Origin of the sequence: Haloferula sp. A504, assembly GCF_044385805.1 — a bacterium.
GTDB lineage: Bacteria > Verrucomicrobiota > Verrucomicrobiia > Verrucomicrobiales > Akkermansiaceae > Haloferula.
In genome coordinates, this window is record NZ_JBISBU010000037.1 from 1 (window position 1) to 53,706 (window position 53,706).

The window sequence follows — 53,706 nt, forward strand, 5'->3', positions numbered from 1 at the left end:
GTCGTCGCCAGGTCTTAGCCCGGCATCCTCCGCAACGAGGGTGCCGGGCTCTTTTGTGCCCTCATCACACCCTTTTCGGAAATTCAGGACTGGAACCCTGTGGTGACCGGTCGAAGCTCTTGCCGCAATGCGTCTGCTCGGCTGGTTCCTGCTGCTGATGGCCCTGATCCTCGGGATCTGGATGGTCTGGGGCGGGTCGTATGAAGAGCGCTTCACGCTGGCCGGTGCGGTTGAAGTGCTGGAGGGTTCCGGCGACTTGGCTTGGTTGTTCGGGTGGGGGCTCCTGGTCTCTGATGTCTTGCTGCCGATTCCTGGAACCGTGGTCATGTCGGCGCTCGGGTGGGTGTATGGCATTTTGCTGGGCGGCCTGTTCGCCGCCATTGGATCATTCATCGCGGGGATGACCGCCTATGGTCTGGGGCGCACGCTCGGACACCGGGGCGCGGTGTTTCTGCTGGGTGAGCGGGATTTCGAGCGGGGACGGAAACTTTTCGAGCACGGGGGTGGATGGCTGGTCTGTCTTTCGCGTGCCCTACCGCTTTTGCCGGAGGCCGTTGCCTGCACCGCCGGGCTCGTCCGCATGCCGTTGAAGCGCTTCATGCTGGCTCTTGCCTGCGGCAGCCTGCCGATGGGTTTCGTGTTTGCCTGGATCGGGGCGACCGGGAAGGACGCACCCCTGCTCGCGATCGTGCTCAGCCTTGCTTTGCCGGTGGTCCTGTGGGCGCTTTCGCGATTGCTCAGCCGCCGTTTGGAGATGAGGGTGGAACAGTCTCATGAGTAGGGGCCTCCCAGTCATCAGGCGATGGACGTGCTTCCTGGCATTGTTGGTCGTCGGCGTTGTCACGGCGGAGGAAGAGAAGTCCAAGTGCCGACTTCGCTTCCTTGCGGTTGGCAATGCACCCCCGTTCCGGCAGGAGGTTCGCGACGGGATTCGTTACGAGCTTCCACCACCTCCCGGCAGCATTCCGCCGAGGGTTCTGCTTCTCGAGCGCGGTGCCGGAGACGATGAATTGGAGGAGTTGGGCAAGGTCGGGCTGAAACTCGGCAGGCTTTCGGGGGAGATCGAGTTTCCGGCGGCGGGCGGCAAGCCCGTCCGTCTCCGGGAGGAGGGCGAGATGGAACCATGGATCGAACTTCCGAAGCCCGGCGCCGGAAGTTATCTGGTGGTGATTCGCCGGGATCCGCAAAGCAGGACCTGGGATCGGGTGCAGACGCAGACGGTTGGTGACGACCTGCCGGCCGGCACGCTTCGGTTCATCAACGCGTCGTCGCAGACCCTGGCGCTGGTGTTGGGTGAAAAGAAGGTCGGACTGACCTCCGGAAAGACCTGGACGACGCGTCTGGCTCCCGGGAAGCCGGCCGGGTTCCAGCTGGGGCTTCCTGCCGAGGGCGGGGGGCTGAAGCGGATTCTGAGCCGGAGCCTCGAGCAGGGACCGAACGAGAAGACCGTGGTGGTCCTGAGCGAGGCGGACCGGCCCGATGCCCGGACCCCCCTCAAGGTCACCGTGATCCGTGAGACGGTTCGGAAGCGGTTGCCCCCCGGGCCGCCGGAGGATTAGACTGAGGTCATGAGCGAGCAGCAATCCGTGGTGGTTAAAGTGTTTCTCTACCAGATCACGCCCCAGATCTGGCGCCGTTTTGAGATCCCCTCCGGCTTTACGTTTGAGAAGTTGAGCCAGACGATCCAGATGGCCATGGGCTGGGAGGACAAGCACCCTCACGAGTTCCGGCATGGCAAGGGCAAGCGGCTGGTTGACGTGATCGGCCCGGTGGGTCTCGAGGACCAGACTCCCGGCGAGTTTCAGGACGAAAAGAAGGTTGCCGTGCAGGATTTCATCGGGCGTCGCCGGTTGCCGATCCGTCTGCTTTACCGCTACGACTTCGCCGAGGACTGGATCCACGAGATCGTCTTCGAGAAGAAGGGGGAAGGGGTCGATGAACCCCGGATGCTGGGTGGCGAGAGGGCTTGCCCGCCGGAGGACTTCGGCGGCGCGTTTCAGTACATGCAGGCCTTGAGCGGTGAGATCGCGTGGGATTATCCCGGCTACGATCCGGAAGCCTTTGATGCCGGCAAGGTGAGCCTCAAGCCGAAGCGGAAACGGAAGTCCCGCTGAGGGAGCGGGCGCTGCGCTGGAAACCGAGCCATGCCCAGAAGAGGGCGTTGCCGGCGATGAGGATCACCAGGCCGGCGATCCAGGTGAAGGTCAGGACCCGGCCGGAGTCCGGGAGCTTCGGCAGGATCGAGATGATCGCCGCGACGAGGCCGACACCGAGTCCCCAGATGATGTGGCGCACCGATTCGCGGAGGATCACCGAGCGCAGGATCCCGGGCGGAATGCCGAGCGTGCGGAGTGTGGCGAACTCGTCGCGCCGCTCGGCCAGATTGCGGGCGGTGAGCAGTCCGAGTCCTGCCGCTCCGAGGACCACCCCGAGCCCGCCGAGCACGTGGAAGATGGCGATGTAGGTGTTCTCGACCGAGTGGAAGGCGGCGAGGCGCTCGGAGGTGGTGGTGATGTTCGCGCCGAGGTCGGTGAAGGCCTGCTGGTAGGCGCGACGGTCGATTTCGAGATCCCCCCGCGTCTGGCCGAGAAACAGCCGATAGCCACCCGAGCCGGGGAAGCGTTTGAGGTAGCTCTCCTCGTCGACAATCAGGCTTCCCTGGAACACGGATCCGGCGAGCGTGCCGACGATCTCGACGGGAAACCCGGCACCGGTGTCGTCGGTGTAGATGATCTCGTCGCCGAGTTTCATCTTGAGGACCCACAGCAGCGTCGTTTCGTCGACGAATGCCCGTAGGGTCTCGCCTCCCTTGAGTGCGGTCCATTCGGCCGGCAGGTCGTCGAGGGTGTTCTTGATCGGGAACCGGCCCGTGAGCTTCGAGACATCGGTGGCCAACAGGCGGGGCCGGGCGACGGCATTGAGGTTGAAGCAGGAGGCGTCGTCACCCATGCCGATGCGGAAGGGAAGCAGCCCGGCCGGCGCGTCGGCCTGCAACTCGAGCCCCTCGGTGTCGGAGCCGCGGTGGACGGGTGAGGTGGTTTCGATCCAGAAGGCGAATCCTCCGGCACCGCTGGACTTGTCCTTCCATTCGTCGCCCCCGTGCTTCTGGAATGCCGCCACCGAAACCACGAGGAAAATGCCGGTGGCCAGAGCGGCGGTGACGACCAGGCTGCGGGTGGGTCGGCGGGCGGTGTTGAGGGTGGCGAGGCCGGCCGGATTGACGGCTTCTTCGGGAAGGAGTTGCCGGGAGCGGAGCCTCCACAGGAAGACGGCCAGCCCGGCGATCAGGAAAGCGAAGCCCGCGAGAAAGAAGGCGCCCTGCGGCCCCATGGTTCCGGATGCGGCCAGTGCCCCGCCGCCGACCATTGCCGAAGCCAGGGCGACCCAGGGCGCCTTGGTTTTGTGATTCCGGATGACTTCTTCCGTGCCGGATTCGAGGCGGATGCCGGCCCCGCGACGGGCCTGGCGGCGTGTGACCAGCCAGATCGTCAACATCACGAGCACGACGAATCCGGCGAGGCCCCCGACCACCGAAAGCGGGTCCATGTGGAAGCGGAACAGACTGCCGCCGCCCGTGCTCCAGATGGTCTCCAGAAACAGCAGCAGCCCGCGGGTGTAGGCGATCGCGAGCAGCAGTCCGAGCCCGCTGCCGAGGGCGACCACGAAGAGGCCTTCGGCGAGCCGCCAGCGAAGAATGAGTCTCGCCGGGATACCGAGGGCGGCGAGCAGGCCGGACTCGTGGTTACGCTGCTCGACGTTGAAGCGGAAGAGCATCGCGGTGAGACCGACGGCCGCGATGATCAGGAAGAACGACATGCTCAGGAACAGACCGGCGATGTCGACCGGCGAGTTGGCCGAGGCGGTCGCCTCGGCGCGGACGTCGCGGATGGTGAGTCCGGCGTCGGAGGGGGCGAGGGCGGCGAGCAGCTCATCCTTCCGTTTGCCGGCGGGGGCGTCCGCCGTGCCGATTCTCAATCCGGTCGAGCTGCCCCAGCGGTTCTGCCAGAGGCGGGCCGCGGCCCGATGGGTGATGAATGCCTTCGGCGTGCCCTTGTGGTCGTCCCAGTAGGTTTCGTCCTCCTCGCGGATGCGGGTGAGGTCGAGGGGCATGCCCGGCGTCCAGTCGGCGTTGTCCTCGGCCTCGGCGATGCCGGGGAAGTCGGGCATCCATTTCCGGTCCGCCGCCAGGCCCTCCAGCGGGACGATGGAGCGGACGGTGAAGGTGGCGGATTCCTCGTCGAGCCGGTTGTTGCTACCAAGCACGTAGTAGCTCAGCGTCACCTCATCGCCGGGCCGGGCGGTCAGATCATCGGCGATCCACGAGTTCAGGACGACCTCGTTGTCCTTGAGGTCGGCCGGCAGGACCGGGCTGGTGTCGATGCCGGCGACCATCGAGTAGGGGGTTTCCTTCCCGTTGGCGGCGATGGTGTTCGCCAGGTAGGTGAGGACGGGCCGCGCCTCGGGGAGGAGCTTGCGAGCCTTGTCGTTGATCGCCGGAGGAAGAAAGACCGCTTCACTCCGGAGTTCGACCGCATCGGCCAGTGGGATGGGCTCCCATTTCAAACCGTAGTCGGCGAGCGACATGGATGCCTTGAGCTTCGCCGGATCGAGCGGCACGGGGGAGAGCAGGAGGTTGGCCTTGCCGGGTCGACCGATCGCATCGGCCAGACGACCGATGGGGAGGAAGAGGGTGGGACTGGGTATCTGCGAGGCCTTCATGCTGAAGCGCCCCATTTCATCGTCGCTGACGATGCGTGAGATCGTTCCGCGCAGGCTCACGAGTTCATCGGAGGTCCCCGAGAGGGGGGCGTCGTGGGAAAGCAGGCCGGGCTCGCGGAAGCGGAGCACGAGGGAATCTCCGGCATCGACATTCAACTGCCGGGCAAGGGCGGCATTGATGGCGAAGTCGCGCTCCGCCAGGCGGAGGGGGTCCATTTCGACCGGGGCAAGGGACCAGAAACGGTCATCGACGCCGAGCAGGTCAACCTGACCCGCCGAGGCCTGACCGGCATCGACCTGGGCCTGGAGTTGGAGGACCGGTGCCGCCTCGAGACGGTCCGCCAGTTCCCGGGTGACGAAGCTCTCGCCTCCCACCAGCACCGATCCGACCTTGCCGATCCGCTGGTCGGCGATCACCCGGAGGGTTTTCTTGACCGAGTCGCCCGCGAACAGGGCCCCGAGCAGCACCATGGCTCCCAGTGCGGCGCCGATGAGGACGCCGAGGTAGGATCCGCGGTAGTGGGCGAGACCGCGGCGGATGAAGGCGAGGGCGGTCATGAAGGAGTGCCGGGTGATCCGTGATCGGTGATCAGCGGGTGGAGTCGGCCGGTCTTGAGTTCGAAGGTCTGCTCCATGCGTTTGGCCAGCCCGTGGTTGTGCGTGACAACGAGCAGGGTGACGTTCTGGTCGCGGTTGACCTCGAGCAGAAGGTCGGCGACCTGGTCGGTGGAGGCCGGGTCGAGGGAGCCGGTGGGCTCGTCGGCGAGAATCAACTTGGGCTGGTTGATCAGCGCACGGGCGACCGCGGTGCGGAGTTTTTCCCCGCCGGAGAGCTGCCAGGGGAGATGGTGAAGGCGCTCCTGCAGACCGACCTTGATGAGCAACTCGGTGGCCCGTTCCTGAGTGGTGGCGGCCGTTTCCTCCCAGTCGCCCGACAGGCGGGGGACGAGCACGTTCTCGAGCACGTTGAGCTGGGGCAGCAGGTGGTGCTGCTGGAAGACGAAGCCGAGCCGGTGGTTGCGGAAGGCGGCCGCGTCGGGCTCGGAGAGCCGGGCGATGTCGAGACCATCGATTTCGATCGCACCGGAGGTCGGTTTGTCGAGGGCGCCGAGGAGGTTGAGCAGGGTGGTCTTGCCGCAGCCGGACGGACCGACGATCGAAGCTGTGGATCCGTCGGCAAGGTCAAGTTCCAGGTCCTTGAGGACCTCGACGGTTTCGCCGGGGGTCTCGTAGGACTTTGAGAGGTTTCGAACGGTGATCATGTCAGTCGAGGATTTGCCAACGTCGGGCTTTGACTTCGAAGGTGGGAAGGGTGCCGGGCTCAACGGCCGCCACCGGGATCCTCAGGCCCAGGGTGGTGCGGAGTTCGTGGGCGAGTTGGTCGGCCGTTGCGGCGATGGCCTCGACCTGAAGGCGCAGCTCGGTCATGGCGGCCCGTCGATCGACTTCGACCCGATACTCGCCGATGCCGTCGATCGAACGGACGATGGCATCGATCGCACCCGGATGGATATTGATGCCGCGGATGACGACCATGTCGTCGGCACGCCCGAGGATGCCGCCCTCGAGGGCGAAGTGCTCGCCGTGGGGAACCGGACGGACGAGGTCGCCGGTGCGGTAGCGGAGCAGGGGGGATCCGTGGCGGCCGAGGGTCGTCAGGACGAGTTCGCCGGTGTCGCCGGACCCGGTGGGGCGGGCGGTTTCGGGATCGATGACCTCGCAGAAGTACGCCTCGTGCCGTAAAAGGAGGAGTTCGGGGTCGCGCTTGTCGCTGACCGAGACCGGGCCGATCTCGGTCATGCCATGATGATCGAAGACCCGGGCCTTCCACGCGGACTCGATCCGTTCGCGCACTTCGGGGATGGAGCCACCGGGTTCTCCGCAGACGACGATCGTTTCGATGCCGAGCGACCCGACGGGTAGTCCGGTGCGTTCCCCGACCCCGACGAGGTGCAGGGCGTAGGTGGGGGTGCAGCAGAGAACGCGGCACTCCGACCGTTGCAGGACATGGAGACGGTTTTCGGAGGAGAGTCCGCCCCCCGGCACCGCGCGGATGCCCATGCGGGTGGCCGCCTCGAAGCCCGCCCAGAAGCCGAGAAAGGGACCGAAGGAAAAGGGGAAGAAGGCGACGTGACCCGGTTCCACCCCGGCCCCGCGCCAGACCCACTCCCAGTTGTCGAGCACCCACGACCAGCCGTCGGGATCGTCGAGCCAGATCAGCGGTTTGCCGCGGGTGCCGCTGGTCTGGTGGAAGCGCGGGTAGCTTTCCAGAGGGAAACTGTGGGTGGTGCCGTAGGGCGGGTGGGCTTCGTGGTCGGCGGCAAGCTCGTCCTTGGTGGTGAAGGGGACCGAGGCGGTGAAGTCGTCGAGCGAGTGGAAGGGACCGCGGCGTTCGCCGAGTTTGGCGTCATAGAATCGGTTCGCCGGGAGAATCGCGGCGAGAAGCTCATTGATGGCTGGGAGCTGCGGGGACACCGGGACTATTTCTCGGAGGCGGCCGTCTCGACCGGTTTGGCGGGCGGGGCGCCGGGGATCGGCTTGAACTTGGTGACCATGTAGGTGCCGGTGGCGGCGATGAGGATGCCGGCGACGAACTGCCAGGGGATGGCGGCGAGGCCGCCTTTCGGCGGGTGCATGGCGATGGAAACGATGGCATTCACGATGGGCGCACCAGCGAAGATGATGGACATCACCGACACGGCGATGATCGCGGGCGGCATTCCGATCTTGGCGCCGGATCCCATGGCGAGCAGCACGCCGAAGGCCCCGAAGGCTCCGAGGGTGCCCGCCAGAAGCGACAGCCACATGCCCTTCGCGGGCATGTTCCAGTCCATGTTCTTCGAGAGCAGCAGCACCACCAGCGGGGCGAGGACGGCAACCAGGAAGTAGGCGATGCCGACGAAGAGGAAGGCCTTGTAGCGGCCGAGTTCTTTGTCGGCCATCCCGGCCTGGCCGGCGTGGAGGAAAATGCCGTACAGCCCCCAGCAGGAGACAGAGATGAGTGCGAAGTAGAGCCAGTTCATGTTTTTCATGGAGTGGGAAGTGATCCGTCGTCGCTCTACGAGCTATGACGGACAAGTCATGGATTCGAGTTTGAGCTTGAGAACTTCGGGGAGGGGGACGGCCTTGATCCCGTCGGCGGTGATGGCGACGTGGGCGGCGGCGATGGAGCCTTCGGCGACGAGGGTCTCATCCTTTGCGACCTCGAAGCGGTAGCGGACGGAGCGCTTGCGGACTTCGTCGATGAAGAGCCGGACGTCGAGCAGGTCGCCGAACCGGGCGGGAGCGCGGTAGTCGCAGGTGGCATGGACCCGCGGCCAGCCGGTTTCAAGGCCGTCGAGCATGCCGTGAAGTTCGTGGTCGAGGCTGCGCAGGAAGGCGTGCTCGCAGGCTTCCATGAAGCGGAAGAAATTCGAGAAGTGCACGATGCCCGCCATGTCGGTTTCGTAGAACTCGACGCGGCGCTGGATTTGGAAGACGGGCTTCATGGCTGGATGGATTGAACCGGAAAGACGCGATCGAGGCAAAGGATGGATGAGGCCGGGTCCGCTGGTGAGGTCAGAGGAGTGGCTGGGCGAGTGCCAGAAAGCGATCCCGCATCGCCTCGACACTATAGGTTTCCCGGGCGGCGCGAAGGGCGTTTTCGCGGTAGGTTGAGAGGCGGGGCTCGTCGTTGAGCAGTTCGTGCCAGGCGGTGGCGAGGGCGACTGGATCATTGGGTTCGCAGAGGACCCCGGCCTGGCTGCTCTCGAGGATTTCGGGAAAGGACGAGGCACGCGGTTTCACCAGTGGCAGGCCGGCGGCGAGTGCCTCGATGGCGTAGAGGCCGAAGGCCTCGTGGTAGGTGGCCGGCACGCTGAATAGCGTCAGGCGGGAGAGGAAGTCGGCCTTGCGGTCGTGGTCGAGGTTGGGCGACCAGGTGACCTGTCCGGCAAGGCCGGCCTGTTTGAGGCGCTGCTTGAGTTCTCGGACGAGTGCCTTGTCACCCTCGGTCTCCGAGCCGGCGATGTGGAGGCGGGCGTCGGGGTGGCGGAGTTCGAGGTGGAGATGGATGAAGGCATCGACCAGAAGCTCGACGCCCTTCGAGCGGATTATGCGGGCGAGGTAGCCGATGGTGGGCGGGGAGATGGAAGATGGTGGATGGTGGATGGTGGATGGAAGCTTCACGCCATTGGGCATGACGGTGATGTTGAGATCGGGTGCTTCCAGGCGTTCCCGGATGAAGCCGGCGTAGTATTGGCTGGGGGCAACGAGCAGGTCGGAGTCGGTGAGGCGCACCTTCATTTCCGCCCAGCAATCGGTCCGGTAGGGCTCGGGCAGACCGTCGAGGAAGCTGTCCTCGCCCTGGAAGGTGGTGATGACCTTGCAGCGGAGCCGTTCCTTGAGGGTGCGGGTGAAGCCGACGAGCAGCGCATTGGAAAGAACGACGATGTCGGGCGGGTTGCGCTCGAGCCAATCGAGGAGCTTGGCGGTTTCCTTGGCGAAGGCGCTGTGCTCCAGGTCGAGCATGGCGAGAGTCATTTCTCCATGTTCGCGGGGCGAGGTCATGTGGCTCCGCTTTGCGGCGGCGCGGAGAAGCCCGGTGCCGTTGAGCAGCCGGTCCAGCCACGCGGGCGAGTGGCGGAACCACTTGATCTTCTGCTGGAGGAAGACGTTGATGCCGCCGAAGAAGATCGGGGTCTCAGGCTGGTCGAGACGGCTTTCGTCGAGCTCAAGCGGGAGATACATCGGCAGCAACGAGACCTCGTGCCCGGCGGCGAGCAGCGACTTCGCGAGGGCGTTGTCGCGCATGCAGGCCCCACAGTAGTAGGAGCCGGTGCCGGGAGTGAGGAAGGCGATGTTCATTTTGGAGAGAATGGGACCGCAAAGACGCGAAGACGCCAAGGCTGGGGTGGATCAGGGAGAGGTGAGCTTCTTCCAGATTTCGCCTTCTTCGGCCTTGAAGTTGGGAAAGGGTGCTTGGCCGTTGCGGCAGATCACGAATCCGACAGACGTTAGATAGGCTTCGGCATTGGCTTGCTGACAAGACTCAATGAGTGCCTCGGTCCAAGGGATATCTGTGCGTTTAAGTTGGCGGATCATCGCGAACTCAGGGTGGGGTTGGTCGTTCTCGCGCACCTTGGTCACAATCGAGACTCCCCTGTATTCCGGATCCGTATCCCTATCCAATTCAATCGCCCTTATGCTCAGGTAATCCATCGCTTCCCAGAGCGTTGTGTCTTCGAAATCGATGACGGGAATGATGATGCGGTCGAGCTTGGCAAGGATGGCATCTCCGGGGTTTGCCGGGCCTTCGCTAATTTCGTGTTCCGACTCGGGAACGGGGGTTGGCTTTGTCCTGTCGCAGGAGCAAAGGGACACTGCGGCGAGAATTGAGAGGATGCCGACAGTGTGGGGGATCATGGCTCCTGGAGGAGAGAGTGGGATTCGGCTGTCTGTGGCATGACCGTCCCGGTCATGATAGGAGCGCGAGGCCGACCGGGAGGCGATCTCCCACTTCGATGATGTTGCTATCGAGGCACTTCATGACCGGGACGGTCATGCCACAGGTAGGTGGTTCAGGCTTGTACGGCAACTCGTCCATAGTCCAAGGGCTCGGGGAGGTCGGCGAGTTCGGCGATGGCTTGGGAAAGGTCGGTGTAGTCCTGGCCGTCGACGTTGCCGATGAGCAGGTCGGTGAGCTTCGGGCGGAGGTCCGGATGCTTGCGGATCAGTTTAGCGAAGCTGAACTGCCGGTCGTAGAAGGCATAGACGATCTTGCGCATCGTCTCGATGTGGCCGCAGAGGTTCTCGCCGTAGTCGGCGAAGGCGGTGGCGCGGGTATCGCCGTTTGTCAGGGCCTCGGCGGTGGCGTCGGCAGCCATCTCGGCGGACTTGAGGGCGAGGAAGACGCCGCTGGAGAAGACCGGATCCAGAAAGGCGAAGGCGTCGCCGACCAGCACCAGCCCATCGCTGGCGCAATGCTCTGCGCGGTACGAATACTCGCCGGCGATCCAGTATTCACCAAACTGCTCGCCCTCGGAGAGGTGCTCCTTGATCCACGCGTTGTTCTCGATTTCCCGGGCGTAGATCTCGGCGGGGTCGCGGGTTTCGCCGGGGCGGTAGAGGTAGTCGCGCTCGGCGACGATGCCCGAGCTGACGACCCCGTTGCGCAGCGGGATGTTCCAGAACCATCCGCCTTCGGGAAGGTAGGCGATGGTGGTGGCCCCTTCGTCGAGACCGGGGTCGCGCTTGGCGTCCTTGAACAGGGTCCAGATCGAGATCTTGTTCAGCATGGGGTCGCGCTTGCGCCAGCCGTGCTTGCGCTGGAAGAGCGCGTCGCGGCCCGTGCAGTCGAGGGTGACCTTGGCGGTGACCTCGAAGGCATCCTCGTCGCCGGTGCGGGCCTTTACGCCAAGCACGCGACCGCTGTCGTCCTTGAGGAAATCCAGGGCCGTGGTGTTCTCGCGGACCTCGGCGCCCTTGTCGCGGGCGTTGTCGAGGAGCATGAGGTCGAAATGCTCGCGCTCGACCTGCCAGGTGGTGGCGGCGGGGTGGTCGAAGTGTTGGAAGAAATAAAAGGGTGCCGAGATGCGGCCGTCGGTGGTGGCGAACTGGACCGACTTCTTCTGCTGATAGCCGATTTCATCCATGCGGTCGGCGACGCCGAGGCGGTCGAGCGTGAACCAGCAGAATGGCATGAGCGACTCGCCGACGTGGTAGCGCGGGAACTGGGTTTTCTCGAGAAGCAGCACGCGGTGGCCCTGCTCCGCGAGGAGCGCGGCGCAGGTGCTGCCGGCAGGGCCACCACCGAGGACGAGGGCGTCGTAATTCATGACTCTCGAATTCTGGAATGGGTTGAGGTGAGGGGAGGATTGGTGAGTTCCGTTCGTAGTTCCGCCTTCAGGCGGTTGCGGTGTTTGGACCGCCTGAAGGCGGAACGACGTACATCACTGGCGGGCTTCATGGGTTCGGCAGGATTTCGAGGATACGGGCGAGGACGCGTCCATCGCCCCAGGACAGGGTATTATAGCGCCCGTAGAGATCCGCGCCACCGGAGGATGCCGGAAAAAGCCGGGCCAGCGGCGCGCGGGGCACGGTGTAAAAGCCCTGAGGGGCGCTGAGGTAGGGAATCCCGGACTCGTTGAGGATGGTGCCGAGCGGGGTTTGTTCATCGACCACCCGTTGCCGCTGCTCGGTGGGAAAGGTGTCGAGGTGCATCACGATGAGTCCGTATTCGACCGGCCTGCCGTCGGCGGCGGTGTCGAGGGTGACTTCGCGGCGGTAGAGGTCGCCGTCCAGGGCGGAGCGCAGGACCGTGAGCGCGATCACGTCGCCGTGGAAGTCGCCCAGCGAGGTGGTCATGTCGCGGTCGTGGACGAGCAGGTCGCGCTGGGGTGACGGCACTTCATCGCCACGCACCCAGCCGAGGTCGACTCCATCGAGGAGCGAGCCCTTGAGGAAGGGGGTGAGTTCGGCGGCGAGGGTGGGGTGGGTCATGGTTTGTGGCTGCGGCTGGAAGCCGCAGAAACAGCCTGCGGCTGGAAGCCGCAGCCACCGTCAGACGAGCTTGTCGGTGACGTGCTGCGGCAGGAAGAAGTCGTGGAGCAGGTTGTCGACGCAGAGCAGGCCGTCGCGGTTGAGGATGATCTCGCCGTCCTCGATGGTGAGCCATCCTTCCTGGCGGAGATTGGCGAGCTGCGGGGCGAACTTTTCGAGGATGTCGACGCCGAACTTTTCCTGGAACGGTGCGGCGGCGACGCGGCCGAGCTTCATCTGCAGGATGAACTGCCGGATCAGCATCTCTTCGGGCGTCGTCTGCAGGGCGCGCTGCACCGGCAGGCGACCGGCATCGAGGGCCGCGTCGTAGTCGTCGATCTCGGTGAGGTTCTGGTAGTGGACGCCCTTGGCGTGCGAGATCGAGGCGACCCCGAGGCCGAGCAGGTCGGCTCCGCCCCAGAGCGCGTCGCGGTAGATGAACTTGGTGCGTTCCGGATCGAGCACGGCGGTGTAGCCGGAGCCGATCGTGTAGCCGGCGGACTCGAGTGCGGCGAAGGCATCCTTGACCCAGCGGCGCTTGGTTTCCCAATCGGCGATCGGGGCGATCAGGCTGCCGCTGGCCTTCATGTCCTTGTAGATGCCGGTGTTGTAGGGCACCTCCATCTGATAGATTGTGACCGAGTCGGGGCGCAGCTCGAGGGTCTTCTCGATGTTGCGTTGCCAGTTTTCCTCGGTTTCCTCAACCATGCCGGCGATGAGATCGATGTTGATCTGGTCGAAGTTCTCGGCCTGGGCACGCTCATAGGCGCGCCAGACTTCCTTGGTCCGGTGGGCGCGGCCGTTGATCTCGAGGATGCGGTCGTCGAAGTTCTCGATGCCGAGCGACAGGCGGGTGACCCCGAGGTCCTTGATCGCGCTGAGCTTGCCGGGATTCAGGGTGCCGGGCTCGCATTCGAAGGCGACCTCCTCGGCCTCGTCCCACGGCAGCAGGGCCTTCATCCGGTCGGTGAGTTCCTTGAGCTGTTTCGCGGAGAGGTAGGAGGGAGTGCCCCCGCCGAAGTAAACGAAGTGCGGCTTGCGGCCCTCGATGAGCGGTTTCTTCGCCATCATCTCCAGCTCGCGCACGGTGCAGTCGAGGTAGTGCTTGATGTCGTCCGCGTTCTTGTCGGTGTAGACCCGGAAGTAGCAGAAGTGGCAGCGCTTCCGGCAGAAGGGGATGTGGTGGTAGAGCCCGAGCGGCGGCGGGTCCCCGTCGTGGGGTGCCGAGTACGCTTGCTCCACCAGGGCCTCCTGGTCTTTCTTCCAGAAGGAGAAGGGCGGGTAGTTCGAGATGAAGTAGTTCCCGGCGCGGGTCGCTTTCTTGGTGGCGGTGTCGGGCATGAGCTTGAGGCTACGGGTGATGGGGTGTCTGGCTTTCGCTGAGGCGGACTGGAATGTCCGCCCGCTCAACGAACCACGAAAACGGTGCCCTCGCCACCGGCAATGATGAGGTGTCCGCCCGCGAAGATCGGGGCGGCGGTGAGTTTTTCGCCGAGATCGAGGCGCCAGAGCTCCTTACCGGATGTCGGATCAAGGGCATAGAGGCGCCCGTCGCTGGAGCCGAAGACGACCGCATCGTCGAAGACAATGGGCGAGGACTCGATGCGGCCGCCGGTGGGAAAGGTCCACGCGCCGGTGCCATCGGCGCGCTTGATCGCGTGCAGCGCCTTGTCGCGACAGCCGATGTAGACGTGATCGTCATCCACCGCCGGGGCGGAGAAGAACGGGAAGTCGTCGCTTTGATAGATCCAGGTCGGCTCGGTGGCGTCGGACTCGGCGGCGACGACCTGATTGGCGTAGTTGGCGGCGTAGAGCGTGTTGCCGGCGGTAGCGATGGAGTCGGTGATCTGCGACTCGGTGGGGATGGCATTCAGCTTTTCGCCGGTCCCGGCGTCGAGCACGTGCAGCACCGTGTCACATCCTCCGAAGGCGAGCTTGCCATCGACGAGTGCCGGGGTGCCGTTGATGTAGTCCTGCGTTTCGTAGGTCCAGAGGACAGTGCCGTCGGCGGGATCGAGGCAGCGGGTGGTGCCGTCGTAGCCGTTGACGACGAGCCGCAGCGAGCCGTCGGGGCCCGGGATCAGGTTGGGCGCGGAGGAGAATTTCTCATTGCCGCCGATGCTCCAGATCTTGTCTCCGGTCTTCAAGTCGAGGGCATGGAAGGATCCATCGCCGGAGCCGACGAAGACGCGGTCCTCATGAATGGCCGGAGCCGCTTCGATGGTGTCCTCGGTCTCGAATTTCCAGAGCAGTTCGTGGGTCTCGAAATCGATGGCGTAGAGGAAGCCCATGACGTCGCCGACGACGATGACGTCCGTGGTGGCCGCGGCTTCGGCGGTGCCGGGGGAATCGAGGGTGAAGGTCCAGGCGACTTCGGGCGAGTGCGGGGCGGGACCGGAAACCCTGCCGGAGAGGGACGGGCCACCCCGGGTGATGGGCCAGGGGGTGGAAGACAGGGTGGTTTCGGTGGCAACAGCTTCCTGAGTGGGAAGCTCGTGGTTGGAGTCGCAAGCGAGGAGCAGTAGAAAGAGACCGGAGCAGGATGCTCCGGAGACGGCCTGCGGCAGGATGCCGCAGCGACCTTCGCGACGCTGGCGCTTCATGACACGGGGGCGGTAAGGGCGGACTCGTAGAGGGAGGTGAGGACCTCCGGGGTGAGTGGCCGCGGGTTGAAACGGCCGGTCCATTGCCCGAAGGCATCGGCCACGAGTTGGGGGATCACATCCGGGGGGACTTCCGCGGGGGGGAGATTCGCGAGCGCGAGGACATGGTCGATCCAGTCGGGAAGGGACTGCCCGAGGTGATGGCTGAGGTCCCCGTACTTGGCCGCGGCGTCGCGACAGCCCATGTTGAAGCGGACGACGTGGGGCAGCATCGTCCATACGGCGAGGCCGTGGGGCAGATTGTAGCGGGCGGTGAGCGGGTTGGCGGTGGCGTGGGCCGCGCCCAGCATGCTGTTCTCAATCGCGGATCCGGCCATTGCCGCGCCAAGCAGGAGCTGGGCGCGGTCGCAGTCGGAGGGAGTGCCGGTCAGCAGGCTCTCGATCGAGTCGGACAGCAACTTGAATGCCTGGCGGGAATAGGCGGAGGAAACCGGGTTGTGCTTGGTGCTGACCGCCGACTCGATCGCGTGGGACAGCGCGTCGAGCGCTGCGAGCGTGGCGACGAATTCAGGCTGCGACGCGGTCAGTTCGGGATCGAGCAGGGCGATGCGGGCGAGTGCCTTGGGGTCGCCGCAGGCCATTTTTTCATGGGTCCCGTCGCGGGCGAGGACGGTGTAGGACTGGCATTCGCTGCCGGTTCCGGCGGTGGTCGGCACGGCGATGAAGGGCAGCATCGGCGCGGTGGCGTGACCGTAGCCATGGAAGTCGCTCATCCGCTTGTCCGGATGGCTCAGCAGGAAGTTGCAGCCCTTGGCGGTGTCGAGGCTGCTGCCGCCGCCGAGACCGATGATGAGGTCGGGCCGGACCCTCGCGGCGAAGTCGCGGCATTCGGCGACGTCGCTTTCGGTGGGATTGACCTGGCTTTCCTCGAAGACATCCGGGCGGAGCCCCGCGTTTCCCAGCAGGGTCGCGGCACGCTCGACATGGCCGGCGGCGACGATGCCGGGATCGGTGATGATCAGGGGTTTCGACGCGCCCAGCGCACGCACGCACTCGGGCAGCTCGGCGAGGCGGCCGGGCCCGAAGAGCAGGCGGGGGCAGGGTCGGGTGTCGAAGTTCATGCGAATGGCCGCTGAGCGGCAGTGACGAGTGCCAAGTGAGAAGTGGAAAGTGCCTGGAGTCTAGACGGTGGCCACGTTCCCCTGGATGGCGCGGCGGTGGTAGAGGAACTCGAAGAGGTTGCCTTCGTGGGGTTGCTCCCACTGGACGCGGTTGGTCGGGAAGGGACCGAGGTTGAGGCGCTCGATGTCGGGGCTGAGCAGGAGCTGGTGGATGAAATCCTGGTCCTCGGTGAAGGCGCTGACGACGAGGGTTTGACCGATGTTTCCGAGCATTGCCGCCTGCGGCATCTCGACGATGCTGGCGTAGGGGAACATGAACTCGGTGTTGGCCAGAGGATGGTCGGGGTCGCTGCAGGCGACGAGGGTGGGCTGGAGGTAGACCTGATCGAAGGCCTCGATCTTGCGTGGTCCCTCGCGGTGGCGGGCGGTGAAGTCCTCGGCACCGGGCTCCTTGAGGTGGGCGGTGATGAGGTCGTCGATGCCGTCGGCCAGGGCGGAGTTGGCAAAGCCGCAGAGCAGCGCGCATTCGTGGTCGCGGGGCAGCGGCGTGATCTTCGCCAGCTCGGCGGCGAGGGCGTCGGCGATCGCATCGCGATGGCGCGGCACGAGGATCGCGGAGGTGTTGATGCACGAGCGGCCGCCGTTGGCGGAAATCGACTCGACGAGCACCGGGAGAAATTCCTCCCAGCGATCGATCATGTCCTCGCCGATGAGAATTTTCGAGCGGCCGGTACCGTGGACCGAGACGCTCGGGTAGGCGGCGTATTTCTGCACCGTGGCATCGGAGCCAAAGGAGATCCCGCGGCCGCAGCAGGTGACGATGGTGTCGCCCCCTTCGTGGGTGGTCGGATAGTAGCCGAAGGCCTCCTTCGGGAAGCCGGCGGCGATCATCGCCTGGACGATGCGCAGAGGGGTGAAGGGATCTTCGCGGCCGGGCTTGAGCATCACCGGGATCTTCATCACCGGAGCCGGGATCCAGAGCGAGTTGACCGCCGGGGCGTTGCTCGGCAGCGAGACGCCGAGGGAGTTGGTGGTCGGGTAGTAGTTGACCGAAAGGTCATCGAGCCGCGTCAGGCCGGCGTCGAAGATCTCGAGCGGCATGCCGCGGGTGAGACCACCGATGACGGTGCGCACCTGCGACATGGCGGCGTGAACCTTGGTCATGTTCATCCGCACCAGGCTGTGGGGCAGGCGGGTGAGCGCGGAAAGGGCTTCGACGTAGCCATCGGGCGACTGGGTCGTGTCGCCGCAGGGGAGCTCGGCATGCAGGAACAATTCCGCGGCCTCCTCGCAGAAACCCGCGAGCGTGTCGGCGGGGATGGCGTCGAGGGTGGCCTTGGCTTCACCGATGCGCAGCAGGTCGCGACGGATCAGTCCCGGGTTGGCGGTGTGGGTGACGGCCACTTGCCCGCCGCCGAGGTCGAGGTCGACGCGGTCGCAGGACTCGTAGGTCCGGCCGAGGCGGAGGATGGGAAGGTGCATGGGAATTGATCAGTGAGCGGTGATCAGTGTTAGATTCAATAGACCCCCTCGATGACGGTCTTGGTGCCGGACTGGAAGGGGCGGACGTCGCCGACGCCGTCCCAGGGGAATTCGTCGCAGGGTTGGCGGCGGATGGCTTCGTCGCGTTCGAGGAAGCGGGGCATGAAGAACTCCTTGGTCAGGGTGGTGAGCTCGACGCGGCCGTAATCGCCGTAGTCCATGAGGCGGTCGGTGTTTTCCGGATCGACGATGCGCAGGACGGCTCGCGGCTGCGGGGCGTGATAGGTCAGGCTGTATTCGCCGGGGGCGCGCTTCTTCGAGATGGCCAGGCCCATGAGGGTGTTGCCGTAGGTCGGGGCGAAGTTGATCCTGCCCTCGAGCACCTCCTCCTCGATGAAGCGGACATACTGGGGAGTCATGGTGGTACCGCCGGCGAAGACCCCGCGGATGCCGGCGTCGACCAGCGACATGCGCTCGGCGAGGCTCTCGAGCAGCTTGGGCGTGGTGAAGAGGCAGCCGATGTCGCGGTGGCGAATGATGGTGGCGGCCTGGTCGATGACGTGTTCCTGGTAGGCCTTGGCCATGCGCATCTCGCCCATGCCGATGAGGCGCTTCACCCAGCGCGGGTCGAGATCGATGAAGTAGCAGGCGCCGCCGCGGAGGTTGGCGAGGTGCTCGATGGCGAGGCGCAGGCGCCGCGGTCCGGTCGGGCCGACCATCAGCCAGTTGGCACCCTGCGGGAAGAAGTCGGGCCCGTAGTGCTCGGAGAATTCGGTGTAGTCGGTCTTGTAGTCGTCCCAGCCGATCCGCTGCTTGGGCATGCCGGTGGTGCCGCCGGTTTCGAAGACGTTGTAGGGCCGGCCCTCGAAGGCTTTCGGGATGAAACGGGCCGGATCCTCCTTGCGCAGGATCTCGTCGTCGAAGTGGGGAAACTGGAGGAGCTGGTCGAAGCTCTCGATGGCGAGCGGGTCGAAATCAAGCGTCCGGGCCTGCTCGAGCCAGTACGGGCAGCCGGTGTCGGGCGAGAAATGCCAGCGGACGATTTCCCGGACGTGGGCGTCGAGGGCATCGGCGGCGGCTTCGGGGGTGGCGGGGCGGTCGGGCATGGCAATGGTCGGACAGGTAAGACGGATGGGGTATCCCGCAAGTGGTGTCAGCCGGGAGGGACCGACCTCCTTCAGGGGAAAAATCTCGCGACGCTCTCGGCGGACGGGGGTTTGGTGGCGAGGGAGACGCCGATCATGGCGACGGCCCCCGCCAGCCAGCAGATGGCGACGGGCATGATGCCGCCGAAGACGGTGAACTCGCCGCCAAATCCGGACATGGCGAAGAAGATGAACCAGCTGCCGGCGGTGGCGATGACGCTGGCGTAGGCGCCGGCCTTGGTGGCGCGCCGCCAGTAAAGGGCGGCGAGCACCAGCGGGGTGAGCGCGGCAAAACCGGAGAAACACCAGACCGCGAGGTCGAAGACGTTCTTGTCGAAGAGGAGCAGGGAGAGCAGGTAGGTCAGGGCGACGATGCCGACGATGAAGCCCCGCGCGATGAACATGATCTGCTTGTCGCTGAACTGGCGCTTCGAACCGTGGAGAACGATGTCGTTGGTGAACATCGTGCCGAGACAGAGGAACTGGGAGTCCAGCGAAGACATGATCGCCGCGAGGATGCCGGCGGTGACGAGCCCGACGATGACCGGGTCCTTGACGAGGATGCCGATCATTTTTGCCAGCACCGCGCCGGGGGTGGCGTCGGGCGGAAGGACCCCGGTGGCCCAGATGCCGATGAGCACGCAGGGCACCCAGACGATGGCGATGCAGATCGGGTGGGCGACGACCGTGAGCTTGAAGGACTTCGCGCTGCGCGCGGTCAGCCAGTGCTGGAACAGGTGGGGAAACATCCCGACGCTCAGTGGGATGAACATGTAGGTCAGGAAGGTGACGGGCGAGACGCCGGCGTGGCCGCTTTCCGTGCGGACGAGGTGGCTCGCCTTGGCCTGCTCGATGGCCGGGCCGAGGCCGCCGAGCTTGTTGGAGATCATGGTGAAGGCGAGGATGCCCATCGCCATGAAGACGAGGGTCTGGAAGGTGTTGGCCCATGCCGCCGCACGGGATCCGCCGGCAAAAACGTAGCCGAGGACCACCAGGCAGATCACCGCACCGGTGATCCACGGCGGAATGGCACCGTTGGTCGCTTCGAAGAGTTCGGGAAAGAGACCGGGCTTGGGACCCTTGGGGCCGGTGAGGCCCATCATGGTCTTGCCCGCGCCGATCACCCCGATCAGCAGGTAGGGGATGACCAGCAGGACGAGGATGGGGAAAAGCAGGTAGCCGAAGCCGTTCGACTCGAAGCGCCCGCGGAAGAACTGGATCTGGGTGACGAAGCCGTGGCGCTTGCCGATGGCCCAGAGGCGGATGCCGATGACGAAGAAGCACGCGGCGTGGATGAGGCCGGAAGACGAGGCCATCAGCCCGTAGGTCCCGACGCCGAGCTCGAAGGCCTTGCCGGTGGAGCCGACCAGCGCGAAGGCGGTCATGGTCGTGCCGAAGACCGACATCAGCAGCATGAACGGCCCGATCGAACGGCTGGCCACGAAGTAGTCGGCACTGGTTCCCCGGAAGAATTTCTTCGACCCGAGCGCGAAGATCAGCAGCAGCCCGAGGTAGGCGAGGATGATGTAGATGGGAGTCATGAAGTGCCGAGTGAGCGGTGATCAGTGATCAGTGGACTCATCCGAGCCTTCCGCCCACTTCTCCAGGTTCGAGGGCCAGGCGAAGCGGGTGACCAGCGCCCAGAAAACGGCGGCGGTCAGCGAGTAGCCGGCGTGGTAGGCGAGGCCGACCGGGAGGAAGCCGAAGACAAGATCCGCGTTGTCCCAGTTCCACACGTCCTGATGCAGGATGGCAAGGACGATGAAGACGATCGTGGCGACGAGGACGGCGGGTTTCATGCTTGCGGGATTGATGCGCGATTGATGTGGCCCGGGTTTTGTGGCTCGGGTTCCGCGACCCCCTGAAGGGGGAACTACCAACAATGGTGGCGGGCTTTTGTTGGGAACTTGGACCTTATTCCTTGGAACTTCCGATCGCGAAGAGGTGGGTCATGGTGGCGATGTAGAGAACATCATTGGCGACGACCGGCGAACTGTAGATGGATGCCTCGAAGGAACCGGTGCCGAGCTTCTTCAGTTCCTTGTCGGCGGCGAAGATGTGCAGTTCGCCGTCTTCGGTCGGGAGGTACACCTTGCCGTCGGCAACCAGGGTGGAACCCCAGATGCGGCTCAGGGTTTCATACTTCCAGTGGTGTTCGCCGGTTGCGGCGTCGAGGCAGTGGAGGTCGCCGTCGTATTCCGCCTGGAAGATGAGTCCACCGGCAATGCTCGGGGTGGAAATCGAGCGGCCGACGTCGCCGAAGCGCCAGATCTCGCCATCCTTGGTGATGTCGCCCGACTTGGTCGGGTCGATGCAGGTCAGCATGCCGAGCCCGTCGCCGTGCTCGGGGTCCTGACCGATCACGGCGTAGACCCTTCCGTCGTGGATCACGGTGGTGGCGATCACCTCACTGGGCCCGCGGAAGGTGGCATACTTGATCGGCTCGCCATCCTTCATCCGGTAGTTGGGCGGATTGCAGTCGAAGCGCCAGAGTTCCTTGAGGATGTCGAGATCCTCCTCCTCATCGAAGACCGGCTCGGGGTCGTAGGCGTAGGCCCAGCCGTCTCCACCGCCCCAGACGATGATGTCCTTGTCGCCGGCCTTGCCGTAGGCGGGCGAACTCCAGCTGGCGTGCAGGACGCGCTCGGAAACACCGGAGATCTCCTCGCCGAGGAGCTTGCCGGTGTTCTTGTCGAGGACGCAGAGCGAGGGGGCGAGGGGAGCGGGGATGTTGGTGTGGGACCAGTCGACGCCATTGGACGTCGCCGTGTAGAGCTTGTCGCCGACGATGAGCGGCGAGCAGGAGGAGACGTTGTGCGGGAAAGTGCCGAGTTCCTCGCGCATGTCGTAGATCCAGAGGATGTCGGCGTGCCCCTTGTCGGGATCGACCGGCTTCGCGGGGTCGGCGGTCATGTACTTCACCTCGTCCTTGAACGGGCCGTCGTTGCCGTTGGTCATGCCGTTCAGGTCGAGGCAGACGACCTCGCCGCGGTTGCTGATGACCCACGCGCGGTCGCCTTCGATCACGGGCGAGGAGCAAAGCCCGACGTATTCCCAGTCGCTGACCTTGCCCGCGCCGAGCTTGGGAATGATGAGCTGCCAGAGGAACTCGCCGGTCTTCTCGTCGAAGCACATCAGGACGCCACGGTCGCCGGTCTGGTCGGGATCGCGTGGCGATTCGTTGTTGGTGCCGACGAGGATCTTGCCGCTCCCGACGACCGGATTGCCGTAGGTCTGGGAGCCGAGTTTCGCCGCCCACAGGACGTTCTTGGCCGACGAAAGGTCGACCTTCTCGGTATCGGGATCGATGTTGCCGATCTCAATTTCCGTCGGGAGGTTCTTCGCGTCGCCGACCATGTTGCGGGACGGTTGGCCGCCCCACATCGGCCAGTCCTGGGCGAGCAGCGGGGTGGCGAGGGAGAGGAGAATGAGGGTGGTTTTCATGACTTCCAATTACTTCTTCGTGATCTTGATGTTGTCGATGTAAACGCGCTTCTGGGACTGTGGTGAGAAGGCGAAGACGGCCGGGGCACCGTGCGGGTGGCAGTGCTTGACCGGGACCGAAAGGGTCCAATCGGCCGGTTCGTCCTCGTCGCGGGGCCACGCCTTGGCATGGACCGTGCCGGTGCCGTCGTCGTTGCGCTCGACCCAGCTCTTCAGGCGATACCAGGTGTTGGGCTTGATGCGGAACTTGGTGGAGGCGCGGACACGGTCGTAGTTCGAGGAAACCTCGAGCACCTGCGAGTTGCCGACGAGATTGACGAGGTAGCGCTGATTGACGAAGCCGACCGTCGACATGATGCGGCGGTTGCCGTCGGTCATGACGTCGCCTTCGAGGACGTAGTCGTTCATGTCGACCGCGCCGAAGAAGTTCATCGTCCGCTGGAAGAGGACATTGTCGAGGCGGTTGGCGAGGACCTTGGAGCCGTCGCGTTCGAGCACGTGCCACTTGATGCGGGCCCCGAGCCACGGAAGCGGCGGAAAGTTCACGGCCTCGTCCGGGTCGGTCTCGCTCTTCATCGTCAGCTCGACGTCCTCGAAGTCGGCCTCGTAGCCGTAGCCGGCGACGACGCGTCCGCGGGTGGTGGCGGAGAGATCGCCGACGGTGGCCTTGAAGGCACCGGCGGAGAGTTTGGCGTCTTCGGCCGCTTTGAGGGTCGATCCTTCGAATGTGGCGTCCACCTTGGCCTTCACCATGGCGGTGGGGGGGATGAAGGCTTCCCATGTTTCCGGGGTGACCTCCTTCACGCGGTGCCCGGCGGCATTCAGTCCGAACACGGTGAAGGACTGCGAGTCTCCCGGCTTGAGGGCGAATTCGGCCGGGACGATCTGGAGCTGGGTGATGGTGTCGTCCGGCTTGGACCCGGGCTCCGGATCGCCTGAAGCCGCCGCTACAACGTACGAACCCTCGGCCGGTCCCCAGCAGTGGAGGCGTTCCTTGGTGATCAGGTAAACCTTGCCGGCCCAGATGGCGGGGGCGCCGAGGCAGGCTTCCTCGAACTTGTGCTCGTAGAGGTGCTCGGCCTTGTCGTCGCCCGGCTTGAGGACGTAGAAGGCACCGTCGAACATCGGCACGTAGAGTTTCCCGTCGCCGTAGGTCGGCGAGGCGTGGATCTGGTCGGGCGCGAGCTTCTCAGACCACAGCGTCTTGCCGCTGTCGGCGTCGATGCAGAGCAGCTCGCCGGTCGCGATGGTGGAAAAGACCCTGCCATCGGCGAGGATGGGCGAGGAGGTGAAGGCGACCGGGTCGTTGTTGCGCCAGACCTCCGCTTCGGGGCCGAGGACGAGTTGTTCGTCGGGATACTCGGTCGGGAGCTGGAGGCAGACCATGCGGCCCTTGGTCGAGGCGTCGGTGTTTTCCTTGCCGTGGACGGCGATCAGCTTGTCTTCGCCGTGAAGCAGGACCTGCGCGTTCACGCCGCCCTGCGAGAGCAGGAAGCGCCAGACGGGTTCTCCGGTGTGGGCGTTGACGCAGACGACGTGGCCGCAGCCGGTGCCTGCGTAGAAGACATCGCGCCCGTCGAGTTTTCCGAAGACGGGCATGGAGAAGGCGCTGTCGACCGGGCGCAGGCCGGGACTCGAGTACCAGACGAGTTCGCCGGTCTTCTTGTCGAAGGCGTAGAAGCGGTCCTGGGCCGGACCGTTGGTGCCCCAATTGGCGGTGACGCAGTGGAAGATGACGAGGTGCTGGAAGATCGCGGCGGAACCGGTGCGCCCGTTGGGAAAGGTGAGGCGCCCGAGTTCCTCCATCAGCGAGCGCTCCCACAAGGGCTCGCCATCGCGGGTGAAGGCGACGCAACGACCGTTGGAGAGTTGGAGATAGACGTTGCCGGTCTCGGGATCGACGATCGGCGAGCCGATGCCGTAGCGGCTGTAAACGATGTCGCTGATGTAGTCGGAGAACTGCTTTTCCCATTTCTTCTCGCCGTTGACCGCATCGAGACAGACGAGCTTTTCCCGCACCTCCTCGCCGGTGCCGCCGGTGAAGCCGAAGGCGTAGAGCAGGCCGTCGGCGATGACCGGGGTGCCGGCGCCCTTGAGCTCGTAGGTCCAGAGTTCGCCACCGGGCTCGGTTTTCGCGGGCAGCCCGGATTCGAGTGAAGCCCCGGTCTGGAGCGGGCCGCGCCAGCTGGTCCAGCCGGTGACACCGGCGGCGAGCGGCAGGGCGAGGGTGAGGGAGAGGAGGAGTGGGCGCATGAGGCGGGACTGTAAGGGGTTTGTGGAAGTTTGCAACGGGTGGACTGAGATCGGGATGGCCCGGACTGTGCGGCTCTGGTTGTGGGCTCCGGCAGTGCGGCCCCCTAAAGGGGGAACTACGAGCTGAGGTGGCGGATGCTTTAGAATGTCGTGCGGATCCGGGCACCGAAGAGCTGGGGATCGCCGGGGGCCCCGGCGAAGACCTGCGGGTTGATGAAGGTGTAGTATTCCTCGTCGAGCAGGTTGCGGCCGAAGAGGGCCACCGAAAAGTGCTCGGTTTCGTAGCCGATCTCGGCATCCCACACGATCCACGCGTCTTGCGCAAAGGTGGTGGTATTGGCGGCATCGTAGCGGGTCGGACCGGCGACGCGGGCCGAGGTCTGGGCGTAGAAGCCGCAGTCGAAGCGGTAGCGGATGCCGGCGCTGCCGGTGTATTCCGGGACGAAGGGGACCTTGTTGCCGTTGTTGAGGGTAGCGGTGAAGGGGTCGAAGTAAGAGTCAAACTCCGCATCCGTGTAGCCGAAGCTGGCGCGCACGGTGAGGCGGTCGATGGGTGCCCAGGCGGCATCGAGTTCGATGCCCTTCGAGGTGACCTCGTCGGCATTGAAGACGATGAAGTCGGTCGAAAACGGGCTGATGCCCTGGTTGAACTGGTAGTCGTCGATCTGGTCCCAGAAGGCGCGGAGGCCGACCCGCAGCTTTTGTTCCGGGTTGTCGTACTGCAGTCCGATCTCGTTCGACCAGTTGGTCTCGCGCTTGAACTCCGCATTGGCGGGGGCGTCGGCGTAGGCCGACCAGCCGCCCGGCTTGTTGCCGATGCTGGTGCGGACGAAGGCGTCGAGGGTGGGATGCACTTCGTAGGTGAGGCCGAGGACCGGCGAGACGAACCACTCGTCGCGGTCGCCGCGGACGATGTCGTCGCCCGGGATGGGATCGCGCTGCAGGCGGTCGATTTCCGAGCTGTGGTAGTCGAGCCGCAGGCCGGCATCGAGGGTGAAGCGTTCGGCGAAGTCCCAGCTCAGGTTGCCGAAGGTGGCGAGGTTGAGCTGCTCGATGTCGAACCAGGTTGTTTCGACAAAGCCGGGGAAAAGCTGTCGGGCGGCGGTGCCGGAGTTGTCGGTCCACATCTGGAAAAGCCCGACGCGCCAGCGGAAGGCCTCCTCCTCCGGGGAGGAAAACCGGACTTCATTCGAAAACAGGTCCTGGGTCTGGACGATGTTCGAGCGGAGGTCGGCGAAGCCGTTGCCGGGGTTTGGGAAGCTCAGGTCGAGGTCGACGGTCGAGGGGTCGAGGTCCCAGGTCTGGAAGCTGTGGATGGTTTCGAGAGTGCCGGCATCGAAGTCCTTCCGCGAGTGCAGCGAGAGCTGGTAACGGTCGAGCCGGGTGATCCCGGGGTTGTCCGAGGTCACGGTGAAGGGATCCGGGCTGAAGAGGGACGAAAGCCGCTGGGTGCCGTCGTCGACCTGCTCGGCGAAGAACCGCAGCCTCAGCTCGAAGTCGTCGGACGGATTCCAGAACAGGTTGATCAGCCCGCCGGTGGATTCGCGGTCGTCGAACTCACCTCCCAGCAGGGCGTTGCGGATGAAGCCGTCGCGCTGGCTGTGGAAAAGCTGGGCCGAGTACGAGAGGTCGCCACCGAGCGGGCCGGACGAGCTGAGGCCGAGGCCGATGTGGTCGTAGGAGCCATACTCGGCGGTGAAGGAGGTGCGGTGGATGTCGCCTGGGCGCGGGGTGAACATCTCGACCATGCCGGCGGCACCATTGCGGCCGAAGTAAGGCCCCTGGGGGCCGCGATGGACCCGCACTTCGGCGAGTTCCAGAAGTTCGGACGGATAGGTGTAGGCGTCGCCGAGCGGCAGATCATCAATCGTCAGGCCGAGGGCCGGCGGACCGAAGAAAAGCGTATTCGTCGAGCCCCGCATGGCGACGACGGAGCCGTAGCCGCGGGAGTCGGGCGAGACGACGTGGAAGCCGGGAACCAGCCCTGACAGATCCGAGAAGCTCTGGGACTGGAAAAGGTCGAGCGAATCGCGGGACAGCACGCTGACGGCGGCGATTTCGTCCTCGATGCGCTCGGCATCGACGATGGTGGGATCGAGGGTTTCCACCGCTTGGGCGGGCAGGATGGCGGACAGGGCGAGGAGTGTGATGCCTTTCATGTTCGGAAGCCGGGAGTCTGAACAGGGATGGGGGCGGGTCAATCGCGAGTCTACCGAAGCCGAACCGCCCATCGTTCATCCAACTCGTCTTGCGCCGGGCGCGGATGCGGCTAGTCTTGCGGGTCATGAATTTCCCGCTGCTGCCGCTATCGATTGCCTCTCTGTTTCTCCTGCCCGCCGGGGCGACCGACTGGCCGCGCTATCTCGGACCCGACGGGGAAGCGAAGGTGCCGGGCAGTCTGGCTGCCTCCTTGACGCCGAAAGTCGCGTGGAAAGCCGATGTCGGAAAGGGTTGTGGCGGATTTGCCATCGCCGGAGACCGCGCCGTCGTCGCCGGCAACCGGAACGACACCGACATCATCTGGTGCTTCGACAAAACCAGCGGCAAGGTGCTCTGGCAGTACGAGTATCCGGAGGACTTGAACCCGAAGCTCTACGCCGGGGGGCCGAACGTGACCCCGACCGTGGATGGGGACCGGGTCTACACCCTGAGCCGGACCGGCAACCTGTTCTGCCTGTCCCTCGCGGATGGGTCGGTGAAATGGCACCAGCACTACCAGACCGACTTCGGCGGCAAGGCGCCTTCATGGGGTTACTCGGCCGCTCCGGTGGTCCGGGGTGGCATGCTCTATTGCCTGCCTTGCGGGAAGGACGCCGCCGTCTATGTCCTCGACAAGATCACCGGCGAGGTGAAGAGCAAGTTCGGGGGAAGGACCAAGCCCGGCTACGCGGCTCCGATTTTCTTCGAATACCGGGGCAAGAGTGCCATGGGTGCCTTTCACGGGCGTGAGTTCGTCGCCTACGACTTGAGCAACGGCAAGGAGCTGTTCGACTTCCTGTGGCGCACCTCCTACGATGTGAATGCCAGCAATCCGCAGTTCCATGACAACAAGTTGTTCCTCGCCTCGGGCTACGGCATGGGCTACGTGGTGCTGGACCTTTCCACGGGTCAGCCGCAGGTGATGCACAAGGAGGAGGACACGCGGATGATCTTCCAGAACAGCATCCTGGCGGACGGCGACATCATCGGCGTCTTCGGCGACAAGAACATCGATGCCGAGCTGATCCGCATGGACATGGCGAGCGGGAAGATCCGCTGGCGCGCCCGGATGCCGGGCACCCGCGGCAGCTCGCTGATGGTCGGGGACTCGGTGGTCGTGTTGGCCGAAACCGGTGACCTGATCGTCGGACGTGCCGCCAAGGACGGCTGGAAGGAAAGCGGCCGGGCGAAGATCCTGAGTGGCAAGTGCTGGGCACCGGTGGCCTATGCCGACGGGCTGGTCTTCGCCAAGAGCAACGATGGCCAGGCCGCCGTGGTGGAGGTGAAGTAGGTCAGGATCAGACCATGCCGAGCATGCCCATCACGACCCAAACGGCGCAGGCAAAAGCGAAGATCAGCGCAAGGATGAAGAGCTTGATGCTCAGTTCGATCTGCGGTCGCGTCATGTCGGGAAGGTGGTATGCCTGGAGCCGGGAGGAGATCAATATCCAATATCCAACAAGGAATGGCCAATTTCCAAGGGCCTCGTGGTCGGTGCGGTTGGCGGACTCATCCACTGAACATTGGGCGTTCCTTGTTCGATATTGGTCACTGCTCAGGATTCTCCCGAACCGAAAAGCTCTCTCGGATCCAACGAGGCCTTTTCGACCTGCCACTGTCGGTCGACGTTGAGCCGCAGGCTGGCGAGGTGCTTCATCGGCCACTCGTCGGGGGCGATCATCGACAGCATCCGGCGGCCGCGCGACTCGTAGAGGTGGTAGGTTTCGCCCACGACCGGCTCGAAGGAGATCTCCGACTCATAGACGAGTTTGTTCCAGTTGAAGTGGTCGATGGCCTCGAGGTAGGTCTCGCGGAGTTGGACGAGCTTCTGCTGCAGGTCGCGCTCCACCTCGGAAATCCCGCGGGATTTGAAGGACGAGAGATCCGTCGGCACGATCCGGGGACTCAGGGTGGAGACCGGATAGGGCAGGTAGGCACTGGAAGGCTTTTCGTCCGTCATGATCACCTCCCTGACTCGTCCGGCAGCGCCGGAGGGGCAAACAAAAAAACCGGAAGGCCCTTGCCGAGCCTTCCGGTTGGATTGATGGGAGCGGGGCGATCAGGCGCCGCCAGCCTTCTGGGGAGCGACCAGCGTCGGGTTGGTGCTGGTGCCCCAGACGGTGTCGTCACCGGTCTGTTCCAGGGTCCGGCCACCACCGACGGTCACCTTGTTGTCCGTGCCGCGAATGGTCGGAGCCTCGGCGCTGTTGTCGAGGTTCAGGATCACGGCCTTGGCACCGTAGGGGTCGGGGTCGAATTCCCAAGTGGTTTGCGCATCCAGCAGCGGGGTCGCAAGCACCGGGCGGCCGGGGTTGCCGGAGGTGTTCTGTCCCACACCCTGGTCGAGCATGATGTAGCCGAAGCCGACTTCACCCGCTTCGAGGGCATCGTCGTTGTTGACGACGTTGTCCGGCTTCCGGGTGTAGGCGGTCCTCGTGTAGAAGATGTCCTCCGACTGGATGCCGTAAGCGATGAGCTGACGGAAGTAGTCATTGGACGTCGAGCCGGTCAGGGTGCCCTGATAGCCGGTGGCGTCGGACACAAGCTCTGCCGTGGCGTCGTCCGGGAACGAGCCGAACTCCTGGTCAAACTCAAGCAGGGCGAGGCCCATTTGCTTGGCGTTGTTGATCGCTTCCGTGCGAGCCGCCGCCTTTTGCTGGCGGAGGATCATGGGAGCCGAAAGGCCCGCGAGGGCCGCGATGATGACGATGACCACGAGAAGCTCCACCAAGGTGAAGCCGCGCAGTCGCGTTTTGTTGGTTTTCATGTGTTTTGTCTATGTTGCGCAGCCCCGGGATGCCGGCGCTGCTGTTTTTATGGATCCAGCGACAAAAGGCCGATGGATTCCACTAACGGTAGCCCGACTGTCGGGCCGCTCAAGAAGAAAGGTGTTCAGCCTCAGGGAAATAGGCTGTCGGGTAGCATCCGGAATTTCACTTCACTGAAACAAACTTCCGCTCAGGCCCGGAACCACTTCCAGATCGAGAGAACGATGATGGAGCCGACGGTGGCCGAGCCGATCGAGCGCAAGCCGGGGATCCAATTGCCGGGATCGGCGGGGGGCAGGTAACCGAACTTCCGGGCGATCCAGCCCCCGACAAGGGCACCGACGATCCCAAGCACGAGGGCCGAGACCCATCCTCCCTTTTCCTGACCCGGCAGGATCCAGCGGGCGAGTGCCCCTGCCACCAGTCCCAGCACGATCCATCCGGCGAAGTGTTCCATTCCTAGTACAATCGGCGAGTCCGGGCCGGGTTTCAGCTCTTTTCCTTCGGGCGAGCGATGATTTCGACTGGGAGATCGGTCGAGGGACGGCAAACTGCCGCCCATGCGCTGGGAGGATCTGCCCTGGATCGCCACCGCCTCGCGCCGGCGTCGCTGCTTGATCGGCGTCTCGGGCGGGGCGGATTCGGTGGCGCTCCTGCATGGGCTGGCGCGGAGGGGTTTCGGGAATTTGGTGGTGTGCCACTTGAATCATGGCCTGCGCGGTCGGTCGGCGGCGGCCGATGCCCGGTTTGTCGGGAACTTGGCGGCGCAGCTGGGTTTGGAATTCGAGCAGTCGCGGGTGGACGTGGCGGCGATGGCGGCCCGCGAGGGAATTTCGCCGGAAACGGCCGGGCGCCGGGCGAGGCATGCGTTTTTCGCCGACTGCGCCCGCCGCTGGCGCTGCCGGATCCTGCTGCTGGCCCACCATGCCGACGATCAGGCCGAGACGGTGCTGTGGAACCTCCTGCGTGGCAGCCGGGGGGCGAGTGGCATGAGGCTTGAGCAGAAGCTGGCCATGGGGGGGCTGGAGATGACCGTGTTTCGGCCCTTGCTGGGTGTCCGGCGGGAGGCGCTCCGGGACTGGCTGCGGTCCGAGAAACTGCGCTGGCGGGAGGACGCGACCAATGCGGAGAGCCACGTCGCCCGCAACCGCCTGCGCCACGAGGCCCTGCCGTTGCTTTCTGAAATTGCCCGCCGCGACGTCGTCGGGCCCCTGGTCAAGGCGGCGGATGCGGATGCGGAACTGCGGGCGGTGCAGGCGTGGGCGGTCGTGCAGGCGGGCGTGACGGATCCCCAGGGTCGCCTGCATGTGCCGAAGTTGCGGGAACTGCCGGAGGCGCTGCGCCGGGCCTGCGTGTTCGACCACCTGAAGCAGGCCGGGGTGGCGGACCTCGACCGTGCGGCGGTCGAACGGGTGCTCGGGATGCTGGCCGACGGAGGTCCGGCGAAAGTCATGCTGTCAGGCGGGAGGCTTGTGCGGCGGCGGCAGGGCAGGGTCTTTATTGAATCATGAGCATGAAAATCGATTGGATGGTGGCACTGGTGATGGGATTGACGCTCCCGGTGGCGGTGGCGGAATGGAAGCCGCTGTGGGAGGGTGATGCCCCCGGCGCGCCGCGGCCGCCGGCCGGGAGTGAGACCGAGGGCAAGGGCGGGCGCCTGAGCCACATCGAGCAGCCGCAGTATTTCCTCTATCCGGCACCGGCAAGTGGGCGGACGGGGCAGGGAGTGGTGATCCTGCCCGGCGGGGGCTACACGATCCTGGCGATGAACCACGAGGGCCACGACTACGCGAAGTGGCTCAACGAGCGTGGCATCAGCGCGATGGTGGTGAAGTACCGGGTCAGCGGCAACGACGGCTTCGGGTATGGCTATCCGGTTCCGTATCTCGATGCCCGGCGGGCGATCCGGACGATGCGCTCGATGGCCGGTGAGCTCGGTTTGGAAAAGGTCGGCGTGATGGGTTCGTCGGCGGGCGGTCATCTGGCGAGCGTGTGCGTCACGCGCTTCGCGGATACCTTCGAGGAGGAGGGCAAGGACGCCATCGACAAGCTCGCCTGCCGGCCGGACTTCGGAATTCTCGTGTATCCGGTGATCTCCATGGGGGACGTGGCGCATGGCGGATCGCGCCGCCGGCTGCTCGGGCCGGAGCCGTCGGCGGAGATGTTGGACAAGCTCTCGACCGAGAAGCAGGTCACCGGGAAGACCCCGCCGTGTTTCCTGGTGACCACCTCCGACGACGGGGTCGACTGCCGCAACAGCCTGCGCTTTGCCGAGGCCTGCAAGACGGCGGGCGTTCCGGTCGCCCTGCACGTATTCGAGACGGGCGGCCACGGCTACGGCCTCAAGGGCAAGGGGCCGGTATCGGCCTGGCCGTCGCTGCTCGAGGCGTGGCTGGAGCGCCGCAGGTAGGAGGAGCGCCGGTGATGAAACCGGCACGGCCTGCCCGTCAGGTTCCGCCCCGTCCCGACTGCTGCGGGTCACCCAGCGGCATCTCATGTGCCATGCCGATCGTATAATCGGCGCTCCTACCTTGCCAGTGCCGCGAGCACGGCCTTCTGGGCGTGGAGACGGTTCTCGGCCTGCTGGAAGATGCTCCCGGCGTGGGCCTCGAGGACCTCTTCGGTGATCTCCTTGCCGCGATAGGCCGGCAGGCAGTGAAGTACGATGTGACCCGTAGCCGCGGCCTTGAGCAGTTCACCGTTCACCTGGTAGGGTCCGAACGCCGCTTCCTTCTCGGCCTGGCCTTCCTGGCCCATGGAGAGCCAGACGTCGGTGTTGATCACGTGCGCGCCCTCGACCGCCTCGGCGGGATCCGGCGTGATCGTGATGTTCGGCGCGTTGAGCCTGGCGATGAACTGCGCGTCGGGCGAGTAGTCACCGGGGCAGGCGACGGCGAGGTCGAAGCCGAGGTGCTTGGCCGCCCACATCCACGAGATGGTCATGTTGGAGAAGCCGTCGCCGACGAAGGCGATGCGCTTGCCTTCCCAGCCGCCGAGCTTTTCACGAACGGTGAGCAGGTCGGCCAGGATCTGGCACGGATGCTCGTCGTCGGTGAGCGCATTGATCGTCGGGATGCCCGACATCTTGGCAAAGTCTTCCACGTCCTGCTGGGCGAAGGTCCGGATGATCGCGCCGTGGACCATTCGGCCGAGCACGCGGGCGGTGTCGATGATCGGTTCGCCGCGGCCGAGCTGGATGTCGTTGCCGGAGAGGAACATCGGCGAGCCGCCGAGTTCGCGGATGCCGACTTCGAAGGAGACGCGGGTCCGGGTCGATGACTTGGTGAAGATCATCGCCCAGGTCTGGCCGGCAAGCGGCTGCGTGGCGTGGGCGCCCCGCTCGGCCTTGAGCGCCGCGGCGGAGTCGATCAGACCGCCGATTTCTGCAGCGGTGAGGTGTTCGATGGTGAGAAGGTGTTTCATCTGCGGGGTTGGTGAGTGGTTTTGGCTCTTGGGGACGAGGGGGATGAGGGGCCGGGGGCCAAGCGATGTGGGGTCACGAGTTGGCTTGGCGACGTTCGAGGGCTTCGACCAGGCCATTGAGGAGACGGCCGACGGATGCGGTTTGCCCCAGGAGATGGTCATGGACGGCTTCCGGGATGTAGTCGTGACGGAATGCGAGCGTGATCTGCGTTTCGAGTTCGTTCAGAGAACCGCGGGCGATTCCGAGAAAGTGGAGATACTCGCCCGTGGTTCTCCGGCCATTGCCTTCGGCGATGTTGGAAGGGATGGATGTGGCGGAACGATTGATCTGAGAAGTGAGCACGAACATTTCGACCTTCGGAAACGAAAGAGCGACCGGATGGACTTCGACGGCCAAGTCCATTGCCTTCTGCCAGACAATGAGTTCGCGGTAGTGTTTGATCTTCATGGTTCAGTTCGATGGTGCGGTTCCAAGGGGCCGCATCTCGCTTGGCCCCCGACCCCTCAGTCCCCCGTCCCAGTGCTGGAATCGCCCAAGCGGTCCAGGACCGTGCGGAGGATCTCGAGCGCTTCGGAGACTTCGGCTTCGGACACGTTGAGGGGCGGGAGCAACCGCAGGGTTTCGGGGCCGGCGGGAGGGGCGAGGAGGCCGGCCTTGAGAAGCTCCGCCGAGAGATGGATGGCGGGGAGCTTGCCTTCGGGCGTGTCCATCTTCGCGACATCGAGACCGATGCCGACGAGCAGGCCGAGGCCGCGCGTTTCCGTGACTGCGGGGTGATTCCACGACGCGACGGTGTCGTGGATCTGGGCGGCCCGGGCGCGGACGTTGTCGATGAGGCCGGGGACTTCCCGCAGCACCGCCAGCGAGGCGGCACAGGCGAGCGGGCTGCCGCCGTAGGTGGTGCCGTGGCTGCCGGGACCCATGAGCGAAGAGAGGGAAGTCGAGGTCTCTTCCGAAGATGCCGGCTGAAGCCGGCGCTCCAAGGGTCGATCGCTGAGCCAGAAGGCACCGATGGGGAAGCCGCCGCCCATGCCCTTGGCCCAGCTGATGCCGTCGGGCTCGATCTCGGGCGCGATTTCCCGCCACGCCATCGGATCGCCGCAGCGGCCGAAGCCGACCTGCACCTCGTCGAGAAAGAGCAGGAGGTCGTGCTTGTCGCAGAGCGCCTTGGCACCCCGCAGGAATTCGGCCGTCGCCACGTGCACGCCACCCTCGCCCTGCACGGGCTCGAGCAGGATGGCGGCGGTCTCGGGCCGGATGGCGGCCGCGAGCGCGTCGAGATCGTTGAAGGGGAGGTGCCGGAATCCGGGCAGCATGGGGTCGAAGCCCTCCTTCACCTTGTCCTGGCCCGTGGCGTTGATGCCGCCGAGGGTCCGGCCGTGGAAGGAGCGGTTGAAGGTGAGCAGCTCGTAGCGCGGGGAGCCGTCGGGCTGCGGCCGGGCATGGCCGAACTTCCGCGCGGCCTTGATCAGGCCGTCGTTGGACTCGGCACCGGAGTTTGAAAAGAACACCTTTCCCGGAATCCGGACCAGGTCCTCGACGATCATCCGGGCGAGTTCCTCCTGCTGCGGGATGTGGTAGAGGTTGCAGCAGTGGATGAGGGTCGCGGCCTGTTCCTGGATGGCATCGACCAGCGGCTTCGGCGAATGTCCGAGCGCACACACGGCGATGCCCGAGCAGAAGTCGAGGTAGGCCTTGCCCCCGTCGTCCCACACGCGGGTGCCCTCACCACGGACAAGGGTCAGCGGGAAGCGGCCATAGGTTGGAAGAACGTAGGACATTTCAGATTTCAGATTTCAGATTGGAACTTGGAACTTGGAACTTCGGCACGCGGGGAAGGGCGGGGTTTAGGCTGATTTCTCGGGGATTTCAAGTCGTGGCCGTTTTTTCGAAGGGCATGCGGGAGGGTGCTGAAAGGACCTGCATGGTGGCGAAAAGCGTGAGCGCCGCCCCGCCGAGTTCGACCGCGCTGAAGCGTTCCCCGAAGAGCGCCCATCCGCCGATGGCGGTCACCAGCGGCAGCAGCATCTGGATGGAGGAACCCCGGGCGACCGAAAGGCTGCGGTAGGCGTGCGTCATGGCAAGTTGGGCGAGGGCGACCAGCACCGCCGCGAGCGTCATCAGCACCAGGGCCGGGGTCGGCAGCTGGAGCGTCGCTCCGGTGGCGGGGCCGACGGCGATCAACGCGCTGGCGAGGCACTGGGCCGAGTAGATGGTGGCGGTACTTTCGCTGTGGCGGAGCTGACGGATCATCACGACGACCGCCCCGGCGGCCACCGCGCCGACCAGTGCGAGCAGGTCGTAGGGGCCGATGGCGAAATCGACGCCACCCCCGAGAAAGACCAGCAGCCCGCCGAAGCCGGCGACCATCCACGCCCAGGCCCGGGCGGGCAGCGACTCGCCGAGAAACAGCGTCGCGAAGAGCGAGCCGAAGATCGGGTAGCTGAGGTTGATGATGACCGCCCGACCGGCGCCCAGTTCCACGACGGTGATGTAGAGGGCGAGGATGCCGAAGCCGCCGAGCAGCCCGCGCAGCATCAGCAGCCGGTGCTTGAACAGGTGGGACGGCCGGAAGCCTTTGCGGAAGAACAGGGCGACAACCGCCAGGCCGATCACGCCCCGGAACAGCGAAGCCACCCAGCCGTCGGCCGCGGGCACCGCGAGGCTCAGTCCGCGCACCAGCAGGGCGTTGACGGAAAAGAGCACGACGGAGCCGAGCATCAGGCCGATGCCGCTGCGTTCGGATGGGTGGAAGGTCATCGTTCGGGACGGGCTGCCTCGGGATGCCGGGAAAAGAAAAACCCGGCGGACCAGAGGCGCGCCGGGTGTGTCGGAATGAAGGTCAAATCACGTCACGCGGCGGCGGTCCCAAGCCAAATGGCGAGGGCGCGGAGCAGGCGACGCTTGCGGAACATGCGGGGGTAGGTAGCGGCCATGCGCCGGGATTGCAAGCTCTGGGGAGTGGCGCTTTGCAAGCGCCATGGCGGGGTGTGGCGATCTTCAGATCGCTGGGTGGGCGCCGATTGCTCTGGATAGGTTGTCCGAAACCTCGGCAGCGAGTCTCGTTCCGTACCCTTCGGAGGAGCCGCCCCCGTCCTTGCGGCTGGAAAGCCGCCCGGCCCCGGTATGGCGCTTCCCCCTTCGCCAAGGCTTCGGAGGACAGGTGCATAGCGCCACTCCCTAATCCACCGGCACCGCCCTCGGTGGGCGGGGTGGTGGCTCCTCGACCGGCACGGCGCGGGGCGGGTCGGGATTGACCGGGACGGCTTTCGGCGGCGGTGGCTCGACCTCCGGTGCCTCGGGGATGGGAACCGCCCTCGGAGGCGCGGGTTCCGGCTTCGGCGCAGGTTCCGGCTTCGGCTCGGGAGCGGGCGGCTGGGGAACGGGCTGCGGTGGATTGACCAGCACCGGCTCATCCTTCGGCGGCAGCGTCCGGCGCATCTTGATCTCGACCCGGCGGTTCGGCGATTGGACGTCGACGTCGCCACTGCTGACGATCGGCTTGGTCTTGCCGTAGCCGCGGGTGATGATCTTGTCGGCGGGGAGGGCGAGCGAGGCGGTCAGGTAGTCCTTCACCGATTTCGCCCGGCGTTTTGAAAGGTCGAGGTTGAAGGCATCGCCGCCGAAGAGGTCGGTGTGGCCCTCGATCCAGCAGTAGAGGCCCGGGTTGCGCTCGATCAGCAGCGCCAGCTTCATCAGGCCGACCCGGGCGCTCTCCCGCAGCTCGGCGCTGTTGTATTCGAAGAGCAGGTCGCTCGGCAGCATGGTCTTCTTGCCGACGAGCACGTTCTCGGGCAGGCCGACGAGGTCATCGAGGGTCACGACACCGTCGAGCGTTCCCTTGGGCGCGCCGTCCTCGACACCCTTGCGGAGAATTTCCTCGGTGAAGGCATCGAGCGCCGGGTCGTCGGCCGAGACGTCGCCGGGATCGACGATCACCTGTCCCTCGGCGGCGAGTGGCAGCGGGTCCTCGGTGCGGCCGAGTTCGGGCAGTTCGGTATCGAGATTGAAGTCCGCGGCGATGTCCGTGTCGAGGGCCTCGGGTCGGCCGTCGGCGACCGGCTGCTGCGGTTGGATCGCAAACTCCGGATCGATCACCTCCGGCGAGATGTCGAGTTCGTGGTCTTCCGGGAGGGAGGCCAGGACGTCGATTTCCTCGAGCAGGCTGGCGGTATTTTCGACCTCGACCGGTTGCGGTTCCGGGGCCAGTTCGTCCATCTGGGGCGGCAGGACCTCGACCTGGTCGAGCTGGATGGGCTGGGTGCGCAGGATTTCCGCCTCCTGGAAGCCGAGCGCGACCTTGATGTGGCCGAGGGCGAAAAAAGCGAGGACGTGGAGGACGATGGCCGCCAGCAGCGAGACCACGATCCACCAGCCCAGTCGGTCCGGACCCGGAAGGTGGGTCGGGCCCTCGTCGCGCATGTCGCTCCATGTATAGCCGTTGGCCACGGCACTATTATGGCGCAGGGACCGAACTGTGACAATCCATGGGTTTTTCCGTTGGCTCGGGCTTGATATTGGCATTCGCGCTGCTAATCCGCGCTCCGCAACCGAAACACACTCATGCCCGCCAAGAAGAAGAGCACGAAGAAAGCCGCGAAGACTGCGAAAAAGGCCACGAAAAAGGTGGCCCGCAAGGCGGCGAAGAAAGTGACGAAAAAGACCGCCCGCAAGGTGGCGAAGAAAACGACGGCCAAGGCCGCGCGCCCGGCCCCCAGCATCGAGGAGCTCGAGGTGGCCGCCTTCTACATCTACCTGCGCCGCTGCGAGCAGGGAATCCCCGGCACGTCCGAGGACGACTGGGCGGCGGCGGTGGCCCAGTTTGCGGCCTGAGCGGATTTGCCCTTTCGCGCGGGCGGCGGTCTGGTCACAGTCGCCCGCGTGAGTGCAACCACCCTCGGCCTCGGCCTTGCCGGACTCGGAACCGTCGGTTCCGGGGTCGTTCTGACGCTGCAGCGCAACGCCCAGTTGATCACCGACCGGACCTCCGGGCTTGTCCGCTTCGAGGTCGCCCGCGTGCTGGTGCGTGACGCCGCGAAACAACGGGCGGTGGCGGTGGATGAGGGCAAGCTGACGACCGATTGGCGCGAACTGGTCGACGACCCCGCGGTGCACATCGTCGTCGAGCTGATCGGTGGCACGGACTCGGCCTTCGACATCGTCGCGGCGGCATTGAAGGCCGGGAAGCCGGTCGTCACCGGCAACAAGGCGCTGCTGGCCGAGCGTGGCACCGAGTTGTTCGCGCTGTCCCGCGAGCACCGGACTCCCATCCATTTCGAAGCCGCGGTCGCCGGGGGAATTCCGATCATCAAGACCGTCCAGGAGTCCTTCGTCGGCAACCGCATCCACTCGATGAGCGGGATCATCAACGGCACGTCGAACTACATCCTCGAGCGGATGACGACCGGCGGGCTGGATTTCACCACCGCCCTGGCCGAGGCCCAGCAACTGGGCTATGCCGAGGCCGATCCGGCGCTGGATGTGAACGGCTGGGATGCCGCGCACAAGGCGATCCTGCTGGCCACGCTGGCCTACGGATTCGCCATCGACCCGGCGAAGGTCCATGTCGCCGGCATCGAGCAGGTGCGCCCGATCGACATCGAGTTCGCGACGCGGCTCGGCTACGTGGTCAAGCTGCTGGCGGTGGTGCGCGAGCATCCGGACGGAGCGGTCGAGTGCCGGGTGCAGCCTTCCTTCATCGCCAAGACCCACATCCTCGCGAGCGTGAACGGGGTCTTCAACGCCGTGGCGGTGCACGGGGATTCGGCGGGCGAGTCGCTCTTCTACGGGCGCGGTGCCGGCCAGGACCCGACCGCGTCGTCGGTGGTCGCCGATTTGGTGGAGGCCGCGCGCTCGCTGCAGGGCCAGGCCGGGCATCGAGGGTTCCTGCCGTATCGCGAGGAGGGCCGCCTGCTTCCGGTGGAGGAAACCCGCACGGCCTACTACGTGCGCTTCGACGTGACCGACCGGCCGGGGGTCATCGCCGAGATTGCCACGGTCCTGGCCGACGCCGGGATCGGGATTTCCGGCACCCATTCGCCGGTGAATCCCGAGAGTCCCGACGAGGATTTCGTCGACATGGTCTTCCAGCTTCACAGCTGCTCCTTCGGGCTGCTGCAGGAAACCCTTGCGGCGATCGAAAGGCTCGACTGTGTCAACAGCTCGCCGGTCGTGTTCCGGATCGAGCAACTGTGACGTGACGGTCGGCTTGCTGCGGCACCTTGCCTGGTGTGGAATGGAAGCGTGGCTTCCACCATTCGTTTTGGAGCGATCCTTCTCGGGGTCTTCCTGGTTGTGTTCATTGCTCTCGGAATCGACCCGCTGAGGCGGGACGACTGGCTCTTGGAGAACGTGCTCGTCTTCATCGCGGTTCCGGTGCTGGTGTTCACGGCCCGCCGCTTTCCGTTTTCGAGGATCTCTTATGCGGGCTTCTTCGTGTTCCTCTGCATTCACGAGATCGGGGCCCACTACTCGTATTCCAACGTGCCCTATGGCGAGTGGCTGGGCATCGAGATCGGCGACCGCAACCACTACGACCGCCTGGTGCATTTCCTCTACGGCTTGCTGATTGCCTATCCGATGCGCGAGGTTTTCCTGCGCATTGCCGACGCCAGGGGGTTCTGGGGTTATTTCCTGCCGCTGGATCTGGTGCTTTCGACCTCGATGATCTACGAGTTGATCGAATGGGCGGCGGCCAGCGTGTTCGGGGGCGATCTGGGTCAGGCCTATCTCGGATCCCAGGGCGATGTCTGGGACGCCCACAAGGACATGGCGCTGGCGGGAGTGGGGGCCGTGATCGCGATGAGCCTGGCGGCCTTGGTCAACATGTGCTGCCAACGCGATTTCGCCCGGGAGTTCCGCGACAGCCTGAGGGTCAAGCATCCGGAGCCTGTCGAGTAGGGCTGCAACTCCGTGCAATTTCTTCGCTTCGCTTTCACGCGTACGTAGTCCCCCCTTCAAGGGTGCGGAGCCTCGGTTGTGCGTTGGACCCCCGGAGGAACTGCGTACCACACGGGCGGCCGCTTCCTCGTTGGAAGCGGGGGTTCACGGAATGAGGTTGCGCCGGATCATTTCCGGAGTTCGTTCGATGCGTGAAACGACTTCTGATTCCCTTCGCCGGCCTGCTGGCTTCTTGCAGCCTGCCAGCCGACGAGGCACCTGCGGATACTCCGAGCTACGTCGACGAGGCACCGCTGCCCGAAGGGTGGCCGCAGCCGGGTCCCTACAACGAGGTGGCGGAGAAGCATTACCCTGCCTACCGCGCCGCCTTCACCGGGGGGAAGGGCGAGCGTGGTTCGTTCTGGACGCTGTTCCGCCACATCAAGAAGAACGACATCCCGATGACCGCTCCCGTCGAGATGCCGATGGCCGACCGCGACGGCCAGCTCGACGAGGTCGGGATGGGCTTTCTCTACCAGAACACGTCGGTCGATCCGAAGGAAGTCGATGCCGGCAAGGTCGAGATCCGCGACGTGGCCGCGGCCAGGGTCCTCAGCTACGCGTGGCAGGGAAGCGACTCGAAGAAGAATGTCGCCGCTGCCCGCAGCGCGCTTGAAGCGGAGTTGGAGAAGCGGGGTGTCGAGGGTGCGGAATTCCGAATCCTCGGCTACAACGGACCGGGAACGCCCCGGGCGAAGCAGACCTGGGAACTCCAGGCCCTTCTCGACTGATCCACCCTACTGCCGCTGCATGCCGGGCGGCAGCCAGTCCTTTTCCATCGGCTGGATCGCTGGGCCGTCATTGGCGGCGGGCGACCCGGCGGGGCCGGCTTCGACTTGTCCCGACACCGAGGTGGTGTGGGGCACGATCTTGGCCCGGACATGAGCTTCCGGCATGTCGCCGGTGAAGCGGTCGACCTGGGTGCCGTTGACGAAGATCCGAACATCCGGGATCCCCGAAACCCCGAAGCGGGCGGCGGCGGCGTTGGCCTGATCGACATCGACCTTGCCCAGCGCCACCTTGTCGCCGAATTCGGCGGCGATCTTCTCGAGCTTCGGGGCGAGTGTCTTGCACGGGCCGCACCAGGTGGCGTGGAAGTCGAGGACGACCACCTGGTTGCGGCGGTTGACGAAGGCATCGATCTCGCCTTCGGCGAGGTCCGTGGCGTGGAGGGACAGGGTTTCGATGGATTCCGAGCCGCTGCCGGAGCCGGAAAGCTTGTCTTTCAATGGGTCGCAGCCCGCGAAGGCCAGCGGCAGGAGGATCAGGAGGCTTCGTTTCATGGCTGCTCGGGTGGGTTTGCCGGCGGCTTGGCCCCGGGAGCGCGCTGGAGCCCGGGAACGATTTCACCGCCACCCGCCGGCTGCACGCCTGGCACCGGGTCCGCGGGTTGGACGTTGAGAATCCGGTCGCCCGCCCCCGCACGCTTCAGGCCGTCGACATCGGGCAGCCAACCGGGCCCGAAGCGCTTCACGAGCCCGGCCAGGTAGCGCTCGATGGTCGCCTCGACCTTGGGACGGTCGGCCGGCCCCTTGAGGGTGCCGAGCTTGTAGCCGGCGGCGTAGAAATCCATCTGGCCGGTGAATTCCTCGAAATCGACCCCTTGGGCGGCGGCCATGTCCTCGTGTTTCTCCACGTCGAGTTCCGCGTACGCGACCTTTTTGCCGTAAGTCTGCTCTTCCTGAAGCTGTTCGAGGATCTCCTGCAGCTTTTCGGAGTCCGGATTGCCGTCCATCATCATGTGGATGACGGTCAACCGGTGTTCCGCGGAGATGGCTTCGCGGAAGCTGTCGGGGTCGACTTGTTCGAGCTGGGATTCTTCCTTCTTGTCGCCAAAGCCGAAGGCTTGGATCGCCGGAATGTCCACGAAGATGCCGGCAAGCACCCCGAGGGTGATCATCCCCAGCAGAACCAGCCGCCGGATCCAGTTGGCTCGAGCCTGATCATCCACAGCGGCCAGACCATACCAATCCGGACGGGAACGAAAAGATTTGTTTCGGCTATCCGAAACAACTGTGCGAGCTGCCGTGGAGCGGCCCTATTCGCCGTCGGCGGTCGCCTTGATGTCGCTCAGGGCCGCGATGAAGTCGCCAAGGATTTCCGCCGGAACCATGATGGTGTCCCGGTTGCCGCTGACGTCTTCGGTAATCTTGACCACCTTGCCACGGGCGTTTTCCTTCAGATCGAGGAAGAACGTCTTGCGATCCGCGAGGATCTTCTCGGTGTGAAGCAAATCGTTGTTATCCACCTTCTCTCCTTTCCATTGAAACCGATTTGAGAATCCCCGGCATCTCCTGAAAGTCAAGCAAGCTCTGGTGCCGCTTCTTGCCTCACGCCTCTGGCGGTCCCACGCTCCGGGCATGGAACTCGATCTCCTTGGCCATCACGCCGACCGTGCCTACCCGATTCTTTCGAGCCTGATCACGCCTCGCCCGATTGCCTGGGTGAGCACGCTGAATGACGATGGATCGGTGAATCTCGCCCCCTTTTCCTACTTCAATGTCTTCGGCTCCCGGCCTCCCTTGGTGATTTTCGCGCCGGGAAACCGACCCGACGGCTCGCCGAAGGACTCGGCCCGGAATGCCGAGCAGACCGGTGAGTTCACCGTCAATCTGGTCGCCCCCGACCAAACGGAGACCATGGTCGCCACGGCGGAAAGCCTGCCGCCGGGCGAGAGCGAGGTCGAAAAGCTGGGCCTCTCGACGGTGCCCTCCTCGGTGGTCGCGCCACCGCGCCTGGCGGACGCACCCGCCGCGCTGGAGTGCCGAGTCCACTCGGTCCAGCGGATCGGCCAGAACCGCATCGTGCTGGGAATCGTCCATCGGGTGCACGTGGATGACGGGATCATCGACCCGGAGAGCCTGCGGATCCGGCAGGACCGCCACACGCCGCCCGGCCGGATGGGCTCGCCCGACTGGTACTGCCGCACCGACGGACTCTTCGAGCTGCCGCGACCCGAGTGACGGAGATTTTTCCAGCCAACCGACCGGTGCTCTACCTGGCACCGATGCAGGACGTCACCGACCTCACCTTCATGCGGGTGCTGGCCGGTTACGGGGGGGCGGATGTGTACGTGACCGAGTATTTCCGGGTCCATGTGGCGTCGCGGCCCGACCCCTGGATTCTCCGGTCGATCGACGAGAACCCGACGGGGCGCCCGGTGTTCGCCCAGATGATCGGTCAGGATCTCGACGCGCTCGTGCGGACGGCACGTGAGCTGGAACGGCACCCGGTGGCCGGCATCGACCTGAACCTCGGCTGCCCGGCGCCGGTGGTCTGCAGAAAGGAGGCCGGCGGGGGCTTGCTGCGGAATCTGCCCAAGGTCGATCGCATCCTCGGCACGCTGCGCGAGGCGATCGCGGGGCGCTTCACGGTGAAGACCCGGGTCGGTTACCACTCGCCCGATGAATTTCCGGCGCTGCTCGAGATCTTCCGCAAGCATTCGATCGACATGCTGGCCATCCACGGGCGGACGGTGGTCGAGCGCTACCAGACGCCGGTCCATCCCGAGCGCATCCGTGAGGCGGTCGCGGCGATGCCTTGCCCGGTGGTCGCGAATGGAAACGTCGTCGACGTCCCGACCGGTCTCGCCCTGCACGAGCAGACCGGGGCGGCGGGGCTGATGATCGGGCGGGGAGCGATCCGCAATCCGTGGCTTTTCGATCAGCTGCGGGCTGCCTTTGCCGGAAGGGACGGCCTGGTCCCGAGCTGCCGCGACTTGCTCGGCTACGTCCGGCGCCTCTACGAGGAGATCGCGCGCGACACCGGAAACTTCGACCCGCTGGGTCACGTCCAGCGGATGAAGAAGACCATGGTCTTCGTCACCCAGGGGCACGATCCTGACTTCGAGCACCGGCTCCGCCGGGCGAAGAAGCCGGAGGAATTCGATGCCATCTGCGCGGCCTTTCTCGATCGCGACGATTCCATGCCGCTCCGCCCGAACGAAAACTCGCGACTGTTCTGCGGATTTTCGGAGTTGGCATGAGTCCGAAGCGGGATCAATCGCCGAGGAACAGACATTCCCGCTCTCTGCGTTTCATCCTGCGAATCCATCGTGAACATGCGCGCCTCACACGCCAGTGGCCCAGGGTGCCCTTGATCGCACACCAGCGATGAACACGTCGCCGGATCTTGCTTGCAGATCGGATCTCCACCTCTGCCAACCACAGGCGCTGCCCGTCGGCATGGAAGCCGGCCCCGACCCACTCTTGGCCCTTGGAACTTCTCACTTGGCACTTACGGCCTTGTGGCTGCCGTCGCACAGCGGCGGGTTCTTGGTGTGCTTGCACTGGCACCACCAGACCATGGTCTTTTCCTTCACCTCGAAGCGGACCGGCTGCAGGCCGGTGCCCTTGTGGCTGCCATCGCAGTAGGGTTGGCTCGACGAGCGCCCGCAGGAGCACCAGAAATGAACGCCCGGCTCGACTTCGAGCCCCAGGGGTTTGGTATCGCAGACAATCGGATCTTCGGCCATGTCCGGCAGACTATCGTGTCCCGGCGCGGAGGCCAGCCTGCAATTGGGCGAAGATCAATCCGCGAGGGCGATCTCGGTCGGCATCTCTCCGTCGGTCCCGAGCAGGGCGGGGGTCTCCGGAGCTTCCGGCTCGGCCTCGGCGGAGAGCGGCATCGAACCCTTGCCAAGGCGCGGATACCCTTCGTGAGGCACTTCGCGGACGTAGGTCACGGCCAACCAGGCCGCAAAAAATGCGGCCGAACCCGTTACAAAAAGGCGAATCTTCATCTCATCTGGCGGAGGCCCGTTGGGGTTTCCGTTAGGTTGGGACGCGCGGACCATCGCCCGACTTCATCGAAAAATGCAAGAAATTTACCGCTTTTCCGGCGCAGCCCGGATCAGTCCCTCCCCGCTCTATCAGCGTCCCAGCACCACGGGACCGCTTAGATTTCCGAAGCGATCCGCGGCACTGGCCGAAATGGCGTCGGGCAGGCCCCGCGCCGGATTCAGCGAGACGTCGCGGTGTCCCTTCGGAAGCACCGCCAGCATGTGCCATTTGTCGCCGTAGCGGCCCATCACCGCAAGCTTGTGGGTGCCGGAGTCGCCCGGGCGCCAGCCGATCCGCAGACTACGGCCCTCGCCGCGGGCCTCGATGGACGGCCGGGCGACCTCGCGTTTCCCCATCCACGGCATCGGCGGCACCAGCGCCGGGGTCGAGTAGGCGCCGCGCGAAAGTGCCGTCGAGATGCCGTCGCGGTTCTCCATCAGCGACTTCACGCTCCAGTGGATGTGGCCGACGTAGTTGCGGTCGATCGAGCGGCTCAGGCCGACCTGTTTGAGAATCTCGGAGGCCGGGCGTCCGGGGTCGTCGGAGCTCTTGATCCTCGAAGTTGCAATCCCCGGCCAGACCGGGCGACGTCCCTGCTGCCGCCACCATTCCAGCAGTGCGGAAAAGCTCTGCTTGCGTGGCTGGTCGCGCCAGTAGAGCTGAGGCGCGAGGTAGTCGACCCAGCCATTGGCCAGCCACTTGCGGGCGTCGCAGCCGAGATCCTCGTAGGCATCAAGCCCGGCCTCGATGCCGCTCGGCACGCCCGGGCGCCAGATGCCGAAGGGCGAGATCCCGACCCGCACCCACGGTTTGGTCGCCTTCACTTGGTCGTAGAGGCTTTTCACGAAGCGATCGACGATGGCGCGCCGCTGCGCCGGCGAGCGGCCGTCGGGGAAGGTCTTCCCATCCTTCGGGTAGGGGTAGAAATAGTCGTCGAGATGCACGCCATCGACGTCGTAGCGTCGGACCACATCGAGGATCGCCGCCAGAGCCCGGCTCGAAGTCTCGGGATGGCCGGGGTCGCACCACACCCCACCGCCATAGCGCTTGGTGATGTGCGGAGCCGAGCGGGTCACGTGGTCGCGCGAGGCCGGGTGGGCGGCGTTGGAAAGCGCGCGGTAGGGGTTGAACCAGGCGTGGACCTCGATGCCGCGCTTGTGGGCCTCGTCGATGCAGAACTGCAGCGGGTCGTAGCCGGGAGAGTTGCCCATCGTGCCGCTCAGCCAGTGGCTCCACGGTTCGCGGCTGGAGCGATAGACCGCATCGGCATGCGGCCGGACCTGCAGCAGGATCGCGTTCATGTTGAGCGACGCCATCCGGTCGAGGATCCGGGTGAGTTCCGCCTGCTGCGCCGAGGCGCTCAGCCCCTTGCGGCTGGGCCAGTCGATGTTGTGCACCACCGCCACCCACGCCCCGCGGAACTCCTTGGCGGGGATCGGCGGCTTTTCCCGGACCGGCCGGTAGGTCTGGGCGAGAAGGGGAGCCGTGAGGAGCAGCAGGCACAGCAGGAGTCTCATGGCATTCCCATGCCCTCGGAATCGACGGACGGCAAGCATGGAGCGCCGATCTCCGAATCGGCATTGTGACGGTCCGGATCAGGGAGGAACCGCCAAGACGCCAAGACGCCAAGAACGCCAAGGCCCGGGCTCCGCAGGAAACGAGAGGACCGCGCGACGCTGTCGCGCATCGTAGAGCTTGTTAGCCCGCCAAACCGTCATCGGGACGCATCAGCATCCAGGACCTCTGCTGTCAGCGATATCTCGTTCTCGGCGTCTCCACCGACCGGGATCTTGACCTTGTCGAGAGCGGTGATCGCCGACGAGATTTCGACACCACGGTCGGGTGAGGTGATCACAAAGTTCACGTCGACGAGCCAACCTCCTGCGCCCACATTGGGGGCGACTTCGACTCGCGGCAGGTTGGAGCCCTCGGCTCCAAACCTGATGTCGGACTTCTCGCCGGAACGGCCAACAATGGTGGCGAGCCATTTCCTGCTTTCAAAGCTTAGTTCGACGAGTCTCGGGGGTTCGCAACCACCACTGCAGATCACTTCGACGAGGTCATGGTTGATGGGTGTATTGATATGCAACAGCCGACCACCATGGGGGTCCAACCCCGCAATTGCGAGCGGGTCGTCGAATTTCACCCCGTTCATTTCCAAAGCCGGACCCGCATCGAGATACCCGGGTCGGACAAGATTATTCAACTCATCCGGGATGACCAAGGGGCGGTGGTCAATGGTGGGGCTTCCGATTCGCCTCAGGAGGTCTTTGGGTACATCCCAGACTCTCGCGGAAAGGTGGTCATCGATCTTCTTCCCATCGAGGTGCCGGTCATCGATTCGTGGTCGTGGTTCGACCTTGTTCTTGATCTCCTGTGTTTGAACTCCGTCGACCGGCAAGCCCCACGCCATCATCACGTCGGTGGTTGCCCGGAGCGTGAAGTCGACGCCTTCGGAAGTCCAACTCGCGACTCTGACGGGTGCTCCCCGCTTGAGCGTGAGGGCGGTATTGATCGTGCAACGATTTTGTGGTGTGTCGAACGCCACCAACAGGTTGAGGTCGATCCATTCCATGCAGGAGGACAGGTTTGGTGCCACATGGGCGGTGGCACCTCGAATCGAAGCACTCGCCTTTTCTCCGGAGCGGCAGGGGATGTCGAGCCTCTGCCATGCCTCGCCTTGGATGATCTCGAAGGTGGTGACTACCTGCTTCGGGAGCCCGGCAAGGTCGACGGCCTGCTCGACGTAGGCCAATTGCATTGGGTTTCCCCGCGCGACGATCATCTGCGATCGGGCGTTCCAGACCACAAAGCCGTCTTCAAATAGGATTTTCTCGATCTTCTTCGTCGTCGTTTGGACAGGCGCGAAGGGATCGAAGTCCGCGTCAGTCGCATCCGGCGGGACCTCGACTTCGACCTGGATCGCATTCGAGAGATCCCAGATAGCGTCGCCCTTCTCAAAGTAGGATGATTCGTCCGGCACTCCCTCCATGCGGGTCACCTCAAAATTCCGCAGACCACCATCGATCACCAGGTCGACGGGAACCCTCCAGCCGACGGTCTCGGTGCCCCAAGCAAAGGCGGAGAGAAGCAGTCCCAGCCAGATGTGAACTGTGCGCTTCATTGCGGATTAGCGTGTGACGGCCTTGATGGTGCCGGTAAGTTGGATTGGTAGCGATTCTCCAGCCTGGGCTTGGGATGCGATTTCGTGTGTCTGGCCGCTTGAGATTGTGATGGCTGAGTCCAACTGCAGACCGTTCTCCAAATTGAGCATGTAGCTCACATCCATGATCCGATCACTGGATCCGATGCTGGGGCTGACCCGAAGTAGCTCCCGAGACTTCCCATTTCGTGATCGGAATATGCTTACCTGTCGTCCGCTAGGGCATTGAAGTTTGGAGTTCCACGAAGAGCTTTGGAAAGAAAGCTCGGCGACCGTGCTTGGGGTCCTATCCGTCTTCAAGATTTCCTCAATGAAATCGAGCGATTGCTCGGAATCAACGATTCTGAGTATGTATTGATCGGGTTGGAAACCAGCGACCTCGACCGAAGGTAGCCCCAGCAGCGCTAGCGACTCCCTCACGTCGAGCCAGCGGCTTCCGGGAAAGACGGTCGCATCCTTTTCGTAATCCAGATCTGGGAGATCGGTTTCGTCCCAGTCCATTCTGTCGATGAGGATTCCGGGCAGAGGGAAAGTCTGCGCGAAGAGGTCGCCGACGAGTGGCATCCGTGGCGGGCGTTCGGTGGAGTCATCATCGATCCACCTCAAGCCGGCTGGTGTTTCAAGTTGTCGGAGACGTGTCACGGGTGTGCCGTCGAGCGCGATGACATTGGCTCCGGCACGGACTTCCCAACGCCCCTCTTTGTCTTCCCAAATTGCCAGCGAACGAGGGCTTCCGCATGGCAAGCTTGTGCAGGCCAATACCACAGACTCGGTCCACGCTTCTCCTCGCGTCCAGGCCGCCGTCATTTCGAGATAGGCCGGACGATTTCCGCTCAATCCGTCTGGTTTCGGGAAGTGGGCAGTCCCTTGAATATCGATGCTGTGGTCTCGGAGCGACCATGACACCCCACTGCGAGTCAAGATGGACACCTTGCGAGGCTCATCGGATCCGTCGTGAATCTCGACACCAACTTTGACGAGCTTGGGGAGAGACTCGAGGTCGATGAGTCGGGTGATTCTCTCGAGTTGGCTCCAAGAGCCCCGCCCGACCAGCTTTCTGGAACGAGCGTTCCACACCAGCCAGTCAGCATCGACAACTTGCTCTTTTCTGGGTGCTGGGGGAGCAAACGGATCGAAGTGACCGTTGGTGTCGTCTTCGATTTCGATCGCCCCCGCGATGTTCCAGATCTCATCACCGGCAGCGAAGAAGTCCGACTTCGCAGGTGCTCCTTCGAGGCGTTGGCATGCCGGGTTCGCGGTGCCATTCGTGACCACATGGTCCAGCGGAACCTTCCACGCCATGGTGTGGGAGCCGAAGGCGGAAACCGCCAGCAGAAGCCAGAGGATGAAGGCCTTTCTCACTCCGGCATGTTGCACCTCCGTGGACGGACCTGCAAGGATGGGAGGCGGGGCGCCCTCGCCCCGCAGCGCGAGGAGCTGAACCGATGGATCGGATGATGCCCGGGGGACGGGCCTAAAGGATTGTGGGCCGGGGGCGGCCCACCTCCGATGCGCGACAGCGTCGCGCGGGCCCGGGAAGATGCCGATTCGGAGATCGGCGGTCCTTCCCTTACGGATTCAGCTTGGCCAGCGACTTGGCGAGGAACTTGCCGTCCTTGCGGACGAGCTTGCCGTCGAAGTACATCTCGCCGCCGCCGTAGTCCTTGCGCTGGATGTTCACCAGGTCCCAGTGGACCTGCGAGCGGTTGCCGTTGTCGGCATCCTCGTAGGCCTGGCCGGGGGTGAAGTGGAAGGAGCCGCCGATCTTCTCGTCGAAGAGGATGTCGCGCATCGGGTGCCTGATCTCCTTGTTGTAGCCGATCGCGAACTCGCCGATGTAGCGCGCGCCCTTGTCGGCATCGAGGATCCTGTTGAGTTCGCGGGTCTTGCCGGGGGACTCCGCCTTGACGATTTTTCCCTTCTCGAAGGTGAGCTTCACCGAGTCGAAGGGGATGCCCTGATAGATGCTCGGGGCGTTGTAGGTGATCACGCCCTCGACGCTGTCGATCACCGGCGAGGTGAAGACCTCGCCGTCGGGGATGTTGTAGTTGCCGGCGGAAACCAGGGTCGGGATGTCCTTGATCGAAAAACGCAGGTCGGTGCCGGGCCCCTTGATCTCGACCAGGTCGGTCTTGTCCATCATCCGCTTCAGCGCATTGGCGGCCGGGACCAGGCTCTTGTAGTCGACGAGGCAGACCTTGAAGTAGAAATCCTCGAAGGCCTCGGTGCTCATGCCGGCCTGCTGGGCCATCGACGGCGTGGGCCAGCGCAGCACGCACCACTTGGTCTTCTTCACCCGCCAGTCGAGCACGGGGCGCAGGTGCTTCATCGCCAGGCTCATGTCCTTCGCCGGGACGTCGCTGTTCTCGGCGATGTTGTCGCTGCCGCGGATCGCGATGTAGGCGTCCATACCCTTCATTTCGGATAGGAGGTTCTTGGCAATCAGCTTGTACTGCTCGTCGCTGGCACCCTTGAACATCTCGCGGGTCAGGCGGGAGTGGTTCACCCGCAGCACCGGGATGGCACCTTTCTTCCGGGTGGCCCGGATGAGCGCGAGCCCGATCGAGTCGGGCACGTCCTGGAGGTCGATGAGGATCTTCTCGCCCTTCTTCAGGGCAACCGAGTAGCCGATGAGCGATTTCGCCAATTCGTCGATGCGCGGGTCGTGCATGGCCGAGGCGTAGCCTCGGAAGTTCCAAGGTCCAAGTGCCAAGTTCCAAAGTGGGCGGGTGAGCTTTCTAGAATGGGGTTGCAGGATGGATGGGATGGGACGGATGGAGGATATGGATTCCCCGGGCGAGTCTGCATCAGGTCTTGGAACTTGGAACTTCTCACTTGGAACTTCGCAGCCGTAGGCTGCGGCCATGCGGCTCGGGATTCTTGGATCGGGATCGGGATCGAACATGCAGGCGATCCTGGATGCGATCGATGCCGGTACTCTCGATGCCGAGATCGTGCTGGTGCTTTCCGACCGTCCCGACGCCTACATCCTTGAAAGGGCCCGGGAGCGGGGAATCGCAACGGGTTTGATCGATTGCCGCGGCTTCCGGACCAAGTTTCCCGATGAGGCGCAGGCGGAGACGGCGAAGGCGCTGCAGCAGGCGGGGGTCGACCTGATCTGCCTGGCGGGGTTCCTGCGGCTGGTGAAGCAACCGCTGCTCGAGGCCTTTCCCAACCGCATTCTCAACATCCACCCCGCGCTGCTTCCGGCATTTCCGGGCCTCGACGCGTGGGTCCAGGCGCTCGAGGCCGGCGTTTCGGAAACCGGGTGCACGGTGCACTACGTCGATGCCGGGATGGACACCGGGCCGGCGATCCTGCAGGCGAAGGTGCCGGTCCTGCCGGACGACACGCCGGAGTCCCTCCACGCCCGCATCCAGGAGCAGGAGCACCGGATCTATCCGGAGGCGATCCGTCTGGTCCAAGAATCCCTTTCCACTGCGAGTTAGATCCCCTGATGAAATCCCTTGATCCGCTTCGTTCGCGCCTCACCGCCACCGTGCTCGGCGCCGAGGGGGCGGCGGACCTGTTGATGATCGCCCTGCTGGCCCGCGGCCACGTGCTCATCGAGGGGCCGCCCGGCATCGGCAAGACCTCGCTGGCGCACACGCTCGCGAGTTCGATCGGCGGCAGCTTCAAGCGGGTCCAGTTCACGCCCGACCTGCTGCCCGCGGATCTGCTCGGCTACTCGCTCTACCGGATGGACCGTGGCGATTTCGAATTCGTCCCGGGTCCGGTCTTCGCCCACTGCCTGCTGGCCGATGAGATCAACCGCACCTCGCCGCGGGTCCAGAGTGCGCTGCTCGAGTGCATGAACGAGCACCAGGTTTCGCTCGAGGGGGTGACGCGTCCGCTGCCCGAGCCCTTCCTGGTGATCGCGACGCAGAACGACGGCGACCCTCACGGCACCTTCCCGCTGCCGGAGCCGCAGCTCGACCGCTTCCTGCTCTCGATCCGGATGGAGCTGCCCGATCCCGGAATCCAGCGCCGGATTCTCCTCGGACACGCCTCGGGCGAGATCGACGGCAATGGCTCGCACGATGCGCTGGTCCATCCCGAGGATGTGCTCGCCCTGCAGCAACAGGCCCGGACGACGCCTCTGGGCGAGCCTCTGGCCGGTTACATCACGGATCTTTGCGAAAGCCTCCGAAGGCGGGCCGGGGCGGATCATGCCGTGTCGGTGCGGGCGTCGCTGGCGGTCATGCAGGCGGCCCGCGCGGCGGCCTTCATCGAGGAGGCGGGGGCGGTGCATCCGGACCACGTGCAGCAGGTCTTCCCCTCGGTCATGCGTCACCGGCTGGTGCCCGCGGATGCCTCCGATCCGGCACCGATGATCGCCGACGCGCTGGAGAACACGCCGGTGCCATAATCCTCGCGCGCCGTTTCATCCGTGCTAAGCCTCCGGTGTGAGAGCGCTCGACCTTCCGGAAACGCCGCGACTGGTGCTGTCCTTCGACTTTGATGGGACGCTGCACGATCCCGCCCAGTCGCCGCCGGTGGCCGATGCCTTCTTCGAGAAGATCGCCGCCCTGCGGGCCGGCGAGTCGGCGGTGTGGGGGATCAATACCGGCCGCTCGATGGAGCACGTGGTCGAGGGGCTCATCGAGAGCCGCTTTCCCTTCGCGCCCGACTGGGTGGTCGCCCGCGAGCGCGAGCTGTGGTTCCCGAATGCCGTCGGGCGCTGGGTCGGCGACGAGGAGTGGAACAAGCGCTGCGAGAAGGACCACAAGAAGTTCTTCCGCAAGGTCCGCCGCCTGATGAAGGCGATCCGCTCGGAGATCGAGGAACACACCGGTGCGCAGTGGGTCGAGCAGGCGGGTGACCCCGCCGGGTTGATCGCGCGCACCGAGGAGGAGATGGAGTGGATTGTCGGCAAGGTCCGGGAACTGGCGGCGGACGAGCCCCTGCTCAACTGGCAGCGCAACACGATCTACCTGCGCTTCGGGCACCGGAACTACCAGAAGGGCAGTAGCCTGGTGCGGGTGGCCGAGGGCTACGGCCTGGGGCCGGCCGACTGCTTCGCCATCGGCGACAGCCACAACGACTTCGAGATGCTCTCTCCCGGGGCGGCGGCTCGCATCGCCTGCCCGGCCAATGCCGTCCCCGAGATCCGCGCCCACGTCGAGGCGGTGGAGGGCTACGTCTGCCTCCAGAGCCACAGCCAGGCCTGCGTGGAGGCTCTGGAGCGGTTCTTCGGGAGTGGCGCTTTGCAAGCGCCATGACGGGGCGTGGCGGTCTCCCGACCGCGGGGGAAGATCTGTCTTGTCTGGATAGTGTTTATTTGCACACTAAAGGGATGTCTCCCAAATTCAACAACCCCCACGCTCCCAACTTCACGACCCACAACCGCCTGCCCCATTGGTGGCAGCAAGGTGCCACTTATTTCGTGACTTTCCGGCTCGCCGACTCGGTTCCACGGGACACGCTGCGGAGCCACGTCGCAGCGCGCCGCGCATTTGAAGCCAATCAGGGGCCACGCCCGTGGGCGTCGCCGGTCGAGCGCGACTATTACCGGCGGTTCTTCGGGAAGGTGGAGCATTGGCTCGATCAAGGAAGCGGGGAGTGTCTGTTGGGAGAGCCGGGGAATGCGGCCATCCTCCATGAGGCGCTGCATTTCCATGACGAGCAGCGCTACCGCCTCCATGCATGGGTGGTGATGCCCAACCATGTGCATGTGCTTTTCGAGACGCTCGGAGAGTGGACCCTGGCTCAGATCCTGAAGTCTTGGAAAGGTTTCACCGCCCGGCAGATCAATGAGCGCCTGGGTCGCACGGGGCCGCTGTGGCAACGGAGTTATTTCGACCGCATGATCCGCGACTGGCCTCACTTCGGGCGCTGTGTCCGTTACATTTTGCGCAACCCGGAGAAGGCCGGACTGGGCAAGGCCGGTTGTCCGTTGGGGACGAGCCGAGTGGCGGATCGGTTCCGGGAGAGTGGCAAGATCGCGAAGGGTCGATGATGCCGGATCGAATTTTCTGAGCGGCCGAAAAGGGAGGCATGCCTGATCGCGCGGCCTGGAGGCCGCCACGCCCCGGCATGGCTCCTGCAAGGAGCCACTCGTGCGCGTGCACATACATGAAACCAACCAGTGAGAGTCTGAGTCCTCCCGAGACGAGCAACGGGAGAGCAGCCGAAGGCAACTGCGTC

52 protein-coding genes are annotated in these 53,706 nt (G+C 64.8%); 16 read left to right on the forward strand and 36 right to left on the reverse strand.

What is annotated here, in order from left to right; translation table 11 throughout:
• Positions 1–127: 127 nt before the first annotated feature.
• Genes ACG2LG_RS15770 through ACG2LG_RS15780 form a run of 3 tightly spaced genes read left to right on the forward strand, consistent with a single transcriptional unit; the run spans position 128 to position 2,114 of the window.
• Complete coding sequence (locus ACG2LG_RS15770; RefSeq protein ID WP_396260558.1) at positions 128–781, forward strand: TVP38/TMEM64 family protein; 654 nt, start codon at positions 128–130, stop codon at positions 779–781.
• Positions 774–1,559, forward strand: a complete 786-nt coding sequence (locus ACG2LG_RS15775) for a hypothetical protein (protein ID WP_396260560.1) — start codon at positions 774–776, stop codon at positions 1,557–1,559. The genes ACG2LG_RS15770 and ACG2LG_RS15775 overlap by 8 nt, the downstream gene beginning before the upstream one ends.
• A 9-nt stretch (positions 1,560–1,568) precedes the next feature.
• Positions 1,569–2,114, forward strand: a complete 546-nt coding sequence (locus ACG2LG_RS15780) for a plasmid pRiA4b ORF-3 family protein (RefSeq protein WP_396260562.1) — start codon at positions 1,569–1,571, stop codon at positions 2,112–2,114.
• Here ACG2LG_RS15780 and ACG2LG_RS15785 read toward each other — a convergent pair.
• From ACG2LG_RS15785 to ACG2LG_RS15875, 19 genes are all read right to left on the reverse strand, one after another.
• On the reverse strand, positions 2,083–5,277 hold the full coding sequence (locus tag ACG2LG_RS15785) for an FtsX-like permease family protein (protein WP_396260564.1): 3,195 nt from the start codon (positions 5,275–5,277) through the stop codon (positions 2,083–2,085). The two genes, ACG2LG_RS15780 and ACG2LG_RS15785, sit on opposite strands and share 32 nt — an antisense overlap.
• Positions 5,274–5,981 carry an ABC transporter ATP-binding protein gene (locus ACG2LG_RS15790; RefSeq protein WP_396260566.1) on the reverse strand — a complete coding sequence of 236 codons (708 nt, stop codon included), beginning with the start codon at positions 5,979–5,981 and terminating at the stop codon, positions 5,274–5,276. The genes ACG2LG_RS15785 and ACG2LG_RS15790 overlap by 4 nt, the downstream gene beginning before the upstream one ends.
• Before the next feature lies 1 nt (position 5,982).
• Complete coding sequence (locus tag ACG2LG_RS15795) at positions 5,983–7,194, reverse strand: phenylacetate--CoA ligase family protein (protein ID WP_396260568.1); 1,212 nt, start codon at positions 7,192–7,194, stop codon at positions 5,983–5,985.
• A gap of 5 nt (positions 7,195–7,199) precedes the next feature.
• Positions 7,200–7,751: a hypothetical protein gene (locus tag ACG2LG_RS15800; RefSeq protein WP_396260570.1), complete on the reverse strand. Its 552-nt coding sequence runs from the start codon at positions 7,749–7,751 to the stop codon at positions 7,200–7,202.
• A 33-nt stretch (positions 7,752–7,784) separates the two neighbouring features.
• Positions 7,785–8,207, reverse strand: coding sequence for an acyl-CoA thioesterase (locus tag ACG2LG_RS15805; protein ID WP_396260572.1), 423 nt, complete (start codon positions 8,205–8,207; stop codon positions 7,785–7,787).
• 70 nt (positions 8,208–8,277) lie between these two features.
• A complete protein-coding gene (locus ACG2LG_RS15810) occupies positions 8,278–9,564 on the reverse strand; it encodes a glycosyltransferase family 4 protein (protein WP_396260574.1) in 1,287 nt (428 codons plus the stop codon).
• A gap of 51 nt (positions 9,565–9,615) precedes the next feature.
• Complete coding sequence (locus tag ACG2LG_RS15815; RefSeq protein WP_396260576.1) at positions 9,616–10,122, reverse strand: hypothetical protein; 507 nt, start codon at positions 10,120–10,122, stop codon at positions 9,616–9,618.
• Positions 10,123–10,277: 155 nt separating this feature from the next.
• Positions 10,278–11,534: an NAD(P)/FAD-dependent oxidoreductase gene (locus tag ACG2LG_RS15820; protein ID WP_396260578.1), complete on the reverse strand. Its 1,257-nt coding sequence runs from the start codon at positions 11,532–11,534 to the stop codon at positions 10,278–10,280.
• 127 nt (positions 11,535–11,661) lie between these two features.
• Positions 11,662–12,198 (reverse strand): hypothetical protein, encoded by a 537-nt coding sequence (locus ACG2LG_RS15825; RefSeq protein ID WP_396260579.1) that lies wholly within the window; start codon positions 12,196–12,198, stop codon positions 11,662–11,664.
• Between the two features lie 60 nt (positions 12,199–12,258).
• Positions 12,259–13,578 carry a coproporphyrinogen-III oxidase family protein gene (locus ACG2LG_RS15830; protein WP_396260581.1) on the reverse strand — a complete coding sequence of 440 codons (1,320 nt, stop codon included), beginning with the start codon at positions 13,576–13,578 and terminating at the stop codon, positions 12,259–12,261.
• 65 nt (positions 13,579–13,643) lie between these two features.
• Positions 13,644–14,840 (reverse strand): PQQ-binding-like beta-propeller repeat protein, encoded by a 1,197-nt coding sequence (locus tag ACG2LG_RS15835; protein ID WP_396260583.1) that lies wholly within the window; start codon positions 14,838–14,840, stop codon positions 13,644–13,646.
• Positions 14,837–15,961 (reverse strand): iron-containing alcohol dehydrogenase, encoded by a 1,125-nt coding sequence (locus tag ACG2LG_RS15840; RefSeq protein WP_396260584.1) that lies wholly within the window; start codon positions 15,959–15,961, stop codon positions 14,837–14,839. The genes ACG2LG_RS15835 and ACG2LG_RS15840 overlap by 4 nt, the downstream gene beginning before the upstream one ends.
• A 60-nt stretch (positions 15,962–16,021) precedes the next feature.
• Entirely contained in the window at positions 16,022–17,443 is a 1,422-nt protein-coding gene (locus ACG2LG_RS15845) for an aldehyde dehydrogenase family protein (protein ID WP_396260585.1), read from the reverse strand.
• A gap of 35 nt (positions 17,444–17,478) precedes the next feature.
• Complete coding sequence (locus ACG2LG_RS15850) at positions 17,479–18,549, reverse strand: hypothetical protein (protein ID WP_396260587.1); 1,071 nt, start codon at positions 18,547–18,549, stop codon at positions 17,479–17,481.
• A gap of 71 nt (positions 18,550–18,620) precedes the next feature.
• Complete coding sequence (locus ACG2LG_RS15855) at positions 18,621–20,129, reverse strand: sodium:solute symporter (RefSeq protein WP_396260589.1); 1,509 nt, start codon at positions 20,127–20,129, stop codon at positions 18,621–18,623.
• A gap of 21 nt (positions 20,130–20,150) precedes the next feature.
• Entirely contained in the window at positions 20,151–20,387 is a 237-nt protein-coding gene (locus ACG2LG_RS15860) for a DUF3311 domain-containing protein (RefSeq protein ID WP_396260590.1), read from the reverse strand.
• Between the two features lie 115 nt (positions 20,388–20,502).
• Positions 20,503–22,032, reverse strand: coding sequence for a PQQ-binding-like beta-propeller repeat protein (locus ACG2LG_RS15865; RefSeq protein WP_396260591.1), 1,530 nt, complete (start codon positions 22,030–22,032; stop codon positions 20,503–20,505).
• Positions 22,033–22,041: 9 nt separating this feature from the next.
• On the reverse strand, positions 22,042–24,285 hold the full coding sequence (locus tag ACG2LG_RS15870) for a PQQ-binding-like beta-propeller repeat protein (protein ID WP_396260593.1): 2,244 nt from the start codon (positions 24,283–24,285) through the stop codon (positions 22,042–22,044).
• A 140-nt stretch (positions 24,286–24,425) separates the two neighbouring features.
• A complete protein-coding gene (locus tag ACG2LG_RS15875; RefSeq protein WP_396260595.1) occupies positions 24,426–26,444 on the reverse strand; it encodes a TonB-dependent receptor in 2,019 nt (672 codons plus the stop codon).
• 125 nt (positions 26,445–26,569) lie between these two features.
• Here ACG2LG_RS15875 and ACG2LG_RS15880 point away from each other — a divergent pair, with 125 nt between their 5' ends.
• Complete coding sequence (locus ACG2LG_RS15880) at positions 26,570–27,775, forward strand: PQQ-binding-like beta-propeller repeat protein (RefSeq protein ID WP_396260596.1); 1,206 nt, start codon at positions 26,570–26,572, stop codon at positions 27,773–27,775.
• A 264-nt stretch (positions 27,776–28,039) separates the two neighbouring features.
• Here the strand turns inward: ACG2LG_RS15880 and ACG2LG_RS15885 are convergent, their stop codons facing one another.
• The 3 genes from ACG2LG_RS15885 to ACG2LG_RS15895 all read right to left on the reverse strand — a co-directional run bounded on the left by ACG2LG_RS15885 (position 28,040) and on the right by ACG2LG_RS15895 (position 29,709).
• A complete protein-coding gene (locus ACG2LG_RS15885; RefSeq protein ID WP_396260598.1) occupies positions 28,040–28,444 on the reverse strand; it encodes a DUF2452 domain-containing protein in 405 nt (134 codons plus the stop codon).
• A gap of 99 nt (positions 28,445–28,543) precedes the next feature.
• Positions 28,544–29,251, reverse strand: a complete 708-nt coding sequence (locus ACG2LG_RS15890) for a type II secretion system protein (protein WP_396260600.1) — start codon at positions 29,249–29,251, stop codon at positions 28,544–28,546.
• A 191-nt stretch (positions 29,252–29,442) separates the two neighbouring features.
• Entirely contained in the window at positions 29,443–29,709 is a 267-nt protein-coding gene (locus tag ACG2LG_RS15895) for a GlsB/YeaQ/YmgE family stress response membrane protein (RefSeq protein WP_396260601.1), read from the reverse strand.
• Between the two features lie 103 nt (positions 29,710–29,812).
• Between ACG2LG_RS15895 and tilS the strand changes: the two genes are divergently transcribed.
• On the forward strand, positions 29,813–30,763 hold the full coding sequence (gene tilS / locus ACG2LG_RS15900; protein ID WP_396260603.1) for a tRNA lysidine(34) synthetase TilS: 951 nt from the start codon (positions 29,813–29,815) through the stop codon (positions 30,761–30,763).
• A 2-nt stretch (positions 30,764–30,765) separates the two neighbouring features.
• On the forward strand, positions 30,766–31,662 hold the full coding sequence (locus ACG2LG_RS15905; RefSeq protein WP_396260605.1) for an alpha/beta hydrolase: 897 nt from the start codon (positions 30,766–30,768) through the stop codon (positions 31,660–31,662).
• Positions 31,663–31,778: 116 nt separating this feature from the next.
• Here the strand turns inward: ACG2LG_RS15905 and argF are convergent, their stop codons facing one another.
• From argF to ACG2LG_RS15930, 5 genes are all read right to left on the reverse strand, one after another.
• Entirely contained in the window at positions 31,779–32,675 is an 897-nt protein-coding gene (gene argF / locus ACG2LG_RS15910) for an ornithine carbamoyltransferase (protein ID WP_396260607.1), read from the reverse strand.
• Between the two features lie 73 nt (positions 32,676–32,748).
• A complete protein-coding gene (locus ACG2LG_RS15915) occupies positions 32,749–33,123 on the reverse strand; it encodes a four helix bundle protein (protein WP_396260609.1) in 375 nt (124 codons plus the stop codon).
• Between the two features lie 56 nt (positions 33,124–33,179).
• Complete coding sequence (locus tag ACG2LG_RS15920) at positions 33,180–34,457, reverse strand: aspartate aminotransferase family protein (RefSeq protein ID WP_396260611.1); 1,278 nt, start codon at positions 34,455–34,457, stop codon at positions 33,180–33,182.
• Between the two features lie 88 nt (positions 34,458–34,545).
• Positions 34,546–35,436 (reverse strand): DMT family transporter, encoded by an 891-nt coding sequence (locus tag ACG2LG_RS15925; protein WP_396260613.1) that lies wholly within the window; start codon positions 35,434–35,436, stop codon positions 34,546–34,548.
• 420 nt (positions 35,437–35,856) lie between these two features.
• On the reverse strand, positions 35,857–37,125 hold the full coding sequence (locus ACG2LG_RS15930) for an OmpA family protein (RefSeq protein WP_396260615.1): 1,269 nt from the start codon (positions 37,123–37,125) through the stop codon (positions 35,857–35,859).
• A gap of 114 nt (positions 37,126–37,239) precedes the next feature.
• On the opposite strand from ACG2LG_RS15930, the gene ACG2LG_RS15935 reads away from it, so the two are divergent.
• The 4 genes from ACG2LG_RS15935 to ACG2LG_RS15950 all read left to right on the forward strand — a co-directional run bounded on the left by ACG2LG_RS15935 (position 37,240) and on the right by ACG2LG_RS15950 (position 40,346).
• Complete coding sequence (locus tag ACG2LG_RS15935) at positions 37,240–37,509, forward strand: hypothetical protein (RefSeq protein WP_396260617.1); 270 nt, start codon at positions 37,240–37,242, stop codon at positions 37,507–37,509.
• A 48-nt stretch (positions 37,510–37,557) separates the two neighbouring features.
• Positions 37,558–38,871 carry a homoserine dehydrogenase gene (locus ACG2LG_RS15940; RefSeq protein ID WP_396260619.1) on the forward strand — a complete coding sequence of 438 codons (1,314 nt, stop codon included), beginning with the start codon at positions 37,558–37,560 and terminating at the stop codon, positions 38,869–38,871.
• Between the two features lie 48 nt (positions 38,872–38,919).
• The gene (locus ACG2LG_RS15945) at positions 38,920–39,576 is read left to right on the forward strand and encodes a DUF2238 domain-containing protein (protein WP_396260621.1); all 657 of its coding nucleotides are present in this window, start codon (positions 38,920–38,922) and stop codon (positions 39,574–39,576) included.
• 191 nt (positions 39,577–39,767) lie between these two features.
• A complete protein-coding gene (locus ACG2LG_RS15950) occupies positions 39,768–40,346 on the forward strand; it encodes a heme-binding protein (RefSeq protein WP_396260623.1) in 579 nt (192 codons plus the stop codon).
• Between the two features lie 6 nt (positions 40,347–40,352).
• Here the strand turns inward: ACG2LG_RS15950 and ACG2LG_RS15955 are convergent, their stop codons facing one another.
• The 3 genes from ACG2LG_RS15955 to ACG2LG_RS15965 all read right to left on the reverse strand — a co-directional run bounded on the left by ACG2LG_RS15955 (position 40,353) and on the right by ACG2LG_RS15965 (position 41,863).
• Complete coding sequence (locus ACG2LG_RS15955) at positions 40,353–40,898, reverse strand: thioredoxin family protein (protein WP_396260625.1); 546 nt, start codon at positions 40,896–40,898, stop codon at positions 40,353–40,355.
• Positions 40,895–41,515 (reverse strand): hypothetical protein, encoded by a 621-nt coding sequence (locus ACG2LG_RS15960; protein WP_396260627.1) that lies wholly within the window; start codon positions 41,513–41,515, stop codon positions 40,895–40,897. Before ACG2LG_RS15960 ends, ACG2LG_RS15955 begins: the two co-directional genes overlap by 4 nt.
• Positions 41,516–41,653: 138 nt before the next feature.
• Positions 41,654–41,863, reverse strand: coding sequence for an RNA-binding protein (locus ACG2LG_RS15965; RefSeq protein WP_396260628.1), 210 nt, complete (start codon positions 41,861–41,863; stop codon positions 41,654–41,656).
• Positions 41,864–41,975: 112 nt separating this feature from the next.
• Between ACG2LG_RS15965 and ACG2LG_RS15970 the strand changes: the two genes are divergently transcribed.
• Positions 41,976–42,578, forward strand: coding sequence for a flavin reductase family protein (locus ACG2LG_RS15970; RefSeq protein WP_396260630.1), 603 nt, complete (start codon positions 41,976–41,978; stop codon positions 42,576–42,578).
• Complete coding sequence (locus tag ACG2LG_RS15975; RefSeq protein ID WP_396260632.1) at positions 42,575–43,600, forward strand: tRNA dihydrouridine synthase; 1,026 nt, start codon at positions 42,575–42,577, stop codon at positions 43,598–43,600. The genes ACG2LG_RS15970 and ACG2LG_RS15975 overlap by 4 nt, the downstream gene beginning before the upstream one ends.
• Positions 43,601–43,840: 240 nt before the next feature.
• Here the strand turns inward: ACG2LG_RS15975 and ACG2LG_RS15980 are convergent, their stop codons facing one another.
• From ACG2LG_RS15980 to ACG2LG_RS16005, 6 genes are all read right to left on the reverse strand, one after another.
• Complete coding sequence (locus tag ACG2LG_RS15980; protein WP_396260633.1) at positions 43,841–44,089, reverse strand: CDGSH iron-sulfur domain-containing protein; 249 nt, start codon at positions 44,087–44,089, stop codon at positions 43,841–43,843.
• Positions 44,090–44,143: 54 nt separating this feature from the next.
• Positions 44,144–44,356, reverse strand: a complete 213-nt coding sequence (locus ACG2LG_RS15985; protein ID WP_396260635.1) for a hypothetical protein — start codon at positions 44,354–44,356, stop codon at positions 44,144–44,146.
• Positions 44,357–44,485: 129 nt separating this feature from the next.
• Positions 44,486–45,913 carry a glycoside hydrolase family 10 protein gene (locus ACG2LG_RS15990; protein ID WP_396260637.1) on the reverse strand — a complete coding sequence of 476 codons (1,428 nt, stop codon included), beginning with the start codon at positions 45,911–45,913 and terminating at the stop codon, positions 44,486–44,488.
• Between the two features lie 197 nt (positions 45,914–46,110).
• Positions 46,111–47,397 carry a hypothetical protein gene (locus ACG2LG_RS15995; protein ID WP_396260638.1) on the reverse strand — a complete coding sequence of 429 codons (1,287 nt, stop codon included), beginning with the start codon at positions 47,395–47,397 and terminating at the stop codon, positions 46,111–46,113.
• A gap of 129 nt (positions 47,398–47,526) precedes the next feature.
• Positions 47,527–48,921, reverse strand: a complete 1,395-nt coding sequence (locus ACG2LG_RS16000; protein ID WP_396260640.1) for a hypothetical protein — start codon at positions 48,919–48,921, stop codon at positions 47,527–47,529.
• 208 nt (positions 48,922–49,129) lie between these two features.
• Positions 49,130–50,230 (reverse strand): aminopeptidase, encoded by a 1,101-nt coding sequence (locus ACG2LG_RS16005; RefSeq protein WP_396260642.1) that lies wholly within the window; start codon positions 50,228–50,230, stop codon positions 49,130–49,132.
• A 193-nt stretch (positions 50,231–50,423) separates the two neighbouring features.
• On the opposite strand from ACG2LG_RS16005, the gene purN reads away from it, so the two are divergent.
• The 4 genes from purN (at position 50,424) to ACG2LG_RS16025 (ending at position 53,518) form a co-directional block, all read left to right on the forward strand.
• On the forward strand, positions 50,424–51,008 hold the full coding sequence (purN, locus tag ACG2LG_RS16010; RefSeq protein WP_396260644.1) for a phosphoribosylglycinamide formyltransferase: 585 nt from the start codon (positions 50,424–50,426) through the stop codon (positions 51,006–51,008).
• A gap of 8 nt (positions 51,009–51,016) precedes the next feature.
• Positions 51,017–51,928, forward strand: a complete 912-nt coding sequence (locus ACG2LG_RS16015) for an AAA family ATPase (RefSeq protein WP_396260646.1) — start codon at positions 51,017–51,019, stop codon at positions 51,926–51,928.
• A 37-nt stretch (positions 51,929–51,965) separates the two neighbouring features.
• On the forward strand, positions 51,966–52,781 hold the full coding sequence (locus tag ACG2LG_RS16020) for an HAD hydrolase family protein (protein ID WP_396260647.1): 816 nt from the start codon (positions 51,966–51,968) through the stop codon (positions 52,779–52,781).
• A gap of 74 nt (positions 52,782–52,855) precedes the next feature.
• Positions 52,856–53,518, forward strand: coding sequence for a transposase (locus ACG2LG_RS16025; RefSeq protein ID WP_396260649.1), 663 nt, complete (start codon positions 52,856–52,858; stop codon positions 53,516–53,518).
• Positions 53,519–53,706: the final 188 nt, after the last annotated feature.

Coding starts and splice junctions, on each gene's coding strand:
- ACG2LG_RS15870 (WP_396260593.1), bottom strand. CDS start 24,285: ATGCGCCCACTCCTCCTCTCCCTCACCCTCGCCCTGCCGCTCGCCGCC.
- ACG2LG_RS15885 (WP_396260598.1), bottom strand. CDS start 28,444: ATGACGGACGAAAAGCCTTCCAGTGCCTACCTGCCCTATCCGGTCTCC.
- ACG2LG_RS16015 (WP_396260646.1), top strand. CDS start 51,017: ATGAAATCCCTTGATCCGCTTCGTTCGCGCCTCACCGCCACCGTGCTC.
- ACG2LG_RS15905 (WP_396260605.1), top strand. CDS start 30,766: ATGAAAATCGATTGGATGGTGGCACTGGTGATGGGATTGACGCTCCCG.
- purN (WP_396260644.1), top strand. CDS start 50,424: ATGCGGCTCGGGATTCTTGGATCGGGATCGGGATCGAACATGCAGGCG.
- ACG2LG_RS15845 (WP_396260585.1), bottom strand. CDS start 17,443: ATGCACCTTCCCATCCTCCGCCTCGGCCGGACCTACGAGTCCTGCGAC.
- ACG2LG_RS15820 (WP_396260578.1), bottom strand. CDS start 11,534: ATGAATTACGACGCCCTCGTCCTCGGTGGTGGCCCTGCCGGCAGCACC.
- ACG2LG_RS15775 (WP_396260560.1), top strand. CDS start 774: ATGAGTAGGGGCCTCCCAGTCATCAGGCGATGGACGTGCTTCCTGGCA.
- ACG2LG_RS15955 (WP_396260625.1), bottom strand. CDS start 40,898: ATGAAACGAAGCCTCCTGATCCTCCTGCCGCTGGCCTTCGCGGGCTGC.
- ACG2LG_RS15960 (WP_396260627.1), bottom strand. CDS start 41,515: ATGATCACCCTCGGGGTGCTTGCCGGCATCTTCGTGGACATTCCGGCG.
- ACG2LG_RS15850 (WP_396260587.1), bottom strand. CDS start 18,549: ATGCCCGACCGCCCCGCCACCCCCGAAGCCGCCGCCGATGCCCTCGAC.
- tilS (WP_396260603.1), top strand. CDS start 29,813: ATGCGCTGGGAGGATCTGCCCTGGATCGCCACCGCCTCGCGCCGGCGT.
- ACG2LG_RS15920 (WP_396260611.1), bottom strand. CDS start 34,457: ATGTCCTACGTTCTTCCAACCTATGGCCGCTTCCCGCTGACCCTTGTC.
- ACG2LG_RS15805 (WP_396260572.1), bottom strand. CDS start 8,207: ATGAAGCCCGTCTTCCAAATCCAGCGCCGCGTCGAGTTCTACGAAACC.
- ACG2LG_RS15770 (WP_396260558.1), top strand. CDS start 128: ATGCGTCTGCTCGGCTGGTTCCTGCTGCTGATGGCCCTGATCCTCGGG.
- ACG2LG_RS15790 (WP_396260566.1), bottom strand. CDS start 5,981: ATGATCACCGTTCGAAACCTCTCAAAGTCCTACGAGACCCCCGGCGAA.
- ACG2LG_RS15830 (WP_396260581.1), bottom strand. CDS start 13,578: ATGCCCGACACCGCCACCAAGAAAGCGACCCGCGCCGGGAACTACTTC.
- ACG2LG_RS15865 (WP_396260591.1), bottom strand. CDS start 22,032: ATGAAAACCACCCTCATTCTCCTCTCCCTCGCCACCCCGCTGCTCGCC.
- ACG2LG_RS15925 (WP_396260613.1), bottom strand. CDS start 35,436: ATGACCTTCCACCCATCCGAACGCAGCGGCATCGGCCTGATGCTCGGC.
- ACG2LG_RS15980 (WP_396260633.1), bottom strand. CDS start 44,089: ATGGCCGAAGATCCGATTGTCTGCGATACCAAACCCCTGGGGCTCGAA.
- ACG2LG_RS15840 (WP_396260584.1), bottom strand. CDS start 15,961: ATGAACTTCGACACCCGACCCTGCCCCCGCCTGCTCTTCGGGCCCGGC.
- ACG2LG_RS15860 (WP_396260590.1), bottom strand. CDS start 20,387: ATGAAACCCGCCGTCCTCGTCGCCACGATCGTCTTCATCGTCCTTGCC.
- ACG2LG_RS16025 (WP_396260649.1), top strand. CDS start 52,856: ATGTCTCCCAAATTCAACAACCCCCACGCTCCCAACTTCACGACCCAC.
- argF (WP_396260607.1), bottom strand. CDS start 32,675: ATGAAACACCTTCTCACCATCGAACACCTCACCGCTGCAGAAATCGGC.
- ACG2LG_RS15915 (WP_396260609.1), bottom strand. CDS start 33,123: ATGAAGATCAAACACTACCGCGAACTCATTGTCTGGCAGAAGGCAATG.
- ACG2LG_RS15780 (WP_396260562.1), top strand. CDS start 1,569: ATGAGCGAGCAGCAATCCGTGGTGGTTAAAGTGTTTCTCTACCAGATC.
- ACG2LG_RS15890 (WP_396260600.1), bottom strand. CDS start 29,251: ATGAAAACCAACAAAACGCGACTGCGCGGCTTCACCTTGGTGGAGCTT.
- ACG2LG_RS16005 (WP_396260642.1), bottom strand. CDS start 50,230: ATGCACGACCCGCGCATCGACGAATTGGCGAAATCGCTCATCGGCTAC.
- ACG2LG_RS15835 (WP_396260583.1), bottom strand. CDS start 14,840: ATGAAGCGCCAGCGTCGCGAAGGTCGCTGCGGCATCCTGCCGCAGGCC.
- ACG2LG_RS15825 (WP_396260579.1), bottom strand. CDS start 12,198: ATGACCCACCCCACCCTCGCCGCCGAACTCACCCCCTTCCTCAAGGGC.
- ACG2LG_RS15970 (WP_396260630.1), top strand. CDS start 41,976: ATGGAACTCGATCTCCTTGGCCATCACGCCGACCGTGCCTACCCGATT.
- ACG2LG_RS15875 (WP_396260595.1), bottom strand. CDS start 26,444: ATGAAAGGCATCACACTCCTCGCCCTGTCCGCCATCCTGCCCGCCCAA.
- ACG2LG_RS15785 (WP_396260564.1), bottom strand. CDS start 5,277: ATGACCGCCCTCGCCTTCATCCGCCGCGGTCTCGCCCACTACCGCGGA.
- ACG2LG_RS15800 (WP_396260570.1), bottom strand. CDS start 7,751: ATGAAAAACATGAACTGGCTCTACTTCGCACTCATCTCTGTCTCCTGC.
- ACG2LG_RS15935 (WP_396260617.1), top strand. CDS start 37,240: ATGCCCGCCAAGAAGAAGAGCACGAAGAAAGCCGCGAAGACTGCGAAA.
- ACG2LG_RS15815 (WP_396260576.1), bottom strand. CDS start 10,122: ATGATCCCCCACACTGTCGGCATCCTCTCAATTCTCGCCGCAGTGTCC.
- ACG2LG_RS15985 (WP_396260635.1), bottom strand. CDS start 44,356: ATGAAGATTCGCCTTTTTGTAACGGGTTCGGCCGCATTTTTTGCGGCC.
- ACG2LG_RS15880 (WP_396260596.1), top strand. CDS start 26,570: ATGAATTTCCCGCTGCTGCCGCTATCGATTGCCTCTCTGTTTCTCCTG.
- ACG2LG_RS15855 (WP_396260589.1), bottom strand. CDS start 20,129: ATGACTCCCATCTACATCATCCTCGCCTACCTCGGGCTGCTGCTGATC.
- ACG2LG_RS15990 (WP_396260637.1), bottom strand. CDS start 45,913: ATGAGACTCCTGCTGTGCCTGCTGCTCCTCACGGCTCCCCTTCTCGCC.
- ACG2LG_RS15895 (WP_396260601.1), bottom strand. CDS start 29,709: ATGGAACACTTCGCCGGATGGATCGTGCTGGGACTGGTGGCAGGGGCA.
- ACG2LG_RS15810 (WP_396260574.1), bottom strand. CDS start 9,564: ATGAACATCGCCTTCCTCACTCCCGGCACCGGCTCCTACTACTGTGGG.